This window comes from Vibrio sp. MM46 (assembly GCF_027587135.1).
In the GTDB taxonomy this organism is placed as follows: Bacteria; Pseudomonadota; Gammaproteobacteria; order Enterobacterales; family Vibrionaceae; genus Vibrio; species Vibrio harveyi.
Map to the genome: position 1 here is coordinate 1 of NZ_JAPPTO010000026.1, position 57671 is coordinate 57671.

The following is a 57671-nucleotide window of genomic DNA, read 5'->3' on the forward strand; positions in this document are numbered from 1 at the left end:
AACAAAAGATGGAAATAATATCAAATTCGAGTTTTCTAATATATTGACGTAACCCAAGAGTAGTTTGAATAGAAAGTCACCCATTAAGGTCAATAAAAATTACACAAACATTCACAAAATGAATAATTAAAGGCAGAGAACTCTAATTACAACACAAATGGGCTGCATATCTGTGAATTTATATTCATTTGACGATTTTTTATAAATTTGCATTTTATGTGACAAAAATCACAACAATGTGAAACAAAAGACACAAATGTCAATAAACTTAAGCATCAATTATCTCATCAACTCTCAAAAATGAAGGGAAGCTTAAGGTTGTCTTTCTCTGTTCTTCTTACAATAAAGTTTGAATTATTTATCAACAATAGCAGTAGGTTAGCGCCGACAGTCTCTCATCAAAAACTGAGTAGCAGGCATGGAAAGACGTTAAGAGTAAAAGCACTAACTCAATAAATTTCGGGTTTGAATATTCAGCGAATCAAAACGCACACTTATGCTCTGGGTAAGCTGCCAAGGCGACAGCTCAATCTTGAATGGTTTTGTTACCACAATTTTCACAGATCAAATGACGAGAAAAATCGTCCATCGAAGCTAAAAAAGCACCGAAGACAGCACTTTTGAGAAACCCAGTAATGAACTCTTTCTTCCTGCGGTTTTTATCACCCTCAAAAGCACTTTTCTTTCTAACTAAAACCACAACGTGGTGCGTTTCCACTCTACATTTAGGACACAGAAACACTTCTGTCTTTCTTGACATATTAGCCTCCTAGGTAGGTATTTCTTAGCAACGTAACGATTACCATGACCGTGCATCAACTTTGGCTCGCAATGCTCGAGCATACTCGGTTAACAGCCTTGCATTGTCTGCGCTTTCAGCGTCTCCACAAACTCGACCTTGATAGGTAATATTGGGGCTGGAATAGATAGGTACTATGTTCTTTTCGTAGCTCATGATGGTTCCGGAGTCACCACATAATGCAGCATGAGCATACCGCTTGATCTGTAACTGGTTATCCTCAGCTGTCATAGATTCAAGTGTTCTACCTTGAACTTGAGATGATAGCGTTTCTAAATCATGTTGTGCCCATGCTAAGTGCCCTAGTTCATGCTCCAAAGCTAGTGGACCAGCTCGTACATCGGAAACCACGAAGTTAGGAAATAAATCACCCCATGTTTCTGCTATTTTGTACTCAAAATCAAAGTAACTACTGTCCTCACTTAACACCAACACGACATAAAAATTTGGTTCCTGATACGCACGTTCCAACAAACTGCTGTGTTGCAGGTTGAGTTCGTAATGTGAAGACAACATATCTTCAGGTTTAGCGTTGTGAGCATCAAAGAACTCATAACCAGCACTCTTACGAATCATAGGAACACATGAGTTTGCGAGAATAAGATTCGAAAGGGCTAAATCCTCGTCGATTCGCTCTTCCAAGGCTTCTATGCTGAAGTCATTGAGAATTGAATAGTCAAATACGAATTGAACCCAAGTCTCCACTTTTTCTTCGTCAGCGCATTGCGAAAGTACGAGCTTTTGAGAGTCAAAATAGAGCAAAGCACTTACGAACGCCGTCCCCACAATTAAGCAAATACTTACAACTTTCAGCTTCATACATTCTTCTTATGAATTTCATAGACAACAAAAATAAGCACATGAAATTTATAAATTAATGAAATTGATATGTAAATAAGCGCTTATTGATTATGAGAATAAGCACCATGAGTAAGTGTGGTTATTCGTCCTCGTTTAGACTACGAATCAATTTGGCTGGCGTTCCACCATATAAACAATCTGGCGGCACATCACTGTTCACCACTGAGTTGGCAGCAATCACAGAACGAGCGCCAATGGTTACGCCTTGGTTGATGACTGAGTTCCCACCAATCCAAACGCTATCTTCAATCGTGATTGGTTTACAAAACGTTTCCCATTTTAGTCGGCTACGGTAATCCAGCGAGTGAGATGCAGTGTAAAGCTGAACACTTGGTCCAATAAGCACATGATTACCAATGGTGATTTTAGCGCCATCAAGCATCACGACATTCATATTGATAAAGGTCTCTTCACCGATTTCAATCGTTTTACCAAACTCACAATGGAACGGCGCACGGATGATGCTCATCCCAACCTTGCCAAATAGGTTCTTTTGCAGTACATCACGTTGGGATTCATCGGTGTTGCCATTGAATGCCATCAATGCATGAGTTGCGTGGGTTCGAATCGCATCAATTTCTTTGTCTGCGCCATCGAATACTTGGCCTGACATCATTTTCTCTAGTTCGGTCACAGGATCTTTCCTACAGCTTTTAACGTAGCTAGGTTAATGCAAAAGAGGAATAAAAAAAGAGAAAAGCACGCGCTTTTCTCTTTCCTATTTTATTTAAGTGGCACTAGGGTCGGTTACACGATTTCCCAGCTGTGAGTCATCTCTACGCCCTTACCGAGCATCAGGCACACGGAACAGTATTTCTCTAACGAATCAGCAGCAACTTTCGCTACGATTTCTGGATCTAAGGCTTCACCCGACACTTCAAAATGAATGTTCACTTGAGTAAAAATACGCGGTGCCGTTTCACGACGTTCGGTTGTGAGCTTCGCATTAACAGAAGCCACTTTCTGACCTGCTGACTTCAATCCATCAACCACATCAACAGAACTACAACCACCAGCAGCCATCAATACCATCTCCATTGGGCTTGGTGCAGTCGCACCGCCATTGCCATCCATCACAACGGAGTGACCAGATTGAGACTGACCTAGGAATTTAAAGTCTTCGACCCATTTTACTTCTGCTTGCATGGTTTCCCTCATTATTACTTCTGTCTCATCGGCAACCTATCACCAATGAGCGTTTGTTTGGTGCCATTACTGTAGCCCTCCGGTATAAAAGGGCAAAGAATTTTTCACTATTGTTGCAATTTTTTAGCTCTAACTTCTGTCTCCTTACGTAACATTCATTGAGAAAAATGACGTTTGAGGAAGTTATGAAGAAAGTATCTAAGCTATTGGTGGGATTCTCATTCACACTCCCTGTACTGTTCATCTTATTAAGTAAAACAGGCACTGCCGATACCATGGATAAGGTGAACGCATCTGGCAAAACCGACATTGCTACTTTGGCTGGCGGCTGTTTCTGGTGTACTGAATCAGATTTAGAACAATTACCGGGTGTGTTGGACGTCGTATCTGGTTATTCAGGTGGTGATTTAGCAAATCCGACCTACCGACAAGTCTCTTCTGGCAAATCTGGCCATATAGAAGTGATTGAAGTGAAGTACGACCCAAGCATTGTTAACTACGAGCAAGTTTTGGATTACTTCTTCCGCCATATCGACCCGACTGACGACAAAGGCTCATTCGTCGACCGTGGTCCCCAATACCGTCCTGCGATCTTCTACCATAATGCGGAGCAAAAACAGATTGCTGAGCAATTTATGATGGAAATCGACAAGGCGATGATTTATCCGAAGCCACTTAAAACGGAGCTTATTGAGTTTGAAAAGTTCTACCCTGCGGAGTCTTACCATCAGGATTACTACAAAAAGAGTGCCCTGAAATACAAATATTACCGCTATGCGTCAGGTCGAGATAAATACCTAGATGAAGTGTTTGGTGAGGATCGTAAAGACAACCCAAAAACACTACGCGAGCTTATCAACGAAAAAGATCTGATGACAAAACTGAAGGTCTATGAAAAACCGTCTGATAAAGAGATCAAAGCGAAGTTGACTGATCTGCAGTACTACGTAACACAAGAAGAAGGCACAGAGCGTCCCTTTAACAACGAGTACTGGGATAACAAAGAAGCGGGCATATATGTGGATATTGTCACTGGTGAGCCACTGTTTTCATCGACGGATAAATACAAATCAGGTACAGGTTGGCCAAGCTTTACTAGACCAATCAATCCAGGTTACATCGTTGAGAAGACCGACTTTAAATTGGTTTATCCACGAACAGAGATTCGCAGCAAGTTTGGCGATTCGCATATTGGTCATGTTTTCAAAGACGGACCAAAACCAACAGGGTTACGTTATTGCATGAACTCAGCAGCCATGAAGTTTGTACCAGTAAGCGAAATGGCAAACCTAGGTTACGACGATTATCTGTACCTATTTGATAACTAAACTCGCTTAAGACAACGAATTAGGAGTGAACATTCAGAACGATGAAAGGTTTTAAATCCAACCTTCCCATAAAAGTCTGTCCAGTCTGTGAGCGCCCGTTTTCTTGGAGAAAGAAGTGGGCGCGAAATTGGGATGAAATCGTTTATTGTTCTGAGCGTTGCCGAAGAAGAAAATCAACGAAGACGTAGGTCACTCCGAACCTCTCTAGTGCGTATTTTGCCCCAGTAAGTACAATCTTTACCAAGGCAGTAATGCGCCATCATAAGCCCAAAACGCCCCGCTATCTTGCGGGGTTGCTTTTTCTATTAACCTCAGCAAATCCTTTGCCACTCGCTCTGGCGTGAACAGTTTTCCCTCTGGCACATTGGTTTGAAAAGGCGCAGACAACGCCGTATCGGTGGTTCCCGGATGGAGCGCGAGTACCGTGCCATGCTTGAGCATTCTTTGCCACTCAATTGACATGGTTTTGAGGAACATATTCAACGCGGCTTTTGAGGCTCGATAGCTATACCAACCGCCCAATTGGTTATCGTTAATACTGCCAACTTTAGCAGAAACAGTCGCAAACTTAGGCTGTGTGCTGCGTTTGAGCTTAGGTGTAAAGTACTTCGCCAGCAGTAAACTGGGCAAGGTGTTTACCATTATCGTTTGCTGGAAAAAGTCTGCGTCGAGAGAACTCAAATTCTTCTCCGGACCTTTCTCTTGGGAGTGCAACATACCCACGCAGTTCACCAACCAATCAACATGCTCGATGTACTCACTGAGCGCTTTCACCTCCTCATCTTGTGTCACATCCACTTGATGCCAAATAACATTGGGATGATGCCAGTTGGGGTGTTGCCTACGATAGGTCGCGTGAACACGAGCTTGAGGAAAATGTTCCGCCGCGCACGCAACCATGGCAAATCCAATTCCGCCATTCCCACCTACGATCAATATTTCCATTACAAGCTCTCCAAATTTTCCATGTAGCGCTCCGCGGTTCCAAGGATAGCTTGTCGTTGCTGTGGTTCCATATTGTCCCAAGAGCGGAAAATCATCCCGATACGAGGGTTGGTCGCCAATCGCTTGTCATGCTTGTTCATAAAACGCCAATACAAGCTGTTGAATGGGCATGAACCTTCACCACTGCGTGCTTTGTTGTCGTAATGGCAGCCCTTACAGTAATCACTCATTTTATTAATGTAAGAACCACTAGCTGCATAAGGTTTAGTGCCGACAATACCTCCATCAGCAAACAGCGCCATACCACGTGTGTTTGGCATCTCTACCCACTCGATCGCGTCAACGTATATACCGAGATACCATTCATCCACTTGGGATGGTTCGATCTCAGTTAGCAAACAGAAATTACCAGTGACCATTAAACGTTGGATATGGTGCGCATAGGCGTAGTCAAGGGACTGACCAATCGCATTACGCATGCACGCCATTTTTGTTTCGCCATTCCAGAAGAAATCAGGCAGTTTTCTGCTCGCTTCCAGTTCGTTCTTTTTCGGGTAATGAGGCATGTTCGCCCAGTACACTCCGCGGATGTACTCTCGCCAACCTAAAATCTGGCGAATAAAACCCTCAACCTGAGAAATATTAATGTCTGGGTTTGAATGGAATGCCTTGAGTGACGCATCAATGACTTCTTGCGGGTGTAGTTGTTTGCTGTTGAGAGAAAACGAAATCCGACTGTGATACAAACTCCATTTAGCGTCGTGTTGCCCAGTCATCGCGTCTTGAAAACGACCAAAAAGAGGCAAGCAAACTTGGCAAAAATGAGCAAGTAGAGACAAGCTTTGAGCACGGTTAATCGGCCACAATAAATCCCCTTCAAAGTGCCCTATCGTTTTAATTCCATGACGTGTTAATCGCGCTTGTATCTCACTGACATCGGTACTAAACATTAAAGGTTGTGGCAACTGCTCAATATCTTTAGTTTTGAGTTTGTTGCGATTATTCGCATCATAGTTCCACTTCCCCCCAACAGGTTTGCCATCTTGCATTAAGATGTTGAAACGCTTGCGCATGCGGCGATAAAAGTGCTCCATCATGATGTGTTTGCCTTGCGGGAACTGCTCTTCGATCTCTTCAAACGGCAACAAAAAGTGCTCTGAATCAACGCAACGCGTTACTACGCCATTGAGCTTAAGTTTGGCAAGTTGTTCCAATAATCGGTATTCATCAGGGCGTTGATATTCAAACTTGCTTGCACCAACTTCGCTGACAAAATGCTGGAGAAGTTGCTCAAGATCCCCAAAAGATTGGGTATCATCCAACGTAAGATGCAAGACTTGATGGCCTTCGCTCTGACGCTCTTTCGCAAACTTTTCCATTGCAGAAAAGAACGCACATACTTTTTGAATGTGATGCGTCACATACGTGCTCTCTTGCTTTAACTCTGCAATCAAATAGAGAACGTGGTCATCAGGTTGCTGAAACCAAGTATGTTCGCAATTGAGTTGATCACCCAAGATCAACCGAACGGTATCAAACTGCATCATGATTTCTCCGTAGAAGACGCATTGCCATGACTTTCCATCGCAATCGGCCAATCAACCATGTCCACATTATCCAAACGTGCACCATCACAATGCCCATCCCACTTATCAATAAACTCATGGTTGGGGTCGTACATTTGTGTCTGCTTTTCAAGATTGAATTGCCTTGAACCACGAGGGTCCGCACCAACGCCTGCGAGGTATTGCCAATTTCCCCAATTGGAAGCCACATCGTAATCAATTAATTGAGACTCAAAATATGCAGCGCCATAGCGCCAATCTAGCCCTAGTTCATGTACAAGGCAGCTCGCGACCAGTTGTCTGCCACGATTCGACATGTACCCAGTTTCATTGAGTTGATGCATACACGCATTAACGAGCGGGAATGGCGTCTCGCCTTTTTTCCATTGTTGGAAACGATGGGCGTAAAAGCTGGTCAATGGCGTTTGATTGCGAATCCCACCAAAATGAAACAGCTGCCGACCATATCGTCGCGCATACCAATAAAAGTACTCACGCCACAGCAATTCAAAGTAAATCCAATACGTCGAATCATTAGCACCATAATGCGCTTCATAACGCTTTAACATGTCCACAATCCTTTTTGCCGAAACACAGCCATGTGCTAACCACGGAGAGAATTTAGTGGAATAGTCCATGCCATCTAAACCGTTGCGTGTCTGTTTGTATTCACTCGCAAGCGGCGAATCAAAATACCGACGACAATGCTCAAGCCCCGCATGCTCTCCCCCAGCAAATGGCATTGGCTTTAAGTCGCGAGTTAAGCTCAATGTTGGTAAAGAGAGACCTTTGGGTAGTGGCGGAAGTGTAGATACTCTGTCGGCAGGTTGCGAAATAGATAGCTTTTCTACTTGCTTACGAAACTGGGTAAAGGTATCAGGTAGCGCATTGAGACTGAACGGGAGGTCAGCCAACCTAAATAAACTTCGCACTTCGTGCTGAACAACCGTTACGTGGCGTTCCTCCGCCTTAATTTCTTCGATGACATTTTGCTCGTCGCAACCCGGCATAGCATCAACGTAAAGCCTTGTAACACCAAGATTTTTGAAGGCATGTTTTAATGCTTGGTAAGGATGCAAGTCGACAACAAGCAAACGTTGTTCAAGTGCATTTAAAGACAGGTTGAGGCAGTGTAATGACTCATCTAAAAACTGTCTTTTTGGCTGACCAAACACGGATGTTTGAGCATAGTGCGCCAAAAATGGTGAAACCTTGGGATAACAGTAAAGACAGATAAGAAAATCCACTTCTTCTGCAGCTTTGGCCAGATTTGGGTTGTCATGCAGTCGCAAATCATTGGTAAACCAATACAGTCCTATTGTTTTGTTCAAACGAAGCTCCTTTTGGCACTTTTCTGTTATGCGCATGCCAGATTCTACGAACCTTAGTTGGTCAAGATCAGCACTTCGTTTACATTGCTCAAAACTCCATCACTCAAACTTTCATGGTAAACAGAATGTTACGAAGGATTTTATGAAATTTTAAAATCAAGACTAATATTCATGAAACCATTTGATTATTTGCTCATATTTTTTAAGAAAACCAAGCAAAAATGACAAAAAATAAAGCGATATTGTTTTATATCCGTTACCCTTAGCTTAATTCCATTTTGCTTGTAACACTGCAGAAATGACCGACGAATTTAAGAAATCAACCGCGAACCTAAAAAAAGCGGTACCACTGATGATAAAAAACCACGTAGCGGCAACACCAGCCAACTACGCACTGTGGTACACCTACGTAGACAAAACTATCCCAGAGCTGAATCTAGAATTAGATATGGTTCTTGAGAACTATGACGTCTGCCCACCAGCAATGCATAAGCAGCTCTATAACAGCTATGTTGCGAGTAAAGCAGAAACCAGCTTAGAAGAACTCAAAACAAATGTAGAAGTGCTTTTGGGCGAAGTCTCTAGCTCGATGACTGACACGATTACCGACACCTCATCCTTCTCCGACATGGTGGATAAGAGCTTTAACAAACTAGAAAAAGTTGAAGACAATAGCCTCAGCATCGAAGAAGTGATGAATGTAGTGCGTCAGCTTGTTGCAGAGTCTCGTGAAATACGCCACTCGACGAAGTTCCTAAATAGCCAACTCACAACGGCTAGCGAAGAGATCTCTCGCCTTAAGAATCAGCTAGCAGAAGTGCAGAAAGACGCCTTGTTCGATGGCTTATCCAACCTGTATAACCGTCGCGCTTTCGATAACGACCTGCAAATGCTGATCGATAACAACCAAGCAATGACGCTGATCATGTTGGATATCGACCACTTCAAAGCATTCAATGACAACTACGGTCACCTATTCGGAGATACCGTGATCAAAGCCATTGCTCGTCGACTGCAACAAAGTTGTCGTGACGGCATCAGTGCTTATCGCTTTGGTGGTGAGGAGTTTGCCCTTATCGTACCAAACAAGTCACTGCGAATCGGTCGACAATACGCTGATACGCTTCGTCGAATGATTGAAAAGCTGCGTGTTCGTGACAAACGTTCAGGGAGCCAAGTACAAAGCATCACCGCCTCTTTTGGTGTTGCAGAATTTGAAGTTGGTGACACGCTCGATAGCATCGTAAACAAAGCTGATAAACAATTGTATGAAGCGAAACAACTCGGTCGTAACCGCGTAATGCCGCTTTAACACAGTCAAAACGAACAGGCGAAAGCCATTCAAACTGGCTGAAAATATAAACAAAACCCCAAGCACGTGCTTGGGGTTTTGTCTTTCTTGGGCTGGCTCGTTATTCTCTGTACTTCTTAACTCATTAATCAATGCTATAGCAGTAGCTTAAGAAGTAATCGTCGCCATTTTTCGCGGTGTACTCTTTGTCTTCACTGCACGCCATTGGCTTTCCTTTCTTATCGCCTTTGATTAAGCTGATCCAATGACGCATCGCGGTTGGTGCATTACCAATTAGCTCAGGGCTAAAGGTAGTACGCGTTTCCAGTTGGATGTCGTCAATGTCCATCAACTCCACACAACCCGTACCTTTGTGACAACCGAACATTACTTCAACGTGACTGCCTGATTCATCTTTGAATAGGATCGATTTTGGATCTTCTTTCTCTCCTGTGTACGCCACAAAATGCTTTGGACTTTTCAGACCACTGTGTGTGCCGTCCTTGAAGTACGCCATTACGTGTCTGTAGTCGATCACGTAGCTTGACACATCTTGGTGTGACCCACTCTCCAATGGGAACATACGGTCCAGTAGTTGCTTCGCCTTAACTTGCTTCTCGCTCTGCTGCTCAGCACTTACCGCCTCGACGGCAAATACGGCTTCAGCGATAAATGGGCGTTCTTGTTGTTGGATGTCTTTTTTATCGAAGTTCAGCATATTCATCGTCGTTTCCTCGCACTTAAACACTCTTCCTAGAGTAAAAACTTAAAACCTCTGTTTAAGTTTCAGGCAAATCTGTGAAGTTGATGGTTAATTTCCTTGCCTGCTCATTATGTAGACTAGCGAAATATTGACTACAATTTCACAACAAAAATTTTACAATGTGAATTTTACAAAATGTCTGTGTCAAAAAGTCTTATCCGCCAATCTCACTTCTTAGGAACGAAAATTCGTAACCTAAGGAAGAACAACCATTTAACGATGGAAGATTTGTCTGCGCGTTGCGTTAGGATTAATCCTGAATACGCTCCGTCAGTTTCTTACTTATCCATGATCGAACGTGGAAAACGCGTTCCGAGCATTGATATGTTGGAAGTGATTGCCGAAGTTTTCCAAAAAGAACCCGCTTGGTTTTTGGACGATGAACCAGAGCTAGAAGCCATTACCCCCAACAAAGGTAATCGTGGTGGCATCAACGGAATGGCGCTCGAACCAAGCTTTTTATTCTCTAACGACATCCTACAAATCGCGATACCGGAAATGCTCTCTCAAACCGGCATCACGGGGCGTCAGTTCGCTCATCTCTTGATTCGAGCGCATCAAGAGAACCACCAAAACCACTTCCCGGACTTAGAACGAGCGGCAGAAGAGGTTGGCTTAAAACGTCTTAATCTTTCGGTAGAGGATCTGATTGATATTGCGAAAAGCATGGGATTGGATATTCGCTGGGTAGACCGCGCGCCACAAGATGTGATTGATGAACTCGGTGTGAGTGCCAAGCAGTTGATCACCTCGTTTATGGAAGCACCAGGGACCATCTACCTCAACAAGCGCATGCGAGACTACCCGACTCGATTGAAGTACGACTTAGCGGTATACATTGGGCACCGAGTGCTGCACAGCAGTGACGGCATGAATAACATGTTGTCGATTGGTCACCAGAACAACTGGGAACAAAGCGGTTCGCAGGTTTCTAACTCTGAACTCAACTCGCAAGATATTTTACAAGCGTGGCGCGATTTCGAGTCGAGTTTCTTTGCTGGGGCGTTGTTGTGTCCGAAAGTGCCATTTCGTCAGTTACTTGACCGCTCTGGCTATGAAATTGATGTTCACAAAAAAGCGGGCGTCTCGCCTTCTGTCGCGATGCGCCGCATGACGGTAGTGTCGCCATACCCACACTGGCATTACTTTGATGCCTATGGTCCGGGCAAACTGAAAGCCGTATATCGCGGTAATGGTATCCCTCTTCCTTGGGGAAACATGCGTAAAGTCAATGACCCTTGTCAGCACTGGGCGGTATTCCGCCGCTTATCACAACCGCTGGACACCAGCTCGGCGCAAATTTCGATTCTTAACGTCGGTAACGAACCTCGCATCTATTGCTGTGAATCGGTCAACGTATTTGACCCTGCAGGTAATAATCGCGTTCTGTGTGCAGGTATCGACCTCAATCCAGCGATTTCAGCCCAAGGTGGTGATGCGATTGCGATTGCTGAAGAGTTGAAATCACTGTGTGTGTCTTCCGGTGGTAGTACTGTGATTCCACAGCACATCAAGAAAGATCTCACAACGATTGCCAAAATTCTCAACATCAATTGGATCGAACGAGGGATTCAAACTCAAGCAAGATTGATTTGTTCAAGAGGAGCAGTGTGTCCAAGGCAACCAAGTTGTTATAACAAGTGTGGCGAATCAGATGATTTGGGCGATGAGAGGCAAATTATTGAACTCTAAAAAGAAAAAACGCCAATCACAATGAGGTGATTGGCGGTATATACTTGTGAACAATGTGTATTCACTAACAACGTCAGTTGGCTAGGTGACCCTCGGCTTAATAAGGGTCACTCTGTATAAAGCACGATGCGTGCCAACTTTTAAAACTGCGTTTTTTCTTCGATCTTGATGCATATTGATGATTTATTAACCACACATTTTGCAAATCGCATTTGCAAAATGCAAACAACTGCAAAATATGCCACAACATGCATTGCTACTAATCCCTTTATCAGCAATGTCCTTTCTTAGTGATAAGAACGGCTTAAATGAAAAAGCCTCGCTAAGTGTGCGAGGCTTTCCGTTTAAATGTTTTAAGCGGGTGCTATACCATTCGTTTTAGCCGCCATAGTGTTTCTGTTGATACATTCGCTCGTCGGCGATTTTCATCATTTGCTGAGATGAAATCATTTCAGGGTCAAACATCGCGTAACCCATGCTGGTTCGCAGGTATATTAATTCTTCTTCATAGATCACCGGCGTTGAACACAAGGCAAACCTCAGTTTTTTCAACAACGCTTGAATGTTTTCTTCAGTCTTAGGGTTATGCACGATGATAAGAAACTCGTCGCCCCCCATTCGCGCCACAATATCTGATCGGCGCAATGTGCTTTTGATTCTTTCTGCACACGCCACCAACACCTTGTCCCCTGCGTCATGCCCATAGGTATCGTTAATATGCTTAAAATGATCGAGGTCGATGTTAACCAAGGCAAAGCTATAACGCTTTTTATAGCGCTTGGCGATCTCAAACTGCTGTTGATAAGACTTCATAAAGTAACGACGATTTGGCAGCTGAGTAAGCTCATCATGCAATGCACGGCTGTCCGCTACAATGTATAGGCGATAAATAACAATGAGCGCAATGCTCAAAGCAAGCACGATCGGATAGCCAACTAAACGCGCCATTTGTAATACATACCAAGGCACTTGTTGTTCTAACTCACCATTGGAGTACACCGCCAGACTCCAGCCACCATATGGGAAGAACACTTGCTCTTTGGCATAAATGTCCTCTTCTCTTCCCGGATTGCCAAAGATAACATCACCTAGCTCACCGCCACTGTCGTAGCCACGCATCGTCATTTGATATTGGTAAGAAAAATCAATGACACCCGTTTCTCTCAACAAACCATTGAAATCGATCACCGCACTAATAACGCCCCAATAGTCTTTATTAGTCGGAGGATCGCGGAACACAGGAACACGCACAATCAACCCTTTACCGCCTTGTACAAGCTCGACAGGACCGGCGATAAATATCTCTTCAATGTCTTTGGCTTTTTGTACCTGAACCCATTGAGTAGGCACGCTACGATAATCAAGACCAATCACACGCTCATTGCCCTTTCGAGGGTATATATAACCGACGACATCATTTTCTGCGATGCCAATAACAGTAATGTGATTACTTTTGCTTAAGATACGATTCGCCGCCAAATTCAGCTTGTGTGTTTCGCTGTTCGGCAGCAATGTGATAAGCGTAGCGAGAGTGCTGGCTTTGTATATGTCAGCCATCAGTTCCGCTTCCAAATTGGAACGGAGCATAGAAAGTTGTTCTTTGGCCTCAACTTGAACTCGCTCTCGGTGCAGACTGAGCTGATTTTGGTGTAATAGCTCAATAACTCCAACGCACAGGGCAAAAAAAGTGAGGAAGAACAATGCAAAGTAACCTTGCTTCTTCGGTGAGTACCGCATCTGTTCCCCACTAACTCATGGCAAACCAAGAGTTTTCTTTATTTATTGTTAAAATACTTATTTACTAAAAGAATAACCAATAGCCATCGTAAAGGTAATAAATATTTGTTCATTTTATAAAAGAGAAAGGTAAAGTGAGATGCAGGTACAAGGCGATTTATTCAAAAGCTCATTTTGGCAAGAAGTAGTACAAGGCAAGATCTACCATGATCCTCACTTTCTGAGTCATTCAGAAGCCGACCATTACTTTTCCCAATTGCGAACAACCCTACCTTGGCAACAAGAAAGCATCATGATGTTTGGTCGCTCAGTTCTACAACCTCGTTTGCAAGCATGGCACGGCGATGCAGCGTACACCTACTCCGGGCTCACAATGGTACCTCACCCTTGGACCACAGAACTTAGTGATCTCAAAGGACGCTGCGAAACCATTGCAGACGTTTCGTTCAACTCAGTATTGGCAAATCTGTATCGCAATGGACAAGATTCAATGGGCTGGCACCAAGACAACGAACCAGAATTGGGAAGAAACCCGATTATTGCGTCGATTAATTTGGGGGAAACTCGTCGGTTTGTGCTAAGGAATTTACATTGTAAAACCCAAATAGAGTATGAACTCAGCCATGGTTCACTGCTTATCATGGCAGGTGAGCTTCAGCACCATTGGAAGCATGCTGTCCCAAAAACTGCAAAAACCAAAGGAGAACGCATCAACCTAACGTTCCGCCATATCGTGACTAACTATTGACTGAGCCATTACATACCGATAAAGCATTGATGGTAGGTTTGAATTCTGGCTTTCTAACGGAATGTGTATATGCGTATCAAACCTCTCAGCTTAGCCGTGTTGCTCTCATGCTCACTGGTTTTTCAGGCGCAAGCCTCTCAAGAGTCTCCAGCTTTGACCTATTCACAATCTGCTCAGTTGATCAAAAGTACCTATGAGTCACAGCTCTATACCTTACCAGCGTTTCGAGAAGGGCATTTCGGTCTTCGTATGTACCGCCAAACTTTGGATGATAAATACTTACCTGCGGTATGGACTGACATGGCGCAAGTTGCCAGCCGTTTAAATCGCTTTGCCAGCGATGTCACCACACCAGAACAGATTTTTCTGTATTCAGAGGAACGTTTAGCCAGCTACCATGACGACGAAGACGAGCGCGGGCAGCGCCGTTATACCGTTACCAAACATCAACCAGAATACTTGTATTTAGGTGTTGATTTACTTGGCGCAATGGCACGAGCCGATGAGTATGGTTTAAAACACAAGCAAGACAAAACGCTAAGAAGCATACTAAAACGTTATGACTTTACTCGTTACGCCACTGACCCCGCCATGATTGAGGCTTGGGCAGCTCAGTTGGCGAATCAGGTTTATTGGTTGCGTCAACTCGGCGAGCAAGATGTCGTTAAAGCGTTTACAGATGCATTCCGAAGCACCTACCCAGATAGCCTAGATAAGAAGCTCTCACCGCAACAATACGGCAATAAGATCTACGGCATGACACACATCATTTTTGGAGATTCTCAGTACTACCAAAAACAGGTTAACGAAGCCGATCATCAATGGATCTATGACTACTTTCGCGACAACATAGACACCATCATTCTCCGTTCAAAAGAAGATGTGATTGCTGAAGTCGGCATTACTTTCTTGTTGGCTGGTTTGGATAACGATCCGGTTGTTGAAAAAACACGTCAAGCGATTCAAAGCGCCCTTAATACTGAGCAAGGCATGATCCCTTCTGTGGATGGTGAGTTCGACCTAACTTATGGTGAACACCGTAATGTCCTCGCGATCATGCTGTTAGATTGGCAAGGAGTGCATCAAGCACCGACGGTAAAAAACCAACCACAAGCGTTTAGTTCAGTACCATACGGATTGGTACCCAAGTCGTAATCGACCTTACTGAATCTAGTTTGAGATCAGGAAGCAGAGCTAAACACTCTGCTTCTTAAGCATTTGCTCGTAGCGAACCAAGCGAAAATCTTGAAATCCTTGCATCACGCTCCGGATCATTGGGTTCTCAAAAAATTGCCGGCTGGTTCCTGTGTAGAAAGTGATGCAATGACTTGAACAACATCGTTCTAAAAAACAATCTTCCATAAACTGATTCAAGCTATGATCCCGAATCGGGAAAAACACCATCAAATCTTTACTAATTTCAGCAATATGATTGAGTAATTGAGTTCGAATTGACTTGGTCAAAAATACAACGCTGACCAAGTAAATGGCGTTATTCTTCTGTTCATACACCACATGTCCAATCAGCATTCTTTGGTAATAGAAACAGTAGATTTTAGGTTGATGAAGCTCAAGCTCATTCAGAGTTTCGACAAGCTCGTTCCCATTCAAACGTTGATGGGAATCCATAACTAATGATCTATCTTCTCCTTCCAATTTATCCAAAGATACGTGACTGGTATGCGTGATCTCATACTCGTACACCGTACTTAAATTTTGGAAGTTGACCGGATGTTGGAGTGCTTTCTTAACACTCTTCAGCTCTTGAGTATCGTAGTGATATGGTTGCTGAAAGAAATGTGCGATCCCGAGACGTCGCAGTAACGTCGGCTCTATTTTCCTCCTCTCCCACTGGCTCAGCGTTGCTTGATTCAAGCTAGAGAATACACGGTGTGAAGAAGAAAGCAGCTCCGCCAAACTGTCTTGTGAGTATTTATATTTCTTTCTAAAGTGCTTCAATGCATCAGCAAATTGAAGTCGGTCGAACTGCATTTTTTCTCCTAGCCAAACGCCGTTAGTTTCGAAAATATGTATATTTACACACCAAATCTTGATTCTGTACGTCAATCACAATTCAACTCAAAATACCCGTATTACACGACGTTATCTGTAACGCCTTCGGGGTAATTCGCATGCAGTGGAGAAGCTTCTTGTTCAAAACCAACGCGACTGCCCCTCGGAATCACGACTAATCCACCATCCGTAATGTGAAAACGTTCTTTGTCTCTCTCCGGCTTTTCCCCAATCACGGTACCCGGAGCAATCTGAACATCTTCTTCAATGATAGTACGTGTAATGCGACTATTTTCTCCAATTTTGCACCGTCCCATTAATACGGATTCGTGCAGAATACTGTTTTTACCCAGCTCACAATCCACACCAATAACTGAGCGAATTGAACACGCCCCCTCAATATGGCAACCAGAAGCAATATAGCTGTCCTTAACGCGGACTTTGATCCCTTCAATATCGCAATATTGGCTTGGTCGTTGCGATTCAATTTGTCGGCTCAGCAACGCACTGGTAGATGGTTTGCTAGTATCACTTTGTTCCGCCAGCATCATCATTTGTAGTCGCCAATAATCATCAATGTTATTGACGTTGTGCCAGTACATAGGCGCTTGCTTTGCGTCAATCTCGCCGAGGTCAAACAACACGGTTTTTACTCTACGCGCAAGCAGTGCAACGATGTCCTTGGTCAAATCATGCTGACCATCCAGCTTCTTGGCATTATTGAACAAACCTTTGACCAACACGGGGCGCTGAAAGAGGTAATTTTCCGTTAATACCATGGCAAAGCCTGGTTTGTTTGGAATTTCTGCTGGAATTGGGGGCTGGTGTTGAATATCAATGACTTGACGGTGTTCATCTAACTCAACGACATGATACTGAGACGCTTGTGCGACAGGAACCTGAGCCACAACTAACGTGAGTTCGGCATTTTGGATTTGATGGTAGTGCAACAAAGAAGAAATGTAATTACGATGGATTTGCTCACCACCGACCAGCAAGACATGTTCATCGGAGGGTCGATTGATGACATCTAAATGCTGCAATAAAACATCAGTCCAATTCTGTTGCAGCTTAGGTAATAACTTAGCTTGAGAATAAATGGGTTCGAGCACTTCGATTCTCGATTTGTAGTGCTGCCATGCATGCTTAAGGTGAGCAACTAACGGTGCGCAATAAAAACGACTGAGGACAAGATTACGCTTTATTCCTGCTTGAATGAGGTTGGTTAGCGAAAAATCAATTAAACGGTGAGAACCTACGAAAGGTGTGATGGATTTACAGCATGTTTGAGTGAGTGGACCTAGCCCTGTCCAACCTTTATCGGTTAATACTACCGATACGACTTTTGACGTCACGTACGACTTCCTTATTCTATTAATAAATTAGAAAGTAAATGCAAACCGTACGCAAGCACTATTCAATCCTGATGTGAATTTACTCAATAATGAATATTGTCGAGCAATAGCCTACCTAATATTTAACCTAGCTCTCATTCAAATAATTTATAAAATAAAACCCGCCGAAGTGGCGGGTTTTGAATGGCTGTTTATGTGGAGACGTTCCTTATAACGAGATAAAGATACCTGCTAAACACGCACTCATTAAGTTCGCTAATGTACCAGCCGCTACCGCTTTGAGACCCATGTTCGCTACATCTTTACGACGTTCTGGAGCCATCACACCGATAGAGCCAAGTTGAATTGCAATAGAACCGATGTTCGCGAAACCACACAGCGCAAACGTGATGATCACTTGTGTGTGTTCAGTCAGCGTTGCTTTATGTTGTACGAAGTCGATGAATGCAACAAATTCGTTCATTACGATTTTCTGACCGATGTAAGAACCTGCCGCTAATACTTCGTGACCCGGAACGCCGATTAACCAAGCGAGAGGGGCAAATAGGTAGCCAAAGATCGCTTGTAGCGTGATGCCCGCAAAGCCGAACATTTCGCCTAGGTTTTCCAGACCCGTGTTCACCATTGCAATCACACTCACAAATGCGATCAGCATCGTACCTACCGCAACCGCAACTTTCATACCGCCCATCGCGCCGCTTGCTAGCGCGTCGATCACGTTGCTCTCTTCAGACTTATCCAATTCGATGTTGTTGTAATCGCTTGGCGTTTGACGCTCTGGCACAATGATTTTTGCCATCAACAGGCTACCTGGAGCAGCCATGAAGCTCGCTGCGATTAGGTATTTCAGCTCTACACCTAGACCTGCGTAACCACCTAGTACACTACCTGCGACTGACGCCATACCACCAGCCATTACCGCGAACAGTTCTGAACGAGTCATGTTTTGCAAGAAAGGACGGATAAGAAGTGGCGATTCGCCTTGAGAGAGGAAGATGTTACCTGTTGCAACAAGAGATTCTGCTTTGCTGGTCCCCAAGAACTTTTGGATGGCGCCACCGATAAATTGAATCACTTTTTGCATGATACCCAAGTAGTAAAGGGCAGAGATAAGAGCGCTGAAGAAGATGATGATAGGAAGAACACGAACCGCGAAGATGAAACCAGTAGAAGCGAGGTCACCGAAGAGGAACTTGATGCCTTCATCGGCAAAACTCAATAACCCAGCGACACCATTGCTCAAACTGGCTAACGCCGCTTGTCCCCAAGGGAAGTAGAGCACCAAGGCTGCGAAACCCATTTGAAGCAGCAATGCTCGAGACACGGTTTTCCAATTGATTGAAGAACGGCTCTCTGACAGCAGGAACGCACAACCTAATAGTGCAACAATACCAAATAGACTAAATAGAACACTCATGAATCGGACCTACTGAACGTTGAAAAAGAAAGGAATGCCAAAAGCATTGGCAGAAGAAAGGGACAACGCATCGAGTGACAACGCACTCGTAGATCCAAATTGAAGGAAGAACGGATAGTTCGACATCTTATTTTTACCTTATACAAGCAATTGAACGTAGCTGGTCCGGTCCGTGGGGTCATTCACTGCTGGAGAGCTCTCGACTCTTCCTGCTCCATGTGACGGCTTGTATGGGTAAGGGTCCTGAACAACGAACCCTAATTCCCGCTTAAACGGGTCGCAAGTATAGCCAACAAAAAGAGATATTCATCACATTTATTTACGCAAACGTTCAAGCGTTCATAATTTAAGCAAAGATGCTATTTTGTGGTCATACTTGTAGGGAAAATAGGGGTATTAGGAGGGTGACGAATAGTGAAATCACCAAAAATGAACAATAAATGTCCAATCGAACACCAAAGACCAAAAATGAGCAATTTTGCTCTCGCCAATCTATGGATTTTGGATATACAATTTGGAACGCTTCATTTCGAAGCCTCTGTGTATTCAGAGCATCATGATGCCGAGATGGTGAAATTGGTAGACACGCTAGCATGAGGTGCTAGTGCCTTAGGTGTGAGGGTTCGAGTCCCTCTCTCGGCACCATTCCTTTCTTTCAAAGAATTTAGAGTGTAATGCAAAGTTCTAAACAGGCAAAACAGTCCGCTGACGCTAATCAATTACTTAGCGAGCTTGCGGTGCACGCCTTATTACACCTGCACTTCAAAATCCACGCATCATCGCGAATTCTTCCTCTTAAAGAACGTAACGACCTACTGCAAAAATGGCTTAAGCCTAAGCTCAAAAGTAATCGCTACAAACTGATTAAAAAGCCATTAAAGTCTCTGACTCAACAGGCAAAAGGGGAAAATGGCAATCTAGAAGCTTTACTTGAACGTTGTGTAGGTGCCGATAAACCTAGTAACCCACAACCTCACCTCGATAGCTACCTACTGCTGATCAACGAAGTCGAAAAGAAATTAGGTACGACGGTTCTGCTTTCTCGTCCTGAAGATGTCGATTTATCCCACGACCAACATGGTTGTTTGCTATGTGTTCTGTCTGATAACTTAAACCAACACTTCGACGATAATAACGCCTTAATCGCACCTATTTCGATGCTTTTCCGTGGACCTATGAGTCAACGTTCTCTGTTCTTAGGTAGTATTTATGCCAGCAATACCTTCAATTACGAAGTGCTGTACCAAGACGAGCAGTTTGTGCGAATCACGCTGGATTTAGCATAACTCGACACCCAGATGAGTTAAAAAAGCCGCGAAGTTCGCGGCTTTTTGCTTAATTAACGTTTATCAATCTCTGACGTATCGACAACCCGAAGAGTTCTCAATCCAGTTCGCGGAAACGAGCCGTAAAGTGGCGAAGTACTGGAGGTTCGTATTCAAACGTCAATCCTTTTAGTTCATCAGCACGATTCTTCAACTCGATGATCGCATCGGCGATGTAATCCATGTGATCGTTGGTGTAGACACGACGTGGAATGGTCAAACGCATCAACTCAAGTTCTGAAGCTTTTTGTTTACCCGTTTCCGGATCTCGACCAAGCAACAGTGAGCCAATCTCTACCGCACGAATGCCTGCCTCTAAATACAAGGCATTACACAGTACCTGTGCAGGGAATTGATCCGCGGGGATATGCGGTAAGATCTTCGCCGCATCAACGAAGACAGCATGACCACCTGTTGGGTATTGAATTGGAATACCCCCTTCGCGTAGACGTTCACCCAAATATTGTACTTGGCTAATACGGTAGTGAAGATAGTCTTCATCCGCACCTTCATACAACCCGCGAGCCAAGGCTTCCATATCACGACCCGCCATACCACCGTAAGTTACAAAGCCTTCCATCGGTACACATCGTGTTTGAACCGCTTGGAAAAGCTCTTGATGATCGCGAATACAACACATACCACCAATGTTCACCATCGGGTCTTTCTTCGCAGACATAGTGAGCATGTCGCCGTATTGGTACATCTCGCGAATGATTTCGAGAATCGATTTGTTCTCATAACCCGCTTCACGCTGCTTGATAAAGTAAGCGTTCTCACAGTAACGAGCCGAATCAATCACCACAGGGATGTCGTACTTGGTTGCGATTTCGTACACGCTGCGCATATTTTCCATCGACACAGGCTGACCACCAGAGCTGTTACACGTTACCGTCGTGATGATCGCACAGATATTGTTAGAACCGTGTTCTTCAATCGTTGCCACCAGCTTATTGAGGTCAAAATTACCCTTCCAGTCGTATGGTGTGGTGGTATCAAACGCTTCTTCCGTCACCACGTTAATCGCTTTACCGCCATTGAGTTCAATGTGACCCGCAGTGGTATCGAAGTGGTAATTCGAGATAAATACGGGCGTTTCACCACCGCGAACCTGACGCATACGCTCAATCAAAGCTGGGAATAGAATTTGCTCCGCCCCGCGACCTTGGTGCGCTGGCACAGTAAGCTTGTAACCAAAGAAATGCTCCACCGCATCGCACAAGTTGTAATAGTTACGACTGCCAGCATAGGACTCATCGCCCATCATGATGCCTGCCCACTGATTGTCACTCATAGCACCAGTGCCAGAGTCGGTCAGCAGATCGATGTAGACATCATCACTACGAAGAAGAAATGGGTTGAAGCCCGCTTGTTTAAGGGCAACTTCTCGGTCAGCCAAGGTCGTCATTTTGATTGGCTCTACCATTTTGATACGGAACGGTTCTGGGATACGTTTCATTGTTAATTTCCTTATACGCACGACCCTACGCACTTAAGCGTAAGATTAAAAACAAACTGATAAATTGTTTTTCAATGCGAAAGCATTGAGGAAATTAACGTGCAGAGATTTTGCTAAGAAGAGACAAGCAGTAGTCTAGGTTGTACCAGAACGACAGCACCAAACGGCTATCGAGAATATCCTTAATTCTCATCGTCTTCGTCCTCCTGATAAAAAGAAAAGCCAGAAACCCCGTGTCTCTGACCTTTTCAATATAGTGCAGTTTTCAACCAAATTTCAGTGAAGCTTACCTCATTTTACGAAGGTCTCACCCTTTTCATTCTGCGTTTGATGTTGTTCTCTTTGACCATGTAGTCGAACAAAGGAGCAAACAAGTTGGCAAACAGAATCGCTAACATAATGCCTTCCGGATAGGCGGGGTTGAGTACACGGATAAATATCGTCATCACACCAATCAAGATACCGTAAGCCCACTTACCACCGTTAGTGAACGCAGCGGATACTGGGTCTGTCGCCATAAAGAAGGTACCAAACGCAACACCACCAATCACAAAGTGCCAGTAAAACGGCATAGAGAACATAGGATTAGTATTCGAGCCAATCGCATTAAGCAGTAGCGATGTCACAGCTAAACCCACAAAGACCCCAGCAACAATTCGCCACGAAGCGATCTTCATAAAGATCAGCACCAAACCTGTGAGCGCAATCAACAAGGTCGAAACTTCCCCCATTGAACCCGGAAGGTTACCAACAAATGCGTCCATCCATGAGATTGGTTGGCCCGTCATGTTGTTCGTCAAAGCACTTTGACCACCTTCATACCATTGGCTCAGCGGTGTAGCGCCAGAGTAACCATCTGCCGCAACCCAAACAGCGCCGCCAGACATGTTAGCGGGATAAGCAAAGTACAAGAACGCGCGCCCAGCCAATGCTGGGTTTAGGAAGTTACGCCCCGTACCGCCGAAGATTTCTTTCGCCACTACGATGCCAAAAGTGATACCCAACGCGGCTTGCCACAATGGGATGGTAGGCGGGAGAATTAAAGCAAAAAGAATAGAGCTGACAAAGAAGCCTTCATTCACTTCATGTTTACGAACGATAGCAAACAGCACTTCCCAGAACCCACCAACCACAAACACAGTCGCGTAGACAGGCAGAAAGTACGTGGCGCCGACAAGCATTTTACTTGCCCAACCCGCTTGGCTTACGACTTCTACCGAACCCCAAACCCAGCTTAGCCCCCAAGAGGCATCAATGGCTTGCTGCGCTGCCACTTGGTCAAGGACATAGAGCAGAGCGTTGCTGGATTGTTGACCTATGTTGTACATGCCCCAGAACATCGCAGGGAAAACGGCTAGCCACACCATGATCATGATGCGCTTTAAATCGATGCTGTCTCGAACATGGGTAACGCCATGATTCACTTTACCCGGCGTATAAAAAAGGGTTTCAACAGCTTCGAAGAGTGGGTAGAACTTGTGATACTGGCCTCCTGGTTCAAACTTTGGTGAGACCTTTTCAAAATAATGCTTCAGACTCATAACGTCTCCTCCTCTAAAGAGTGTTACGAATAGCCATCGAAAGGCGATCGTTTTTAACTCTTTCATCTTTCCGATACGTATCTATGAGCTGTTACGGAATGCCTCGTGATTATGTAAACCGTGAAAGTCGTGCTTATACTCAATCAATAACAAAACAACGGAGTGAATTATGAAGTTAAGGATGATGTGGACGGCTGTTTTGGTGTTATCTGCCCTGCCATTTGCAACCAGCACATTTGCAGTCGACAAACAAATGTCACCAGCTTTGAAGAAGAAAATGCAAGCCATCTGCAGCTCACAAGGTGGTGTACCAGGTGGTTGGCAGATCGCGAAAGTTACACCAGATGCGGAGCGCTCACTCAGTATGATTCTGCATCAAATGAACGCGACGGATAAGCTAAAACAAATCAATGATGTGAGAACTCAAGTCGTTGGCGGCATACACTACGCGATGGAGTTTGAACTCAAAGACGGGGAAGTGTGGAATGCGATTGTGTTGCACAGCGCCCGCGGCGATTACATGATCGAAAGACACGCCAAGAAGGGCAAACTTTGCCCTAAAGATGGCAACTCCTAATTCCCAGATTCAAATACAACAAAGGCGACAGTTTAGTCGCCTTTGTTCTTTTCTGGTTTAGCAACAGCTTCAAACGTTCGTGTAAACTGATAACTCATAATCTGAGGTCGAATCAAATCGCATGCTAAATCAGAAGCATCATGCTTGGTAATTGGTAAATGTTCCGATAGAACCTCTTTGGACTCTTTATCAACCGTTTGAAAAGATTCAACAATTCTTAGAGGAACGTGAAACTGATGGTCTCTTACGAGAAAGAAATAGTATTGGAGATGTTCGCCATACGTCGCTGCGTTGTTAATCTCGCTACCAATTTTCACCGCTTCAACACGGCGGCCTTCACAATCAAATTTAAACACATTGGTAATTTCTGCTTCCATAGAGCCTGGCACGTAGACCATATAATCTGACTCCAACTCGTGACCTGATAACAGATATGCATCATTAAAACTCAAGATTTGAAAACTTAAAGATGGAGTAGGTGCCAACAACATCGTCAAAAAAAAACTACCTAAAAATATCTTTGAATGTACCTTTTTTATACAGCCTTTCAAAAATCTCATGTCGTCGTCCATATGAATCTGTATTTTTATTAACTACCGCTGTAATACTATCCGTGACAGTACGAGAGGCTCCTTTATCAGCTTTCAAATATAACTTGTTATTTAACCAAAAAATCATCGCAGTCCTTACTGCATATTTTGGTTTAGCCACAAGGTTTGGGGAGGAAACAAAACTCACATCTTCATCCCAGATGTTGGCATGTACTCCCTCTATTGCAGCATAATTCCCCTTACCTGTAAGCTGTATCATTCCTCTACCGCGGTACTTCCAGCCATCACCAGTGCTTTCACTTCCATTCCCTATTCTCATAGCATACGCATTGTTTGCTATTGCTTGTTGATTGGCTTTTTGATTGATTGCGGCGTTTCTTCCATGTTTTTCTGCTAGCTCTGGATTTTTACGATAGGTTTTGAATGTATTTTTTAACCCCTGAACTGAATAATTGAAATTCTCTTCAAGCGTGATATAAGGACCTACCTCTTTTACCAATTGAGCAATGAAGTGCGATATTCGTAATTCGCTATCTAACTTACACTCAACTAGCTTTGATGAAAGTTCTTCGCTTATAACTAGTAAATATTCATCTGAAACTCTCGCTTCATTCTTCCAAACTTTTCTAAGATGTTGCTTCGTAATCATAACTCCTCCAATAAATACAAATTTAAATAGAAAGAGCTAGAAAACATCTTAAAAATGTAAGTTAAACGCTGCCATACGTCACCTTTAAATCGCTTTATACATATAAATTACGTTATCTTGCGATACAATCCACACCCTAAGAATAGCGTACGATATCAACAAACTCCTGTCGCCATGCAGGGTCATGTTTAACGACGTCGACTTTGTGATTGGCTAAACCTAATTTCATCCATCCCTCTCCTAATAAACCCAAATATCATAAGAAGGAAATTATCCAATCACCAAAGTAAAAGCCAAACTTCCGGCACACCCGACAATAATCACCCAACAAATAGAGTCATCTCTGGTGTACTTTTGGTTTGGCTTTCTACTGTTAAACCGTCTCGGTTTTCGCCTCTATCTTCTCATTCACTTTATCGCAAATGTACTCCCCAATCGGCATTGCCGATGTCGCTGCGGGAGAGGGGGCATTGCAAACGTGTAGGCTTCTTGCGCTCTCGGCAAACAAGAAATCATGAACCAAAGTGCCATCGGATAACACTGCTTGCGCGCGAATACCCGCAGGATATGGTTTGAGGTCTTCGACCTTGATGCTTGGGCAGTACTTATTGACCAGTTTGAGATAGCCCGGCTTCCACCACGAGTTCTTAAACTCATCCAATCCGGTTTTTAGATGCTTTTGTGTCACCTTCCAGAAACCTGAAAAGCTGAGCATTTGCATGGTATCTTGCAGGCTAAAGTTGACCTTATCGTACCCTTCTCGCTTCCAGCCTTGCACCGCATTTGGACCAACGGTCACACTGCCATCAATCATGCGAGTCAGGTGGACACCTAAGAATGGCAAATCAGGGTCTGGAATTGGATAAATAAGATGATTCACCACTTGGTCGTGTTTGCTATCTAAGCGGTAGTATTCACCGCGATAAGGAATGATTTGGAAATCGGTCGGAATAGACATCATCTTAGTCATGCGATCCGCCATCAAGCCACTGCAAGTGACCAAGAATTTGGCATTGAGCTGCATGGTTTGACCGTCTGAAATGCAGGTCAATTGGACTTCTTCGTCCTTCTCTTCGGCAGCCACCACTTTAGTCCTCAGGCTGATTTGACCGCCGAGCTTTTGGAACTCTTCCGCCATCTGCTCAGTGACCAAACGATAATCGACAATACTGGTGGTTTTGACATAAATCGCGCCTAAGCCAGTGATGTTTGGCTCAGCCAGCTTGAGTTGAACTTCATCGAGCAGCTTTACGTCGATGCCGTTGACATGACAGCGCTCATAGAGGGCATTCATGCGTTCGACTTCTTGCTCGTTGGTCGCAACCAGTAACTTGCCACAGTTCTCCACTGGAATATCGTGCTCAGCACAGAACGAAATGGTTCGCTCTACCCCACGCTTACAAAAATCGGCTTTTAGGCTGCCCGGTGCGTAGTACACCCCAGCATGAATCACGCCGCTATTGTGTCCGGTTTGGTGCTTGGCAAAACCGGACTCTTTCTCAACCAATAAAATGGATTGGTCTGGGTGACGTTGCTGCAGTTGCCATGCCGTCGACACACCAACGATACCGCCACCAACAATGATGTAGTCATAGACTGATTTCATACGACCTCTTATAAAACCGAGAGTTGAGATTGTTGCAATTTGAACTTGCGACCACTGTAAATGAACACCGCGACAAATACCGCGCAGCTTGCCACACGAACCAACATTGGGATGTCGTGCCAAACCAGCAATGTACCCACCACTACCAACAAGAGACGCGTTAGAATGTTTAGAGGACCTTCCAAATAACCTTCAATCGCACCAATCAATGCATAGGTACCGATGATGGCAAAGAAGCCTACAGTAATCACTGACGTCACATCCCAACTTACTAAGCCTGTGTAAGCAATCAACAGCGGTACAAGATACAAACCTTTGGCGATTTTCCACGCCATCAGACCGGTACGCATTGGCGGTGTTTTTGCAATGGTTGCTGCTGCAAATGCGGTCAAACACACTGGAGGCGTAACGTTACTGTCTTGCGATAACCAGAAGATGATTAGGTGAGCAGCCAGCAACGCCAAGCCTACTGCTTCTATACCCAAACTTTGCTCTAGTAGAGTTTCCATAAAGTCCGCAGGCACTAGCGCCACCATTTCTTTTGCGGTTTCCAACGCCATTGGTGCGTTAAGCAGTTCCAACTTTTCCGGCGCCGCCAACATGAAGATGGCTTTTGCTTGTTCAGGCAATTGACCCGACACCATCAATTCAAGCAATTGGTTTTCCGCAATCAACTTGTAAAGCGCAGGGGCAGACAGTGTACCCAATACAATATACGCCGCTGTCACGGGTAAACCCATACCCAAAACAAGAGAAGCGAGCGCAATCAGAACGATCATGATGAACAAGTCACCATTCGCCCAACCATCGATCATCAATGAGAAGGTGTTGCCGATGCCTGTTGTACTGATCACGTTGATCACCAAACCAATACCCACCAGCAATACGGCTGTTGTCGCCATGTTCTTCGCACCTTGCGATAGCGCTTCGATAATCGCTTTTGGTCCCATCTTGTGATCTTTCGAGAACCAAGACGCCACCACCACTGAGATGATCGACAAGCCCGCAGCGTAAGTCGGTGTAAAACCTTGAACCAACAAAGTAACCAATACCGCCAGCGGGATAAGGTTGTGCCAACCGCTGATCAACACTTTTAATAGAGATTCATCGCTGGTCGTGATTTTTTGAACGCCGCTGCGTTTGGCTTCGATACGCACAAAGAACGCAACAGACAAGAAATAGATAAGAGCAGGAATGAAAGAAACCGCAATGATATCAACATAAGGAATTTGCGTGTAAGACGCCATGATGAAAGCACCCGCCCCCATCACTGGTGGCATCAACTGACCACCTGTTGACGCTGCAGCTTCAACCCCCGCAGCAAAGCGCGAAGGGAAACCTGCTTTTTGCATTAAAGGAATACTGATAACACCGGTAGAAACCGTATTTGCCACACTAGAGCCCGATACTGAGCCCATCAAACCGGAGCCAATCACCGCAATAAAACCCGGACCGCCGATGATTTTGCCAGCCGCAGCACGAGCCACATTGATGATGTAATCACCAACACCAGAGCGCACAAGAAACGCACCAAACAGAATGAACATGAATACGAAAGTCCAACTGATGCGCGAGATAGAACCAAACATGCCCTCGGAAGAATAGAAGCTACGGTAGAGCAAGGTTTCCATGCTCAAACCTGGGAAGTGGAAAATACCTGTTGCCCACTTACCCCAAAGCACAACGTAGCTCAGACACACCACAATCAGCACTGGAATAAACCAGCCCATGGTGCGTCGAATCAGCTCAATAACAATCAGGATTGCCATGATGGCGAAGACCCAATCGCTGGTCACGAACTTCACACCGCGTTCATATAGCGCATCTTCGGCATAGGGAATGTAGAGCAAACAAGCGACCGCGCCCATGGCAATCAACACATCGATGCCGAGTGCAATCTTACTCTGCTTGAGAGAGATATGAGCCGGATACCAAAGCGCACAAATCACCGCAAAGCCAGCAAAGTGGGTCGCGGAAATCCATAACTCTGGTAACGTCGATAAGGTATTAAACCAAATGTGCAAAGCAGACAACACCACGCCAAACACTGTAATTGTGGTGGTTACCCACGGAAAATCAGTGCGCGTGGGCAGCTCAAACTTCTGCAATTCCTTTTCTATTGAGTCGCTCATCTCATACTCCAAGCTCTGGCGGCTTTTTCCATCTTTGAAATCGGTAGGGATAAAATGCCCCGAGCCAAAACTCGGGGCCAAGTAGGCGTTATTTCGCCATTAGGTCTGATGGGATTTCGATGCCCATTTCTTTGTAGTAACGCGCCGCACCTGGGTGAAGAGGCACTGGCAAACCAGCAATCGCTTTCTCAATCGCCATTGCTTTGGTTGCTTTGTGGATGCCTTGTAGGAAAGGCAGGTTCTCGTAGATCGCTTTGGTTAGCTGGTAAACGTCTTCTTCCGAGATATCTTCACGAACTGCCAAGAAGTTTGGCTGTGCAATGGTGGTGATCGGCTTATCTAGACCCGGGTACGTGTTCGCTGGGATCTCGTACTTCGTCCATAGGTTATAACTGCCATTCGCCTCTTTGATTTGCTCGTCAGTAAACGAAAGAATCGAAATGTCTTTACCCAACGCAGCAAAAGCTTGAGTAACCGCACCAACAGGTACACCTGCAGGCGTGTTCATGCCGTCAATGGTACCGTTTTGAAGTGCGCTCGCGCTGCCGCCGTAGCCCATGTAAGCAAGATTGAATTTATCAGGGTCTACCTTCAGACCTTTCATGATTTGGCGACCCGAGTTCTCAGTACCAGAGTTCTTCTTACCGATAGAGAACTTCTTGCCATCTAGGTTGTTCAGGTCAGTCACTGTGCCAGTTTTTGCTAAGTCAGAGCGAACAATAAAGTGCTCAACGTTTTGCCACAGCATAGAGACTGAACGCAGTTGTTCTTGACGACCGCTCTTCTCATAAGGACCTTCACCAGACCAAGCCCACGCACCATAAAGACCTTGTAGAATCGCGAACTGTGCTTCGTTTTCGTTCAGCAGTTTGACGTTTTCACCAGAGCCCGCAGAGCTGATTGCAGAAAGGGAGAAGTGGTGCTTTGGTGCCAATTTCACTTTGCTTAACGTCGCCAACGCTACGCCCACAGGATAGTAAGTACCACCTGTCGATGCCGTTGCAAGAATGTAACTACGATCTTCTGCCGCAGCGTTAGCAGCAATACCAAAAGAAGTCACAGCGACAGCCAAAGCTTTTACCAGCTTATTCATTTTCATTATTACTCTCCGTGTAGTCGTTTCACGATTGGGGATTTACATCATGTTAAATCTTTATTAACAACAAATTCCCTAGAGCAATTGAAATGCCAACTTTTAAGTCATTGTATTTATTGACATAAGTACAGAAAGACATCAAAAATGAGCAAAATTATGCTGATTTGATAGCAAAGCGATGAGCAAGATCTTGCTTATTCAAGAGGAGAAGGTTGCACGCCTAGATCGCAAAAGGTTAATAAAATGTGATCAAGACAAAATAAATGCACGATTGGCTGATAAGCAATATTTTGCCGATGCAATTTTGGATTGAACTGCAACTAATGAGTGTCTTAACAATAAGAAGAAAAAGCGCATCATTCTAAACTGCTCACTTTATCAGCGGAGGCTTATAGCCTAAACGACTACAAATAGCACAAAAATACAGCAAAACAAGCCATGTTAATGAAATGAAAAGTCATTTATTCTAATTTTTAATTTAAAAACCAGTTCAATCCACCAGTTCAGAAACAAACATTGACCGTATCAACTTATTTTCTACTTCGGGGTTGTGCCAATAGCCTCATGTTCGTTAGGGTAACTACACACCAAGGCAAACGTATTCCTTGGTGCTTTTTTGTCACTAAGGATCACCCATGTCAGCAACTGCGCAATTACAATTCGCTTTAAAACGCCCATCTGGCGTTGCTGCTGCGATCCTCCTGCTCTCTCTGAAACTGATTCAGAGCTGACAGGCTATATCTAAACTTTCTGTCAGCTTGAGAAGAAGCTGACGGGAACACCACATACTCCTCCCATTCCTTTCAGTTTCTTCCAAGCGAAACATAAGAGGAATAACAATGTTAAGCGCACGCAATATCGCCGCTTTGGGCTTCATGACTTTCGCCATGTACTTAGGCGCGGGTAACCTGATCTTCCCTCCATTTTTGGGTTACCAAGCAGGTGAAAACTTTCTGAGCGGGATGTCTGGCTTCCTCTTGACGGGTGTAGGTCTGCCTGCGATGGCACTGGTGATGGTGGCTATCGTAAACGGTTCAGACAAATTAACCGCTGCCCTACCTAAACCTTTGGCGACCAGTTTTTGGGTGATGGTGTTTATCGTGATTGGCCCTGCGTTCGTAATACCACGTGCGATTACCGTGGCTTACCAATTTAGCTTTGCGCCAATGTTTGGTGATGCCGCTTTGGTGCCTTTCACTATTGCCTTCTGTGCTATCACCATTCTATTTGCCCTATATCCGGGTAAGTTGGTCGACAACCTAGGTAAGATCTTAACGCCTGCCTTGATGGGTATCTTGATCATCATGTCTGTGACTGCTTTGATTTCTCCTGCAGGTGAGCTAACTACTGCAACAGGGCCATACGTATCTGGCGCATTTGCTGAAGGCTTAACCCAAGGCTACATGACCATGGATGCGCTAGGTTCTATCGGTTTTGGTTGGATCATCTTCCGCGCGATTCGTAGCATGGGTGTGGATTGTCCGAAAGCCACCGCAAAATACACGCTAATCGCAGCTTTGATGTACGCGGTTGCCATGGCATTTGTTTACATCTCATTGGCTTACATTGGCTCGACAAGCTCATACTTGGGTTCTGAGTTCAGCAATGGTGGCGACATTTTAACGGCATTCACCTTCAGCCACTTCGGCGCGTTTGGTTCACTACTACTAGGTGCCGTGATGGTATTAGCATGTTTGACTACTGCTATCGGCGTAACCACCGCAGGCAGTGAGTTCTACGACAACACTTTCAGCAAAGTGAACTACAAAGGCTGCGTTATCACGACCATGGTATTGGCAGGTTTGATCGCCAACGTAGGTCTAGAGCAACTATTGGCTATCACATTGCCAGCGGTTGTGGCGCTTCACCCAGTCGCGATTGCGTTGATGATCATGGCACCAGTGCGCAACAAGATGTCGCAAATCATGGTGGTCGCGACCGCATTCACTGCTCTAGCGTTTGGTTGTATTGATGCGCTGCACATCCTAGGCTACATGCCAGAAGCGGCAAACCAATGGTTAGACAGCAACATGCCGCTTTACCACTACTTTGCAAGCTGGATTGTTCCGACGATTGCCATGGTGGTTGTGGGTGTAGTCTTTACCCGCAAGGCAAGCCAACAACAAACCGAGTTGGTAAACCAAGCCTAGATTGGCAAGTACCTTAACAAATAAGTACCTCAACAAAAAACGGCTTCCTCAGAAGCCGTTTTTTCTATGTATAGTCAGAGCGATTTAAACCAAACTTCTGCATCTTTTGGTTGAGGGTTCGGCGCGGTAAATCTAACTCGACCATCACATCCGTAATTCGTCCTTGGTGTCGAACTAGCGAGTCATGCAGCACTTTACGTTCAAAGTTGTGTAGCTGAATCGCCAACGGAACGCCCGCTTGTGTCTCCTCGGTTGTAGAAGAGGGTCGACTGGAGAGAATTTCCATCACGGAGACGGTTTCATCCAGTGCAAAACGCATCGCGACATTTCTAAGCTCACGCACGTTGCCGGGCCAAGCGTAAGCAAGAATGGCTTTTCTATCGGCTTCACTCAGTGGACGACTCTCAGGGTTACTTTTCAGGGCAAAGTGTTCGAACAAGATCAACGCGTCTTCTTCTCGCTCACGTAGTGGTGGCAAATAGATCTGCGCCACATTGAGGCGGTAGTACAAATCCTGACGAAACTCGTCATGATCATTGAGATCTTCTTTCGCAGCGGCGATCACTCTCAAATCAACCGAGATCTGCTGATTACCCCCAACGCGCTCAACCGTATGTTCCTGTAATGAACGTAAGACTTTCACCTGCATAGACAGTGGCATACTCTCGATTTCATCAAAGAATAAGGTGCCTTTATCCGCGTATTCCAATTTACCAATGCGCTTTTTACCTGCCCCGGTAAATGCCCCTGCTTCGTGCCCAAACAGCTCACTTTCAAACAGGTTCTCAGGAATAGCACCACAGTTGATTGGCACAAAATGATGGGGGCTGCGTTGGCTTTCATTGTGCAAACTGGTCGCTACCAGCTCTTTACCACAACCTGTTTCACCGTAAATAATCACGTTAGTATCAATGCGCGCTAACTTGGCTACTTGTTCTCTAAGCTGTTGCATCACTCGGCTTCGCCCAATCAACACTTCTTCTAAGCCGCTAACACTAGATAGGTACTCTTGGCGATCTTGAGTAGACGTTTGTGCGCGATAACTCTCGACCGCTTCGGTCACACGTTGAGATAAGCGCTCAGGTTGGAAAGGTTTCTCGATAAAATCGAACGCACCGTTTTGTAACGCCCCGACAGCCATGTCAACGTCACCATGTCCGGTGATCAAGATAATCGGCGTTGGAATGTGATTGGCAATCAGACTTTCTAGTATCGACAAGCCGTCGGTGTCTGGCAGGCGAACATCACTGACAATCGCATCAAATTCTTGGATAAGAATGGCGGCTTTGCCCTCCTCCCCCAAACTGAACGCGGTCACGTCGAACCCCGCCAGTTGCAGCCATTGACTGGTAGCTTGGCGAACAATGTCATCGTCTTCGATAAGTGCAATTTTAGGGATGTCGTCAAAAGCCATGAGTTACTGCCTGCTTTATGGGGTGAGAAAGAAATCGCTCTTTGTTAACGGTAGCAAAAACCACTGAGGAGAAAAGGAGCTAGATCTCACTTCTTGCTTACAAGTCTTTAACATCCAACCAGTTAGGCGCACTCTTTAATGACTCTCGGTGAGAACTCACTAGCTGAATGGAGTCAGTATGCAGCGCAAAAGGAATGGCAAAACATGGCTTGTGGTCGCAATTGCGGCAGTGCTGATGTTGTCTTGCTATAGCGCCAGTAGAGAGGTCGCCCGTCAATGGTTAAGTGTGCAAACTCAAACCGAAGCTCAGCAAAAGCTGCTCGACTATATTGGTGAAGTTCGCCGTGCACTTAAACGCTTCTACCATCTGCCTTACCTTGTTACCAACAATCCAGAAACCATCGCGTTTGTGAAAGGAAACCGAACTTATTACGAACCGTTGCAAACCCAGCTGACTCAACTCGATAAAGCTGCCAATACAGAAGGCTGGTTAATCCTGTCTAACTCTGGCGAAGTATTGGTATCGAGTTTGATCGAAGAGCGCTTTAGCCTGTCTGACCGAAAAGCCATTGTGGAACAAATTCACAATCAAGGCGGCGGTGTTTCCTTGGTGAACAAAACCAAAGGTTCGAGCCCGTTGTATTATCTTGCAGCCCCTATCTACGACGGTCTGGATATCGCAGGCATTGTGGTGGTGCAAATCAACCTCAGCCTGTTGACCGAACAGACCATTACTAGCCAAGACATCATTACGTTGCAAAATCGCCAACAACGCTTTTTCCTATCGAGTAGCTCGCTTTATAACGCTGACTGGTTTAACGAACCGAGCAACACCGTTCAGTTAGAAACGCAACGCTTATACGACAACACCAATATCAGTGTGTGGACGCTCAACCAACAACGCTACTTTGCGCACACCGTTAAATTGGATGATTTGAATTGGTACGTCAGCTACCTCACCCCTTCTAAGCCGATTCAACAAACCATAAACGTGATTGGTTGGAGCGTAGCGGCGCTGCTCTTATTGGTTGTATTACTCGTCATCATTGGTCTACAACGTCGCCAAAAGCACATCAACCAACAGCGAATTCAAGCCCTGTTGGAAGAGTCCCAACGCCGCTTGAAACAGATGATCAATAAGACCCACGTAGGTTTGCTATTGATTGATGAACAAGGACAATTGTTCGATCTCAACCCAATGGCAAAGCGCTTGTTCTGCTTGCCAGAAAGCGTCAATCGACACGCTTTTGCTTGGGAATTATTCGACGCAGGTAATCCCAATTCCACCACACTTAAGTTACTAAAGGACTTGCCTAAACATAAAGAGCTCGCAGAGATCAGCACGGTTGAAACCATTGCCAGACGCAGTGACGGTAGCGTCTTCCCTGTACTGTTCTCGCTGACCAGTTTCCCTTGGCATGGTGAGCAGTATTTCCTTGCAACAATCATCGACATCACTAAGCGGAAAAAAGCTGAGCAATCGCTGCAACAAGTAAACCAAGAGCTGGCGCAGCGGGTAGAAGAGCGTACTCAAGCGCTAAAAGAAGCGCAAAGCCAGTTGATTGAATCGAGCAAAATGGCCGCTTTGGGTCGCATGTCGAGCGCGATCACTCATGAACTCAATCAGCCACTGACAGGCTTGCGTACCCTGCTCACCACAAACGAACTGTTGGCAGAACGTGGCGAAACGGAGATGATGAAAGCCAACAATGCTTTGGTACAGAAGCTGATTGATCGCATGGCAAGCATGACCAGTCAGCTAAAGACGTTCGCCTACAACAAACCAGAAAGCTTGCAGGCAATTTCTCTCACCTCTGCACTCGAAGATACTTTGCGGGTGTACCAATCCCAATTAGAGAACGTGGACGTACGTGTGCGCGTTCCTCATGACTTACCTAACATCATGGGTGAAGAACAACGGCTACTACAGGTCCTTGGCAACCTTGTGTCGAATGCATTGGATGCAATGGACCAAACCGCCAATCCACAGCTGAGTTTGATCGTCACTCCAACCGACAATCAAGTAGAGCTCACGGTAAGTGATAATGGCTGCGGCGTCTCGGATAAAATGCTTGAATCCATGTTCGAACCATTCCAAACCTCAAAGAAAATTGGTAAGGGATTAGGGCTGGGATTAGCGATCACCGCCAATAATATGCGCGATATGAACGGGCAAATTATCGTGAATAAAAATGAACAAAATGGGCTGATTTTCACTTTATGGTTCAAGTCAGCGTGATTTTGTATCGATTACAAAACCACCGTTAGAACTAGGCATCCCCGTCGTTTGAGAAAAACACGATCTCGATACAAGAATCCCTCCTTGACCTACACTATTCTCGAACACAGAAAACATACACTTCAAAACGATAAAGAGTGAGAAACATGATTAAGTTTCCTGAACATTTTCTTTGGGGCGGTGCTATTGCTGCAAACCAAGTAGAAGGGTCGTACAACCTTGGGGGTAAAGGGTTATCGACATCAGACATGCTGCCAAACGGTATTTTGAGTCCGCATCAAACCCGTGAAGAACGTACGCCGGGTATCAAAGACGTGGCGATCGACTTCTACAATCGCTACCCAGAAGACATTGCGCTATTTAAAGAGATGGGCTTTAACTGTCTGCGTCTGTCTTTGGCATGGAGCCGAATCTTTCCGAACGGTGACGAGCTAGAACCTAACGAAGAAGGTTTAGCGTTCTATGATAAAATTTTTGACGAACTTGCCGAGCACGACATCCAGCCTTTCGTGACTTTATCTCACTACGAAATGCCTTACGCACTGGTTGAAAATTATGGCGGTTGGGGTGATCGCTGCGTCATCGAATTCTTCGAACGTTATGCTAGCACCGTGCTGGAACGCTACAAAGACAAAGTGAAGCTGTGGTTAACATTCAACGAAATCAACATGTCACTGCACGCACCATTTACTGGTGTTGGTTTGCAAGAAGACGCCAGTGAACAAGAGATTTACCAAGCGATTCATCACCAGCTAGTCGCAAACGCAAAAGCGGTAAAACTGTGTCAGCAAATCGTACCAAACGGCAAGATTGGTAACATGCTGCTTGGCGCAATCAATTACCCATATACCTGTAATCCTGATGACGTGCTTGCTGCAATGCATGAAAACAACAAGTGGTTGTTCTTCGGTGATGTACAAACACGTGGTCAATACCCTGGCTACATGAAGCGTTACTTCCGTGAAAATGGCATTGAAATTCAGATGGAAGCAGGCGACTTAGAAGAGATCGCATCAGCAAGTGTCGATTTCATCTCATTCAGCTACTACGCAAGTGGCTGTGCAAGTGCGGATCCAAAACAGAAAGAAGTGGGTAACATCGTCGATAGCGTACCAAACCCATATCTTGAAAAGAGCCAATGGGGTTGGTTGATCGATCCAAAAGGCCTGCGCGTTCTGCTGAACTTCCTTCACGATCGCTACCAAAAGCCACTGTTCGTCGTAGAAAACGGATTAGGTGCACGTGATGAAATCGATGAAAACGGTGAGATTCAAGATGATTACCGCATCGCTTACTTGAACGATCACCTTGTACAAGCACATGAAGCGATTCTGGATGGCGTTGAGCTGATGGGCTTCACCAGTTGGGGACCCATCGATTTGGTCGCGAACTCAACCGCTGAAATGAGCAAACGTTACGGTTACATCTACGTTGATCGCCACAACGATGGTCAAGGTACATTAGAACGTAAACGTAAGAAGAGCTTCTTCTGGTATCAAGATGTGATTCGCACTGCGGGCGGCTCACTGAAAAACTAAGCTTATTATCTAGATACAAGCCTAGATACAAAGTGCATGTTTATTTAGATATAAAACAGCAAAGCCCTGCAAACGCAGGGCTTTTCTTATTCCCGATTTCAATTCAGTCACATGACTAAACGCCAATTTCACCACCGTCTTCACGGCGAATAACCACCGTTGCGGCACGTGGGCGCAGTTTCATACCCGCAGGTGTTTCTTCCGCAGCATTGTCGCTGTAAGGCCAGTTACCCGGATGCTGAATGTTCACGAACAAGGACTTGTAATCTGGGCTAATGGTAAAGCCCGTCACTTCACAGCCGTTAGGACCAACAAAGAAACGCTTCAGCTCAGCTTGGTTATCTGCACCAATCACCTCTTGCGTACCGTTTTCATCCGTCAGTTTTGAAGGCACGACAGCAAGCATTTGGTCATTGGTGTAAGACGTCACTTCATCTGCGCCGTTATCCGTTTGAATCCACAGGATGCCACGAGGATCAAACGCCAATCCATCTGGGCTCGCAAATTGATTCAGTTCTGTCAGGCTGGAACGGTTAGTGTCCGCATCGCCGTTAGCAGGAGCTCCAAACACGAAGATATCCCAAGTAAAGTCTGTCGCCGCTTCCCCTTCATCCCAACGAATTACGTGACCAAACTTGTTGTTCAAACGTGGGTTCGCAGGGTTGGTCTCATCCGTACGTTTGGTGTTATTCGTCAGCGTTAGATAAACCGAGCCTGTGAATGGGTCAACAGTACACCACTCAGGGCGGTCCATTGGCGTCGCACCGACAAGATCCGCCGCACCTGCTGTGTTAAGAATAATTTCAGCCAACGAGTTAAAGTTGTCTGCCAATGTGCCACCAGAGACTGTCGTGCTGTCTAGTGTCAGTGGTAACCAAGTACCAGAACTGTCTTCATTAAAGCGTGCCACATACAGTGTGCCTTCATCCATGTACTTATCGCCAGTGACTAAACGGTTTGTCGGATTTGCATCTGCTGGGTCCCATGCTGCCGCCGACTCAAATTTGTATAAGTACTCGAAGCGAGAATCATGACCTGAGTAAAACACCACAGGTTTGCCTTCTTCAAGTTTACCGAACGTACAGCCTTCATGGCGGAAACGACCTAGTGCAGTACGCTTCTTCGCACGCGAGTTTTGCGTGTATGGGTCGATTTCAACAATGTAACCATGACCATTCGCTTCGTTACGGTAATCGTCCAATGCGCTTGCTCCGGTTGGTTCAACGTTAAATCGTGTAAACTCATCCAAACGCTCTTCAGCATTACCAGCCAACGTTTCCCAAAGATAACGAGTTCGCTCATCATCAACACCAATACGATCTTGTTCTTCAGTACGAACACCAGCATTAACGAAATAGCCCGGCCAGTTTTCTTCACACGTAAGGTAAGTGCCCCAAGGCGTAAAACCATTACCGCAGTTGTTTAATGTGCCACGTGCTTGGCTACCATCTTGCGAAAAGCGAGTAACAGTCAGGTCTGTATTTGCCACTGGTCCCGAGAGATCCATCACTGTCGCACCAGTATAACGGCGGTTTAGTGGATCGGTATCAACCAGTTTCCACGTGTTGTCTTCAAGTTGAACGCGAACCACAGAGACACCGTGGGCGTTAATTTCTTTACGTACTTCATCGACGATAGTGCGCACACCACCCACAACAGTAGGACCACTTGGGTGCAATGCTGAGGTATCAATGTATTCATGGTTAATACACAGTAATCCATCGGTGTCACTGTCGTTTAGTGAGAAGAAATGCATGCCGTCATGGTGCATACCAAGCGCATTAAGCTGATCGGCACTCGTGTTGCTGCCATCGTCTTTCCAAGCATTACCTTGTGCATTTAAAGGCGTCCCCCAAGGCACCAACACTTGTGCGACGTAACCTTGCGGAATCGAAACAGCATCTGTCAGTGAGCCAGGAATCGAATCAAAATTGAGGACTGCACTTGAAACGCCAGAGCCATTCCCCGCCGAAGTGCCCGAGCTAGAGGAGTTGCACCCAGAGAGACCAAATGCACCAAAAGCGGTCATTGCACCGACCCCCAAACCACCTTTCAGGATACTGCGTCGAGATAGGCTCGCTTCCAGTACTTCTTCAAAAGGCTTGTTATTACTCTGGTTGTAACGCGTCGCGTCGAAGGTTTCCTTACTCATGGTGTTGCTTTCCCAGTGTTAGGTTGAATTATAGGTTTGTATACCCAAGTGACTTCAAGATGCAGGATTCAGAGCGTTGTCATTGAGCGAGAGGAAGTTTGGAAGAGAAAAGTGACAGAACTAGTCTATCTTTATGAACTTTGTGTTTAGAAAATGTTATAAAACACACATCTATTCTATGTACTCCCGATTTTGCTTGGGCTAAGCCAGATTTGGGGGTATAAGGTGTACTCAAATCATCCACGAGAGATAATCATGAAACTAGATAAAATCGATAACAAAAATCGTCGTCTGCGTAAAAAGCTATTCCTAGGTGAATTCGCAATCCTAGGTTTTGAAATCAGCTGTGAAACAGACATCAACGACTTCGACCGTTACGATGCATTCGTAGATGAGTTTATCGACTACATTGATGGTCTAGATCTGTGCTTCGGCGGCGGCGGTCTAGAACTGTTTGAAGGTTTCCTATGTTCAACTGAGCGTTACGGCAGCGCGACAGAAGAGCAAAAAGCACAAGTTGTCGCTTGGCTAGAAGCTCGCCCAGAAGTAAGCAGCGCGAAAGCAGGCGAATTGGTTGACGCAAACTACCTGTAATTGCAGGGTCACTCTGTAATAAACAGAGTTGAGCAAGTAATGAGAAAGCTAGTCCTCGGACTGGCTTTTTTGCGTTTAGAAGCCGTGAATTTCTGAAGTACTGAGAACCGGAAGCGCGAACCGCTTTGATGGCTTGGAACCGTTAGTCTTTGGGAGTATTTTGGTATTTGGGGATACGTAGATATCTGGAAAATATGGTGAGCGAGAAATAATGGCAGTTTTAGATAATTTTAGAGCTGGCATTTTATGGAAGCTTATCCGTCCATTGCCAGCTCAGTGTCACGAGTGTGGTTAACTATGCTTTTTTGCTAGCGTCAGTTTTTGTGTCTTTCCAGTATTGGATACGTACACGATGCAACTGTGCTTTTCTCATCTTTTTCATAGCAATCTCCCTCATCTATATAGGTAGCGCTCATCATGAGCTTATTGTCTAAGGTTGTTTTCCCCTCCAATCTATCGGGGAACGAATAAATTAACCGTGATTGATTTCACAACATAATGACAAAACACGCCATGTTGCAGTCAATTTTTGAACAGTTCGACTGTGTTTTATCGTATGGCAAGGGTTAACCTATCCACTGAATATGACAGATTAATGGCAATCAAGTTCCCTATTCCATCTGTCATTGAATCTTAATAATGATTCTCGAATAGCCTAGCAATTAATATACCAGTTGCGCATAACGATACCACGCATGTGATCAAGCTAAGGTTGGATTCGCTGCTGGTAATGTTGTCGGTAGTCTCGCGGAGTCAGCCCCTTGTAGGTTTTAAAATGGCGATTAAACAAAGCTTGATTGCGATACCCTACTCGCTCAAACACAATGCCAATGGGCAACTCAGTTGATTGCAGCAAGTCGGCGGCATGGTTAATACGCAGTTTCATCAAGCGTTGGCTAAAGGGTTCTTTAAAGTGCTTTTTAAACAGACGAGTCACCGCACTTTCACTCAACGATAAATCATTAGCGAGATCAGCAAGTGTTATCTTGCGAGCGAAGTGTTGTTCTAGATACGCGCTCACCTTAGCAACACGCTCTCTTTCTTGTTGCTCATGTTCACTCATCGAGAGATAAGAATGCGTCATCAGTGTTTTGGCTGCTTCATCATGCGCAAGTAACGAAAGTACATGAATAAAGCGAGCTAGTTGCTCCATCGCAGGTACTTTCATCAACTCTTGAAGAAGCTCTACAACTTGTTGAGCAGTTCGCTCAGAGAACACTACTCCTTTATTTGCGGCCTTGAGCAACGGATCGAGTTTGCGCAGTTCCGTGCAATAAAACATCAGATTGGCAATCCACTCACGCTTAAACCAAATTACATGGGTTTCACAGTTATTTTCTACCAACGTGGAATGAATAGAATGAGGAACACCCGGCGCAATCAATAACATTTGATTGTGGGTCACTTCCAACTCGTGATGACCAATGTGCAGAGTTCCAGAAAAGTGTCGATGAATGACCAACTCGTACACATCATCATGAAAATGGAAGTCATACTCCTTTTTAGGCTCATCAATACGACGATAGCGCCAAGAAAAGCCAGGTCTCTGCGGTACTTTTTCGATGTGCGCCATTTGTCACTCCACAAGATAGTATTGTTATACGCGCAAATAATATCAGTATTACCGACACATTCTTTACTACGCCTCAATAGTATTGATATTGAGCGGTATACTATCAACTTAGCTCCGTCACGCTCCTTATCCTTGCGTTGAAAAGAAGACTAACCAAGGAGCTGTTATGAGTAACTTCAAAACTAAGCTGCGTCAGATCATGCAGAAAACTCGTGATGAATGGGCAATATTTGCAGTAAAAGAGATGGGAATTTCATCCGACACTGTCGCTAAATCTTATGGCTACAACTCGAGTTGTGATCTTGAGCAAACTCTTAAACAAGACGAAAAAGACACCGATTCGTACATTCGCTCGACACCTTGTGCGAGATCTCTCACAAGCAATGTAAGTAAAAAGACCATTTTTGACTAAGAACAAATCAACCAATAAACCTAACTAATTGAAAATTATTAATTATCCTTTTTTAAGCAATATTCGCTGCCAAAGTTTTTTTACCTAGCTGATTGAGAGTAATCAGCAAAACAACAATACTAAACATGTCGACAGGATGTTGGCGGGAACAGGAAAAAAGCCTAAAGGATTGGGTATCTTCAGGATGAAGATTTGGTAGCTTAGGATGAGTTATCAGCAAGGATGTAGTTAAGCTCTAGGATAGAGTTCGCCCGTCAGGATGATAGGCAAGAATGGACACCGCTAGGAAGGCGATGAACAAGGAACTCGGTTAAAGGACTTAGCCACAATCAAGGATAGATGCAGGGAGCACCTATTAGTAGCCGGATTGCTGCGAAAAAGAATAAGCCCCGTCTGGGAAACCAGGCGGGGTTTTATTTTGCCCGTCATTTATGCTCCTCTCTACGTTCGGTCTTGCATCATGCTATTATTTCAGCAATTTCTTTAGCAGATTCATTCTCTGATAGACGCTTTCTTTAATAAACATCGAGCAAACGACGCCCTATGCTGAATCCAGTTTGGTTACACACATTCAAAACACTAGTTGAAGTCGGTCACTTTACGCAGACGGCAGAAAAGCTTTATATGACTCAACCCGGTGTCAGCCAGCACATTAAAAAGCTGGAGCAAGCTTGTCAGCATCCATTGATTAAGCGCGAGAACAAAAGCTTTGAACTTACGGAGCAAGGGCGCATGGTGTATGCCTACGCGCTAGAACTTGAAGAAAAAGAAAAAAGCCTACTAGAAGATTTGAGCTTTGATGATCCACATGCTGGATACTGCAAACTCGCATGCTCTGGTGCGCTTGCCTTGATGCTGTTTGATCCGCTCCTTGAAAAACAGAAACAACATAAAGGCTTATCGATTCACCTAGAAGCTGCGCCCAACCAATCTATTCTTAATGGCGTTGCTGAGGGTCGAATTGATATGGGCATCGTAACCTACTCACCAAATAAAAGCGTGTTCCAAAGCGAACAAATTGGTCGAGAGACTTTATGTTTGATCTTACCTAAATCCTACCGAGGAAAAACGCTCACACCGGAGTTACTGAAAAGCTGTGGCGTGATTGGTCACCCAGATGCTGAACATTACATGACGCTATTTTTCGATCAATGTGCCGAACCCTTACTAAAAGAAATCAAAGTCAGCGACATGCCGTTATCCGGGTACGTCAACCAGTTAAGCCAGATCTTACTGCCAGTGAGTAAAGGACTCGGCTTTACCGTTTTACCGCGCAGTGCGGTGGAGAGCTTTGCATTAAGAGAAGAGTTATATGTCGCCGAATTAAAGCAACCGGTATATGAAGATTTATTTTTGGTTAGAAAACGCAGCCGCACATTGCCACTGCGCTACCAAACCATCAAGCAGGTCTTATTGAATGTGATCGGTACTGCTGTTCATCAATGATGTCAGCCATTCTTCACTAGTAATACGCTTATCTTGGCAATCCACCCAATATGGCTTGCCAGATAACCAACTCTTTGACGCCACCTCTTTTATAAACACATCCACAGAATCAACGTCATCTTTGGCATAATCCCATTTGTTGCGCATGTGTTCTGCCGCCTCGCGATTGGTATACGCCTTGCCGTTACGGATAAAGGTGCAAGAGGATTGCTCAACTCGTTTTATCAACGTCGAGATATCTTCCTCTACCTCTGCTAATGCAAAGGTAGGCAGAATACTTAATGTAAGTAGCAACGACCACTTTGCTTTCATCATAGCTTTATCCTTATCCCTGACCACGTAACTACTACCAAGTAACTACTAATAAGTGGCTTAACTATTCAACTGTTTGGCTGTTTAGCTCGGCAATTATTGCCACCACGCCTTAACTGGCTGAGGCTCAGCAAGCGCCAAACGTTGCCCAATCTCAGGGCTAACTAAAGTCACACCACGTTCTTCACTGATGTCTAACGCACGTTGCATTGGTTCATTCCAATCGTGCATTGACAAATCAAATGTACTGTTATGAATTGGCATCATCACTTTACCTTGCACATCAATGTGTGCCTGGACACTCTGCTCCGGGAACATGTGAATATCTGACCAAAGGTCATTGTATGCGCCCGTTTCAATCATTGTGAAATCGAATGGACCGTACCTTTCACCAATCTCTTTAAAGCCATTGAAGTAACCTGAATCACCGCTAAAGAACACTTTATTTTGCTGTGCGTTGATAACCCAACTGCCCCACAGCGTCGTATCGCGGTCTGTCAAACCTCGACCAGAGAAGTGCTGAGTCGGAGTCAGTGTATATTCAATACCGTCGACAGAATGTGACTCCCACCAATCTAGCTCGACCACTCTTTCCTTAGGCACGCCCCAGTTCACCAGTAATTGCCCCACTTTCAAAGGCACCAAGAAAGTTCCAACCTTGTCACCAAGCTCTTTAATCGAGGCTTTATCTAGATGGTCGTAATGGTCATGGCTGATCACCACGACATCGATACTTGGCAAATCTTGCAAAGTGATTGGTGTTTGGTGGAAACGCTTTGGTCCTGCCCATTGGACAGGAGATGCTCGGTCACTAAAGACAGGATCGGTCATCACCAACTTACCATCAAGCTTCATCAACACGCTCGAATGACCAAGGCGGTATATGACGTCATCTTGTTCTTCTAGTAGTTGTGTCGCAGTCATCGCATGCACTGGAATTTCAATTGTTGGGGTTGGATTCGCCCGCTCAGTTGTGAAATAAGCTTTCATGATACCGAACATATCGCCCAAACTGCTTTTGTATTCCAACTCGGTGTTTGCAAATTTGTCCGGGTATGTTGGCGCTTTTTCAGTATCAACATTAGAACAAGAAATCATTGATGTACCCATCGCGAACGCTCCTACTGTGGCTAGCAAAGTTTTTTTCATAAAAAGTAAACCCGAACAAAAGTAAACTACACGGTGCAGTTTACATTCAAATTATCAAAAGTAAACTACTTAGTGTAAAATAGATCCAGAAATGATCTTCCTAACTTAACAAGTTTATGAATGTAAAAAGAAAAAGTCGTAGCGAGACCAAAAGAGAAGCGATTCTCTGCGCGGCGAAACAAGCGTTTCAAGAATTTGGGGTGCAAAACACCAGCATGGATAAGCTGTCTTCAATCGCTCAAGTATCAAAGCGAACCGTCTATAATCACTTCCCTTCTAAAGAGGCGATCGTGACCGAGTTGCTGACGGAGCTTTGGCGCTCATCAATGATGGATAGCGACATTGAACGTTTACCAACACTCCCGCTAAAAGATCAACTGGTCGAATTGTTGTACAGCGAAATTATCGTTGTAACCGCACCTGATTATATTGAACTGGCGAAAGTGGCTTTCGGACACTTCTTGTTTAAGCCGGAAGATCTCAAAGAACAAGCAGAACACATGTCAAAGCAAGAAACGGCCTTGTACCGTTGGCTCACTCAGCAATCAGAAAAAAACACATTGAAGGTTGATGATGTGGACGTGGCAAGCATTCAGCTACATAACTTACTTAAAGGCAGTGCATTCTGGCCACAGTTAATGGGGATGCGTGCTTCTTTAACAGAGGAAGAGTCCAGAGCGCTAGCCACCCAAACGGCTGAACTCTTCTTAAGTCACTATAAAAACAACTAAAGTAAAGCGGTCAAATAGCCGCTTTTTTTAGTTTTCTCACATCGAAAAATGATGAATTTTTGACTCAATTTTCTTTTTCTCGTCCTTGACAGTCGCACACAGCAAGGCGCGAGAGTTCGATAAATTATTTTTGTCGTATCGACGATATTTTTTCGTTTTCATCTCATGAGAAAACGCCCTAAGGTGCGCACCTCTGACGACGTGGTTGTCCAACCACAATTCTAAATCGTTGAAGCGAGTGGATTCTGTCACATCAATTAAACCCACTCACTATACTCTATATTTGTATTTTTAATTTGGTACTGACTTACTAAGGAATTGCCATGCGTATTGCTATTCTTTCTCGTAATGAGAATCTATATTCAACCATGCGCCTAAAGCAGGCGGGTGAAGAGCGCGGACATCAAGTTGATGTGATCGATACTCTGCACTGTTATATGGATATTACGAGTAACAACCCTAAGATTCGTTACATGGGTGAAGAATTGCCAAAGTATGACGCGGTTATTCCTCGCATTGGTGCATCTATCACTTTCTACGGAACTGCGGTTGTACGTCAGTTTGAAATGATGGGCACATTCTGTGTGAACGAGTCAGTAGCAATCAGCCGCTCTCGTGACAAGCTACGCTCTATGCAGTTGCTATCACGCAAAGGTATTGGTCTGCCTCGTACTGGTTTTGCTCACCACCCTGATAACATTCAAGACGTGATCAAAAACGTTGGTGGCGCACCATTGGTCATCAAGCTACTTGAAGGCACTCAAGGTATCGGTGTTGTACTTGCTGAAACAACGAAAGCGGCAGAAAGCGTTATCGAAGCATTCATGGGTCTAAAAGCGAACATCATGGTGCAAGAGTTCATTGAAGAAGCAAATGGTGCGGATATCCGCTGCTTCGTTGTAGGTAACAAGGTTATCGCAGCAATGAAACGTCAAGCAAAAGAAGGTGAGTTCCGCTCTAACCTTCACCGCGGAGGTTCTGCTCAGCTAGTGAAACTAACCAAAGAAGAGCGTGCAACCGCAATCAACGCAGCGAAAGTCATGGGTCTAAACCTATGTGGTGTTGATATTCTTCAATCGAAAAACGGTCCTGTTGTGATGGAAGTGAACTCTTCTCCAGGTCTTGAAGGTATCGAAACTGCAACAGATAAAGACGTTGCAGGTATGATCTTCGACTTCATCGAGAAGAACGCAAAACCAAACGCTAACCGTACTCGCGGTAAAGGCTGATAATTGTTTGAGTGGGAGCCTATAGACTAGGCTCTCTTTATCACTCATCGCTAGGATGACACTATGAATCAGAAAATGATCATTGGGAACGCCGAAGCAATTTGCTTACCTGAGTTAGGGATTACTCACCTTGAAGCGCGTATTGATACAGGCGCACAGACTTCTTCTCTGCACGTAGATAATCTAGAGTGCACTGAGCAAGACGGTCAGTCATACGTAGAATTCGATCTACACCCAGATGTTTACCACTTAGAACAAGTGGTTCGCTGTAAAGCTCCACTGAAGGCGAACCGCAAGGTGAAATCATCAAACGGAACGTTCGAACACCGCTGCGTGATCACAACGATGCTACGCATGGGCGACCAAGAGTGGCCTATCGACATCACGCTGACTAACCGTGAAAAGATGACCTACATGATGTTGCTAGGTCGTCAGGGTATGGCAGACAAAGTTCTGGTAGACCCGAGCCAATCTCACTTATTGGCTCCATAATCCCCGTAGCTTCAGATGAGCGAACTCCGTGGTCGCTCATCTGGCTCTTCTGTCCTTTTCGCCATTCTCCTCTTTCATATTCTTACTTCTCAGTACAGAGCGCATTAACCCTTTAAGTTTTATCTTCGTCACTCGCCAATGCGTAATGGGTCTAACCGGCGCGGTGTTGATGATGTGTTGATAAGCATCTTCATCAAACTCAACTTCACCACCATGTGCGGCCAATAAACAACTCGGGTTCATCTCAAAAACTCGCTTTAACGACCGACGATATTGGTTGGGATGAAAGATAGGAAACGGCGCAATCAAATGACTTTTTACCTGCACCATTAAATCCGCGACATAAAGCACATTCTGCTCAGCATGAAAAACCGATAAGTCTCTATCAGTATGTCCGGGGGTTTCCAATACTTGCCAATCAGAAAATCCAGGCACGGCGTCACCATCCACCAGCTCAATATCTGGTCTTAGTTTTCGCGAATACCATAGATTCCGCTTTGGTTTACGCATTCGATTCGCCATCCAACGCGCCAAAATCAAATCGGTCAAATGCATCAACCAACCATCAAAGCCGCCATACCAATGAGTATCTCGTTTCGCAGCTAAGATCTGGCACCCCGTAAGATCTCGCAACTTGTGCGCAGCCCCCGCATGGTCAGGATGCATATGCGTGACCACCACCATTTTTAAGTCGGTGAACGAACGATTAAGCTGATGCTCAATAAAATCTTTGAGGTGTGGAATATCGGCTCGACTGGCGCCATCAAGCAACATTAACTTATCTGGATACTCGGCGAGATACATGGTTTGGATGTATCCCTGAATTCTATGCAGCTGCAAAACATATCCTTGTTTTGTTGGGTCTTTATTCTTGTTTTTCTGCGACCAAATCCTTACTGGTCAGACCAACTATAACAGCAGAATAGACACTCTGTTAAATAAATGTTTACACCGCGACTCGACAACAGTTGTTAATCGAAAGAACAAATTTTAATCATTAGACTCTGATTGGGTTTTATCCGTTAATGCGCGCACACGGAGTTCGTGTCAGGGTATGAGGTTAGCGCCTCATGATTTGCTTTTTTGTATTTCCTCCTCCTATTTCAGCGAGGGTTTAAATACATTTTTGTGAGAATCGAGTTGGAAAAAGCAACTAAATTAGACCGCATCCGCGCGGACTACAACGTTCACTACTGGAGCCAAGGCTTCTACGGAATTGATGACCAAGGCGAGGTTTACGTATCTCCTCGTAGTGACCGTGCACACCAAATCCCTTTCAGTGCGATTGTAAAAGAGCTAGAAGCTAAGCAGTTGAACCTGCCTGTGCTAGTGCGCTTCCCGCAAATCGTGCACCAACGCGTGCATGGCATTTGCCAAGCTTTCAACCAAGCAATTGAAGAATACCAATATCCAAACAAATACCTGTTGGTATACCCAATTAAAGTAAACCAACAGCGTGAAGTGGTTGATGAAATCTTAGCGAGCCAAGCGCAGCTAGAAAATAAACAGCTGGGTCTAGAGGCAGGCAGCAAGCCAGAACTATTGGCGGTACTGGCATTGGCTCAACAAGGCAGCTCCGTGATCGTGTGTAATGGCTACAAAGACCGTGAATATGTGCGTCTAGCACTGATCGGTGAAAAGCTAGGTCACAAAGTATTTATCGTACTAGAGAAGCTATCTGAGCTTGATCTAGTACTTGAAGAAGCGAAAAGCTTGGGTGTAACTCCACGTCTTGGCTTGCGTATCCGCCTTGCATCTCAAGGTGCAGGTAAGTGGCAAGCAAGCGGCGGTGAGAAATCGAAGTTTGGTCTATCGGCATCACAAGTATTGAGCGTGATTGATCGTCTAAAACACGAAGACAAGCTGGATACCATGCAATTGGTTCACTTTCACCTTGGCTCACAGATGGCAAACATCCGTGACGTACGCAATGGTGTGAATGAATCCGCACGTTTCTACTGTGAATTACGTGCCATGGGTGCAAACATTGATTACTTCGATGTTGGCGGCGGTTTAGCAGTAGACTACGACGGCACACGCAGCCAATCTTCGAACTCGATGAACTACGGTCTTGCAGAATATGCGCGTAACATCGTGAATACGGTCGGTGATGTCTGTCAGCACTACGACCAACCGATGCCAGTGATCATCTCTGAATCGGGTCGTTCTCTAACCGCTCATCACGCTGTGTTGATTTCTAACGTCATTGGTACTGAAACATACCAGCCGGAAGAAGTATTCGAACCTGCAGAAGATGCACCAATCTTGCTACAAAACATGTGGCGTAGTTGGGAAAACCTGCAGGATGGTACCGATGCACGTGCATTAATTGAAATTTACAATGATACCCAAAGCGATTTGGCCGAGGTTCACTCGCAATTCGCTACTGGCGTACTGAACCTTGAGCAACGTGCGTGGGCAGAACAACTGTCTCTGCGTATTTACTTCGAGCTAAGTCGTCAAATGAGTACCAAGAACCGTTTCCACCGTCCTATTTTGGATGAGTTGAGCGAACGTCTTGCGGACAAGTTCTTCGTGAACTTCTCTCTTTTCCAATCCCTACCAGACGCATGGGGTATTGATCAGGTATTCCCTGTTTTACCGCTTTCTGGTCTTGGTGATGTGGAAGAGCGTCGTGCGGTGATGTTGGACATCACTTGTGACTCCGATGGCGCGATTGATCACTATGTTGATGGTCAAGGCATTGAGAGCACGCTACCAGTACCAGCATGGAGCAACGACAAACCGTACCTAATGGGCTTCTTCCTAGTAGGCGCATACCAAGAGATCCTTGGTGACATGCACAACCTATTTGGTGATACCCACAGTGCAGTAGTCAATGTTGATGAAGACGGTCAATTCGAGATCAGCTACATCAACGAAGGTGATAGCGTAGAAGACATGATGCGCTACGTTCACATCGACGTAGATGCGATTCGTGACAATTACAAACAATTGGTTTCAGAACGAGTTGAAACCAGTGAACAAGAACAAATCCTAGCTGAACTGGAACAAGGTTTGGCAGGCTACACCTATTTAGAGGACTTCTGATATGAATGATTTGTTTACGAAAACCGATTATTCGCTTTACTCCAACTCTATGTCGTTTCTACGTCGACCGTACATCAAAAATCCAGTATCGGCAGACGCAGACGTTGTGGTGCTAGGGGTTCCTCTGGACATGGCGACTTCTGGTCGTCCTGGTGCGCGTATGGGACCAGATGCGATCCGTCGTGCGTCAGTAAACCTTGCTTGGGAAGGCAAGAAGTTCCCTTGGGACTTCAACGTATTTGATAAATTGAAAGTGATCGACGCAGGTGACCTTGTATTCGATTGTGGTGACGCGGAAGATTTCACTTACCGTCTAGAAGCGGCAACAAGTGAGATTCTAAAGAGCGGTAAGACAATGCTAGGCTTGGGTGGTGACCACTTCATCACGCTACCGATCCTACGTGCTTACGCAAAACACCATGGTCAAATGGCATTGATTCACTTCGATGCGCACACTGACACTTACGCAAATGGCAGTTCTTACGACCACGGAACTATGTTCTACCATGCGCCAAAAGAAGGTCTGATTTCTGCGAAGAACTCAGTTCAAATTGGTATTCGTACTGAATATGACCAACAAGATCATGGCTTCAATGTCATCAACGCGATGCAAGCAAACGACATGTCGGTAGAAGAGATACTGGCAGAGATTCGTCGCACGGTTGCGGATAAGCCTGTATATGTCACTTTTGACATCGACTGTCTGGATCCGGCGTTTGCACCGGGTACAGGTACACCAGTTTGTGGCGGCCTGAACTCAGATAAAATTCTGAAGATCATCCGTGGTTTCGCTGGCATGAACATCGTAGGTATGGACGTGGTGGAAGTCTCACCTCCTTACGACCACAGCGATGTAACGGCCTTGGCTGGCGCGACTATCGCACTTGAGTTGCTTTACGCCTACGCTTCAGGTCGCGAATAACGAAAGTTGTTCTAAATGAGCGCAGTATTTCAAGGGGAGCTTCGGCTCCCTTTTTCGTTTTCATCACTCAACAAAAATAGATTAGATTTTCTAATCCAAATCATAGATTTTTATCTTGCTCAACTTCACACTTTTTGATTGCTAAGTCTGCACTCAAGCTCTAATATCTCGCGCCTAGATTCCCTAATTACTTTGTTTATTTGGCTCTCCTATATGGAGCGCTAAGGCTTTTTACGTCTTAAATTTCTGGAGAGATACGCAAATGTCCGCCTCGTTTCCATTAGCGAAACTTACCTTTTTAATCGCAATTCTGACTGCCGTAGGTCAAATGACTCAAACGATGTACGTGCCTTCTATCGGTCATATGGCGGGTGAGTTCTTGGTATCAGCGTCTTCACTTCAAGCTGTGATGGCGTGTTACTTGATCCCTTACGGTCTATCGCAGTTTGTATACGGAACGCTGTCCGATCGCCTTGGTCGTAAGCCAATCATCATTGCGGGTTTGATCATCTACATTCTTGGTACTTTGGTAGCGCTGTTTGCTCATGAGTACGAATGGTTTCTAGCAGGCAGCTTCATCCAAGGTTTGGGTATTGGCTGTGGCGGAGCTATGTCTCGTACACTGACTCGTGACTGCTTTGAGGGCGCTGAACTGCACCGCGCAAACAGCTTGATCAGTATGTGTGTGATTTTTTCGCCATTGATCGCACCAGTATTGGGCGGTTATCTAACCGAAGCATTCGGCTGGCGATCTAGCTACCTATTCCTTGCGTTATTCGGTATTGCCGTTGTGATCACCATGATGACAAGCATGATGGAAACCTTGCCTAAAGAGCGCCGCAAACATGAATCTGTTGCGAAGAGCTACAAGTTCGTACTATCAGACAAACGCTTCCAAGGCTTCTTATTGGTATTGGTTGCCACGTTTGCAGGCGTTGCAGTATTTGAAGCAGCAGCAGGTGTGTTGTTAGGTGGTGTACTTGGCTTGCCAGCAACCACGGTCAGCTTGCTATTTGTCTTGCCGATACCGGGTTACTTAGTCGGTGCTGGTCTATCGAGCTATATTGCACAACGCCGTTCTGAGCGCCGTGCTTTGAATGTTGGTCTAGTGGCTATCTTAATTGGCTCAGCAGTGGTATTGATTCCGGGTCTGTTTGGTCTAACAACGGCGTTGACTCTGATTGGCGGTGCAACCATTTACTTCTTGGGTGCAGGCATTTTGTTCCCAGCGGCAACTACCGGCGCACTTTCACCGTTCCCATACCACGCAGGTACTGGCGGTGCCATTTTGGGTGGTATGCAAAACCTAGGCGCAGGCATCGCAACGCTATTGGCTTCCTTCTTCCCAGCGCAAGACCAAATGCCACTTGGCTGCCTGATGATGGCAATGTCGATCATCGCCATGCTTGGTCTACGTTGGGTTAATCGCAAGCACGACCATTCAAACGAAATGCCATTGGCAATTTAAAACCTGCCTCTCATCACTCAAAAGGGACATGCTGAAAAGTGTGTCCCTTTTTTGTTGCACGCATCTTGCCCTCCAGTTCTCATCCACCAGCATTTACATTTAACATCCCTGTAAATCTTTGCTAAAAAGAACAGTTGCTTACACACATTTATAGATTTGCCATTCAACATTCATTGGAAGAAACCTGTGCTTTAACTCTTAAATAAAAGAATGGCGATACAACAAGAGTAAGGTACACAATAAGGACACACAGATGCGTTTCACTTTAACTACGTTGGCCGTATCGGTCGCGCTTGTCGCCGGATGCAGCAATCAAGGAATACCAACCATGAACCATTACTCTCAATCTCAACTCGTTGCTCAACAAACTCAAGCACCTGTTGCTAAAAAAGTGCCACATGCAATGACGATTCATGGTGACACCCGAATCGATAACTACTATTGGATGCGCGATGATGAGCGCCAAGACCCAGAGATTTTGCAACATCTTGAGCAAGAAAATCAGTATGCAGAAACCGTTCTAAAACATACTGAAGCACTACAAGAGCAATTATTCGAAGAGATCAAAGGTCGTATTGCGAAAGACGATAACTCAGTACCAGTACGTCGAGGTAACTACTTCTATTCAAATGAAGTAACAGGCGATAACGAATACGAAGTGCACATGCGTGCGAAAGACTTTGCAGGCAAAGACAAGCAAGTCATCCTAGATGTAAATGAACTGGCGAAAGAGCACGAGTTTTTTAGCACTGGAGGCTTATATGTGAGCCCAAATGAGAACTTGCTGGCTTACGGTGAAGATACGTTAAGCCGTCGTGTTTATACCATCAAAATCAAAGATCTTAATACCGGCGAATATCTACAGGATGAAATTGAAGGTGCGTCGAGTGCTATCGCATGGCAAAACGACAACAAGGCTTTCTATTACATCAAGAAAGATCCACAAACACTGCTTGGTTATCAAGTATACCGCCACGTACTAGGCACTCCGCAAAAGAGTGATGAACTGATTTACGAAGAAACCGACAGTGCTTACTACACATACTTGAGTAAAAGTAAAGATGACGAGCAAGTGTACATTTGGCACTCAAGCACCGAAACGAGTGGTGTATCAGTCATTGACGCCAACAATCCAAACGCAAAAGCTGAAGCTTTCTACCCACGAGAAACAGGCATTGAGTACAGCATCGCTAAATTAGGTGATTGGTACTACATCTACACAAACTATCAAGCAGTAAACTTCCGTTTAATGAAAGTCAAAGCAGAAGAGATGCATGATCGTTCTAAATGGGTCGATGTCGTCCCAGCAGACGACAATACTCAACTTGTCGATTTCGACTTATTTGATGACCACCTTGTGTACGAGCAACGTGCGAATGGTCTATCAACAGTTAAAATCCGCCAGCTATCAACGGGCAAAGAGTTCCCACTTGAATTTAACGACAGCGCGTTTGCTGCTTATCTAACAGGCAACTATGAACTCGATAATTCTAAAGTTCGTATCTACTACAGCAGCCTAACCACACCTGGTACTTACTATGATTTCGACCTGAATACGGGTGAATCTGAAATAATGAAGCAAACACCGGTGCTAGGTGATTTCGATGCGGATAACTATCAATCAGAACGCATCATGGTAACCGCTCGTGACGGAAAGCAAGTGCCAGTATCATTGGTTTATCGCAAGGACCTGTTTAAGAAAGACGGGACCAATCCAATCTACCAGTACGGCTACGGCTCTTACGGATCAACAATTGAACCAACGTTCCGTTCAACCCGCCTCAGCTTACTTGACCGCGGATTCGTGTACGCTATCGCTCACATTCGCGGCTCAGAAATGCTTGGACGCCCTTGGTATGAAGATGGCAAAAAGCTCACTAAGCAAAATACCTTTAATGACTTTATTGACGTAACAAAAGGGCTTGTTGAAGAAGGCTACGGTGCAAAAGACAAAGTGTTTGCGGTTGGTGGCTCTGCCGGTGGTCTATTAATGGGCGCGATCATTAACCAAGCACCGGATCTCTACCGTGGTATTGGCGCGCACGTTCCCTTTGTTGATGTCGTAACGACCATGTTAGATGAATCGATTCCTCTAACGACCAACGAATACGATGAATGGGGTAATCCGAATGATAAAACGTACTACGACTACATGCTGAGCTACTCGCCGTACGACAACGTGAAGGCTCAGAATTACCCGAACATGCTAGTGACAACGGGTTTGCATGACTCACAAGTTCAATACTTTGAACCGATGAAGTGGGTAGCAAAACTCCGCGAGATGAAGACCGATGACAATGTCTTGCTATTCAAAACGGATATGGAAGCTGGTCACGGTGGTGCGTCAGGTCGATTCAAGCGATTAAAAGAAGACGCACTGGAGTACGCTTTCTTCCTTGATCTTTTAGAGACAAAGTAAACTTGGCGTCCTAAAAAGTGTTACACCCATTTTTATAACAGGGGTTATCCACTAAAAAATGCCCGCATTGTGCGGGCATTTTTGTTGACTCTCAGTCTATTTGAAGAAAAACGCCTATTCACAGCGAATAGGCGTCAACACAATAAATGTGTTTAGGCAGTAGAAACTGTCCTATTGATTAGAAATAGTAACGAGCACCGATTGTCCAGTAGTCGTTCTCTTCCACGTTGTAGTCATTTCCGAGGTCAAATTCATAAGCAGCAAAGGTATAGAATGAAGGCGTAACTGCGTACTCAGCTTGCAACGCTGCTTCACTGTATAGAGTTTTGCTGTCTTTATCATTTTCTACCGCTTCGTAGTTCACACTGAACGTCCAATCATTCACCCCGTAGGCTAATAGACCTTCAAGTTGTACCGTTTCTTGATAAAGAACAGAAGTTGCTGCGCCTGGGAATTTGTAATCAAAGAAATAATCATTCATACCATATACGATTGCCGCATACAGACCTGAACCGTACTTACCGTAGTTAGCAGAGAAGACATGAGATGTCGCTGATTCTGATTTAGAACCGATGTCACGGTCACCGCCACTGTATACGTAACCAAGACCAAATCCGGCAAGGCTTGTGCTAACTGCAATCTGACCACGAGCATCGTATTCGTCATGTTCGCCTTGCCAGCCAAGACCGAGGTTAAATCCAAAGCCTTCACCGAACTCAAAACCTTTACGGTAGCTCAGCATTCGCTCAGCACGAGCGGAACCTAAATTATATTGGTCTGCATACAAGAAGTCGTTGGCAAACGCGATTGGTAAATCCGCAACACCAGCTACATCGTAATATGGTGACCATTGTGTACCCGCTACCACGCGACCAAACTGTTCATGCGTTGCACCAATGTAGCCCAAACGTGTGTTGAACGAGCTCGCGCCCCCGTCCAGTAATTTGATAGACCATTCACCTTTGGCATCAACTGTCACACCATTACCAATGTCTTGTTTGCCGCCCACATTGATACGAGGAGATACGTCATGAATGCGAACATCTTCCTCAAAGTACTCACCAACGCCCACTGAAACGTGGCCGCCGATAGAAAGAGATGTGCCTTCGCTATTGTAAACTTCAGCTGCGAAAGCCTGAGAACCACATGCTAGTGCCGCCACTGCAACGGCTAGAGTTTTCATTTTCATTTTTAACATCCATATAGTTGTTTATACCGGTTCGTTACGACAGCAAGACAAAAATTTTCAACACAACGAACACATACAACGTAGTAATGAAACATAAATGAAACAAATAAATTATATGCAACCAATCCAATTAATCGCTCAAAATTTGATCAAACCCACATAAAAAAAGGGAACTTTTCAGTCCCCTTCATAATTTTTGTGGTGTTTTTCGTGTTACAACTGCCAGCGCGCGAGTGGTTTCTCAGTTTTTATTCCTTTACTCCCCCAACGATCAATGGCGTCAATTTGCAGTATGCGATCTGGTGAAATAATCGATTGTAGCTGTTTTGAGGGTCTTTTATCTGTAATTAGCCACAGAGTTTTATCTTCTTCAAACTGAGCTTTTAAAGACAGTTTCTCTGCTTCTGACCATTCCAGTTCAGGCTTGAATTGACGATCAACAACGAACAGTTGGTTTCCAGACGCAAAATCCTCTAATGATTCCCCTAGCAAGACCACTGAATCAATCTCTTTCGCAAAGATAACGTCCTGTTGTTGATTAATCAGCTCACGTACTTCTAACATCAACGCTTGCTGGTTCTTTTCTATTTGAGCTTGATATTGAGGATAAACCTTTTGTAGATCCTCACCCACGATCGCAGCCATTCGAATTAAGTTAGTAGGATTCATCCACGCATACTTAGATGTATCACCATTGTCTAACGTAAGTGCCGCAACGCCCGGTGCTCTTGGAGATATCGCCTGAGACGCGTCAATCTCAATCAAGCGAATGTTCCCCTGACGAGCATAAACAAAAGTTGGGTCTTGATGCCAAATAGCACCCAACGTAATCGCAACGGTCGCCTCCTGCCCGGCTTTAATGGCTTGTTGTTGACCTTTACTTGCAAACCAGTTCACCAAACGTTCAACACCATATCGCTTAGGTGGCAAGTAACTGGTTTCAATGCCTGTGCCTTGCATCAGTTGCTCAGACAACATGTAAGTCACAGGCGTGCTGGTAATAATATCTTTGCCATAAGAGAACGGTGCAAATGTACTCGTCAAAACCAAGCCCATTGTTATGATTTGTTTTTTCATCTTCATAATTGGTTATCCAGATTTAAGCTTTTCGCACAATGCGGTAGATCGTTGCCGTTAGGAAAAACGCAGCAGAGACAATAATAATTGAGGCGCCAGACGGTACCGGCAATTCAAGTTCCATTGGCAAAACGGTTCCAACCAAGCAGGCAACGGTAGCCAATAAGGATGAAAGCAAAACAAAACT

General features: G+C 45.0%; 50 protein-coding genes, 1 tRNA gene and 1 pseudogene (1 of these 52 running past the window's edge). 24 read left to right on the plus strand and 28 right to left on the minus strand.

The window, feature by feature from the left end:
• Window positions 1–526: 526 nt before the first annotated feature.
• The 4 genes from OH459_RS22680 to OH459_RS22695 all read right to left on the minus strand — a co-directional run bounded on the left by OH459_RS22680 (window position 527) and on the right by OH459_RS22695 (window position 2806).
• Window positions 527–760, minus strand: a complete 234-nt coding sequence (locus tag OH459_RS22680; RefSeq protein WP_258456479.1) for a hypothetical protein — start codon at window positions 758–760, stop codon at window positions 527–529.
• A 39-nt stretch (window positions 761–799) separates the two neighbouring features.
• On the minus strand, window positions 800–1618 hold the full coding sequence (locus tag OH459_RS22685) for a hypothetical protein (RefSeq protein ID WP_038898180.1): 819 nt from the start codon (window positions 1616–1618) through the stop codon (window positions 800–802).
• Between the two features lie 121 nt (window positions 1619–1739).
• Window positions 1740–2294, minus strand: coding sequence for a sugar O-acetyltransferase (locus tag OH459_RS22690; protein WP_269988948.1), 555 nt, complete (start codon window positions 2292–2294; stop codon window positions 1740–1742).
• Window positions 2295–2407: 113 nt separating this feature from the next.
• Window positions 2408–2806 carry an OsmC family protein gene (locus OH459_RS22695; protein WP_009696881.1) on the minus strand — a complete coding sequence of 133 codons (399 nt, stop codon included), beginning with the start codon at window positions 2804–2806 and terminating at the stop codon, window positions 2408–2410.
• 185 nt (window positions 2807–2991) lie between these two features.
• Here OH459_RS22695 and msrB point away from each other — a divergent pair, with 185 nt between their 5' ends.
• Together msrB and OH459_RS22705 are read left to right on the plus strand one after the other, a co-directional pair.
• Window positions 2992–4134 (plus strand): peptide-methionine (R)-S-oxide reductase MsrB, encoded by a 1143-nt coding sequence (msrB, locus tag OH459_RS22700; protein ID WP_009696880.1) that lies wholly within the window; start codon window positions 2992–2994, stop codon window positions 4132–4134.
• A 41-nt stretch (window positions 4135–4175) separates the two neighbouring features.
• Window positions 4176–4322, plus strand: coding sequence for a DUF2256 domain-containing protein (locus tag OH459_RS22705; RefSeq protein ID WP_005453360.1), 147 nt, complete (start codon window positions 4176–4178; stop codon window positions 4320–4322).
• 49 nt (window positions 4323–4371) lie between these two features.
• Here the strand turns inward: OH459_RS22705 and OH459_RS22710 are convergent, their stop codons facing one another.
• From OH459_RS22710 to OH459_RS22720, 3 genes are read right to left on the minus strand one after another with little or no spacing between them, the layout of a single operon-like run.
• On the minus strand, window positions 4372–5079 hold the full coding sequence (locus tag OH459_RS22710) for an SDR family oxidoreductase (protein ID WP_050908673.1): 708 nt from the start codon (window positions 5077–5079) through the stop codon (window positions 4372–4374).
• On the minus strand, window positions 5079–6623 hold the full coding sequence (locus tag OH459_RS22715; protein ID WP_050921091.1) for a cryptochrome/photolyase family protein: 1545 nt from the start codon (window positions 6621–6623) through the stop codon (window positions 5079–5081). The genes OH459_RS22710 and OH459_RS22715 overlap by 1 nt, the downstream gene beginning before the upstream one ends.
• Window positions 6623–7975: a DASH family cryptochrome gene (locus tag OH459_RS22720; protein WP_269988953.1), complete on the minus strand. Its 1353-nt coding sequence runs from the start codon at window positions 7973–7975 to the stop codon at window positions 6623–6625. Before OH459_RS22720 ends, OH459_RS22715 begins: the two co-directional genes overlap by 1 nt.
• A gap of 298 nt (window positions 7976–8273) precedes the next feature.
• On the opposite strand from OH459_RS22720, the gene gefA reads away from it, so the two are divergent.
• On the plus strand, window positions 8274–9287 hold the full coding sequence (gene gefA, locus OH459_RS22725; RefSeq protein WP_269988956.1) for a diguanylate cyclase GefA: 1014 nt from the start codon (window positions 8274–8276) through the stop codon (window positions 9285–9287).
• A 124-nt stretch (window positions 9288–9411) separates the two neighbouring features.
• On the opposite strand, the gene OH459_RS22730 is transcribed toward gefA, so the two are convergent.
• The gene (locus OH459_RS22730; RefSeq protein WP_009696876.1) at window positions 9412–9990 is read right to left on the minus strand and encodes a malate synthase; all 579 of its coding nucleotides are present in this window, start codon (window positions 9988–9990) and stop codon (window positions 9412–9414) included.
• A 174-nt stretch (window positions 9991–10164) separates the two neighbouring features.
• On the opposite strand from OH459_RS22730, the gene OH459_RS22735 reads away from it, so the two are divergent.
• Window positions 10165–11721 (plus strand): DUF3612 domain-containing protein, encoded by a 1557-nt coding sequence (locus OH459_RS22735; RefSeq protein ID WP_269988959.1) that lies wholly within the window; start codon window positions 10165–10167, stop codon window positions 11719–11721.
• 378 nt (window positions 11722–12099) lie between these two features.
• Here the strand turns inward: OH459_RS22735 and OH459_RS22740 are convergent, their stop codons facing one another.
• Entirely contained in the window at window positions 12100–13458 is a 1359-nt protein-coding gene (locus OH459_RS22740) for a diguanylate cyclase (protein ID WP_005453344.1), read from the minus strand.
• A 139-nt stretch (window positions 13459–13597) separates the two neighbouring features.
• On the opposite strand from OH459_RS22740, the gene OH459_RS22745 reads away from it, so the two are divergent.
• Together OH459_RS22745 and OH459_RS22750 are read left to right on the plus strand one after the other, a co-directional pair.
• Complete coding sequence (locus OH459_RS22745; protein WP_269988963.1) at window positions 13598–14206, plus strand: alpha-ketoglutarate-dependent dioxygenase AlkB family protein; 609 nt, start codon at window positions 13598–13600, stop codon at window positions 14204–14206.
• Between the two features lie 69 nt (window positions 14207–14275).
• Complete coding sequence (locus OH459_RS22750; RefSeq protein ID WP_050939730.1) at window positions 14276–15361, plus strand: DUF3541 domain-containing protein; 1086 nt, start codon at window positions 14276–14278, stop codon at window positions 15359–15361.
• A 39-nt stretch (window positions 15362–15400) separates the two neighbouring features.
• On the opposite strand, the gene OH459_RS22755 is transcribed toward OH459_RS22750, so the two are convergent.
• From OH459_RS22755 to OH459_RS22765, 3 genes are all read right to left on the minus strand, one after another.
• On the minus strand, window positions 15401–16198 hold the full coding sequence (locus OH459_RS22755; RefSeq protein WP_029789597.1) for a helix-turn-helix domain-containing protein: 798 nt from the start codon (window positions 16196–16198) through the stop codon (window positions 15401–15403).
• 101 nt (window positions 16199–16299) lie between these two features.
• Window positions 16300–17574, minus strand: a complete 1275-nt coding sequence (locus OH459_RS22760) for a sugar phosphate nucleotidyltransferase (protein WP_009696873.1) — start codon at window positions 17572–17574, stop codon at window positions 16300–16302.
• Window positions 17575–17782: 208 nt separating this feature from the next.
• A complete protein-coding gene (locus OH459_RS22765) occupies window positions 17783–18991 on the minus strand; it encodes a NupC/NupG family nucleoside CNT transporter (protein WP_005432553.1) in 1209 nt (402 codons plus the stop codon).
• A 468-nt stretch (window positions 18992–19459) separates the two neighbouring features.
• On the opposite strand from OH459_RS22765, the gene OH459_RS22770 reads away from it, so the two are divergent.
• The 3 genes from OH459_RS22770 (at window position 19460) to OH459_RS22780 (ending at window position 20277) form a co-directional block, all read left to right on the plus strand.
• Window positions 19460–19588, plus strand: a complete 129-nt coding sequence (locus tag OH459_RS22770; RefSeq protein ID WP_256901704.1) for a hypothetical protein — start codon at window positions 19460–19462, stop codon at window positions 19586–19588.
• Window positions 19553–19636, plus strand: a tRNA-Leu gene (locus OH459_RS22775). Before OH459_RS22770 ends, OH459_RS22775 begins: the two co-directional genes overlap by 36 nt.
• Before the next feature lie 29 nt (window positions 19637–19665).
• Window positions 19666–20277 (plus strand): DUF2913 family protein, encoded by a 612-nt coding sequence (locus OH459_RS22780; protein WP_009703776.1) that lies wholly within the window; start codon window positions 19666–19668, stop codon window positions 20275–20277.
• A gap of 97 nt (window positions 20278–20374) precedes the next feature.
• On the opposite strand, the gene OH459_RS22785 is transcribed toward OH459_RS22780, so the two are convergent.
• Together OH459_RS22785 and OH459_RS22790 are read right to left on the minus strand one after the other, a co-directional pair.
• Entirely contained in the window at window positions 20375–21775 is a 1401-nt protein-coding gene (locus OH459_RS22785) for a tryptophanase (RefSeq protein ID WP_005453331.1), read from the minus strand.
• A 296-nt stretch (window positions 21776–22071) separates the two neighbouring features.
• Window positions 22072–23316 carry an NADH:ubiquinone reductase (Na(+)-transporting) subunit B gene (locus OH459_RS22790; RefSeq protein WP_269988972.1) on the minus strand — a complete coding sequence of 415 codons (1245 nt, stop codon included), beginning with the start codon at window positions 23314–23316 and terminating at the stop codon, window positions 22072–22074.
• A gap of 169 nt (window positions 23317–23485) precedes the next feature.
• Between OH459_RS22790 and OH459_RS22795 the strand changes: the two genes are divergently transcribed.
• Entirely contained in the window at window positions 23486–23893 is a 408-nt protein-coding gene (locus tag OH459_RS22795; protein WP_269988974.1) for a cystatin, read from the plus strand.
• A gap of 32 nt (window positions 23894–23925) precedes the next feature.
• Here OH459_RS22795 and OH459_RS22800 read toward each other — a convergent pair whose 3' ends face one another.
• From OH459_RS22800 to OH459_RS22820, 5 genes are all read right to left on the minus strand, one after another.
• Window positions 23926–24453 carry a hypothetical protein gene (locus tag OH459_RS22800; protein WP_269988976.1) on the minus strand — a complete coding sequence of 176 codons (528 nt, stop codon included), beginning with the start codon at window positions 24451–24453 and terminating at the stop codon, window positions 23926–23928.
• Window positions 24398–25093, minus strand: coding sequence for a glycoside hydrolase family 19 protein (locus tag OH459_RS22805; RefSeq protein WP_101905634.1), 696 nt, complete (start codon window positions 25091–25093; stop codon window positions 24398–24400). Before OH459_RS22805 ends, OH459_RS22800 begins: the two co-directional genes overlap by 56 nt.
• A 373-nt stretch (window positions 25094–25466) precedes the next feature.
• Window positions 25467–26699: an L-2-hydroxyglutarate oxidase gene (gene lhgO, locus OH459_RS22810; protein ID WP_269988977.1), complete on the minus strand. Its 1233-nt coding sequence runs from the start codon at window positions 26697–26699 to the stop codon at window positions 25467–25469.
• A gap of 8 nt (window positions 26700–26707) precedes the next feature.
• A complete protein-coding gene (locus OH459_RS22815; RefSeq protein WP_122069332.1) occupies window positions 26708–28831 on the minus strand; it encodes a TRAP transporter permease in 2124 nt (707 codons plus the stop codon).
• 88 nt (window positions 28832–28919) lie between these two features.
• Complete coding sequence (locus OH459_RS22820; RefSeq protein ID WP_010453237.1) at window positions 28920–29930, minus strand: TAXI family TRAP transporter solute-binding subunit; 1011 nt, start codon at window positions 29928–29930, stop codon at window positions 28920–28922.
• A gap of 836 nt (window positions 29931–30766) precedes the next feature.
• Between OH459_RS22820 and brnQ the strand changes: the two genes are divergently transcribed.
• A complete protein-coding gene (gene brnQ / locus OH459_RS22825; protein WP_269988978.1) occupies window positions 30767–32077 on the plus strand; it encodes a branched-chain amino acid transport system II carrier protein in 1311 nt (436 codons plus the stop codon).
• 64 nt (window positions 32078–32141) lie between these two features.
• Here the strand turns inward: brnQ and OH459_RS22830 are convergent, their stop codons facing one another.
• A complete protein-coding gene (locus tag OH459_RS22830; protein WP_269988979.1) occupies window positions 32142–33491 on the minus strand; it encodes a sigma-54-dependent transcriptional regulator in 1350 nt (449 codons plus the stop codon).
• 178 nt (window positions 33492–33669) lie between these two features.
• Between OH459_RS22830 and OH459_RS22835 the strand changes: the two genes are divergently transcribed.
• Window positions 33670–35730, plus strand: coding sequence for a sensor histidine kinase (locus OH459_RS22835; RefSeq protein WP_269988980.1), 2061 nt, complete (start codon window positions 33670–33672; stop codon window positions 35728–35730).
• A gap of 146 nt (window positions 35731–35876) precedes the next feature.
• Window positions 35877–37268: a glycoside hydrolase family 1 protein gene (locus tag OH459_RS22840; protein ID WP_269988981.1), complete on the plus strand. Its 1392-nt coding sequence runs from the start codon at window positions 35877–35879 to the stop codon at window positions 37266–37268.
• Between the two features lie 115 nt (window positions 37269–37383).
• On the opposite strand, the gene OH459_RS22845 is transcribed toward OH459_RS22840, so the two are convergent.
• Window positions 37384–39420, minus strand: coding sequence for a PhoX family protein (locus OH459_RS22845; protein ID WP_269988982.1), 2037 nt, complete (start codon window positions 39418–39420; stop codon window positions 37384–37386).
• 255 nt (window positions 39421–39675) lie between these two features.
• Between OH459_RS22845 and OH459_RS22850 the strand changes: the two genes are divergently transcribed.
• Window positions 39676–40014: a YggL family protein gene (locus OH459_RS22850; protein WP_005453308.1), complete on the plus strand. Its 339-nt coding sequence runs from the start codon at window positions 39676–39678 to the stop codon at window positions 40012–40014.
• Window positions 40015–40720: 706 nt separating this feature from the next.
• Here OH459_RS22850 and OH459_RS22855 read toward each other — a convergent pair.
• A complete protein-coding gene (locus OH459_RS22855; protein WP_005453303.1) occupies window positions 40721–41587 on the minus strand; it encodes an AraC family transcriptional regulator in 867 nt (288 codons plus the stop codon).
• Window positions 41588–41753: 166 nt separating this feature from the next.
• On the opposite strand from OH459_RS22855, the gene OH459_RS22860 reads away from it, so the two are divergent.
• Both OH459_RS22860 and OH459_RS22865 read left to right on the plus strand, forming a co-directional pair.
• Entirely contained in the window at window positions 41754–41999 is a 246-nt protein-coding gene (locus OH459_RS22860; protein WP_269988983.1) for a hypothetical protein, read from the plus strand.
• Between the two features lie 543 nt (window positions 42000–42542).
• Window positions 42543–43445: a LysR family transcriptional regulator gene (locus tag OH459_RS22865; RefSeq protein ID WP_009696858.1), complete on the plus strand. Its 903-nt coding sequence runs from the start codon at window positions 42543–42545 to the stop codon at window positions 43443–43445.
• Here the strand turns inward: OH459_RS22865 and OH459_RS22870 are convergent.
• Both OH459_RS22870 and OH459_RS22875 read right to left on the minus strand, forming a co-directional pair.
• Window positions 43410–43757, minus strand: a complete 348-nt coding sequence (locus OH459_RS22870) for a DUF5329 family protein (protein WP_026000151.1) — start codon at window positions 43755–43757, stop codon at window positions 43410–43412. The two genes, OH459_RS22865 and OH459_RS22870, sit on opposite strands and share 36 nt — an antisense overlap.
• Before the next feature lie 96 nt (window positions 43758–43853).
• A complete protein-coding gene (locus OH459_RS22875) occupies window positions 43854–44867 on the minus strand; it encodes an MBL fold metallo-hydrolase (protein ID WP_017188527.1) in 1014 nt (337 codons plus the stop codon).
• Window positions 44868–45022: 155 nt separating this feature from the next.
• On the opposite strand from OH459_RS22875, the gene OH459_RS22880 reads away from it, so the two are divergent.
• The 3 genes from OH459_RS22880 (at window position 45023) to OH459_RS22890 (ending at window position 47358) form a co-directional block, all read left to right on the plus strand.
• Window positions 45023–45637, plus strand: a complete 615-nt coding sequence (locus OH459_RS22880) for a TetR/AcrR family transcriptional regulator (protein ID WP_269988984.1) — start codon at window positions 45023–45025, stop codon at window positions 45635–45637.
• A 323-nt stretch (window positions 45638–45960) separates the two neighbouring features.
• Window positions 45961–46866, plus strand: a complete 906-nt coding sequence (gene rimK / locus OH459_RS22885) for a 30S ribosomal protein S6--L-glutamate ligase (RefSeq protein ID WP_005453290.1) — start codon at window positions 45961–45963, stop codon at window positions 46864–46866.
• A 63-nt stretch (window positions 46867–46929) separates the two neighbouring features.
• Window positions 46930–47358, plus strand: coding sequence for an ATP-dependent zinc protease family protein (locus OH459_RS22890; protein ID WP_005432588.1), 429 nt, complete (start codon window positions 46930–46932; stop codon window positions 47356–47358).
• A 36-nt stretch (window positions 47359–47394) separates the two neighbouring features.
• On the opposite strand, the gene OH459_RS22895 is transcribed toward OH459_RS22890, so the two are convergent.
• The gene (locus OH459_RS22895) at window positions 47395–48162 is read right to left on the minus strand and encodes an MBL fold metallo-hydrolase (RefSeq protein ID WP_047516367.1); all 768 of its coding nucleotides are present in this window, start codon (window positions 48160–48162) and stop codon (window positions 47395–47397) included.
• Between the two features lie 336 nt (window positions 48163–48498).
• Between OH459_RS22895 and speA the strand changes: the two genes are divergently transcribed.
• The 5 genes and pseudogenes from speA to OH459_RS28325 form a co-directional block, all read left to right on the plus strand.
• Window positions 48499–50409 (plus strand): arginine decarboxylase, encoded by a 1911-nt coding sequence (gene speA / locus OH459_RS22900; RefSeq protein ID WP_009696853.1) that lies wholly within the window; start codon window positions 48499–48501, stop codon window positions 50407–50409.
• A gap of 1 nt (window position 50410) precedes the next feature.
• A complete protein-coding gene (speB, locus tag OH459_RS22905) occupies window positions 50411–51331 on the plus strand; it encodes an agmatinase (protein WP_005432598.1) in 921 nt (306 codons plus the stop codon).
• Window positions 51332–51593: 262 nt separating this feature from the next.
• Entirely contained in the window at window positions 51594–52799 is a 1206-nt protein-coding gene (gene emrD / locus OH459_RS22910) for a multidrug efflux MFS transporter EmrD (protein WP_009696852.1), read from the plus strand.
• Window positions 52800–53052: 253 nt separating this feature from the next.
• Window positions 53053–55218 (plus strand): S9 family peptidase, encoded by a 2166-nt coding sequence (locus tag OH459_RS22915; protein WP_029789610.1) that lies wholly within the window; start codon window positions 53053–53055, stop codon window positions 55216–55218.
• Window positions 55219–55256: 38 nt separating this feature from the next.
• A pseudogene (locus tag OH459_RS28325) lies at window positions 55257–55322 on the plus strand (zf-TFIIB domain-containing protein); the annotation flags it as partial.
• A gap of 74 nt (window positions 55323–55396) precedes the next feature.
• Here OH459_RS28325 and OH459_RS22920 read toward each other — a convergent pair.
• The 3 genes from OH459_RS22920 to OH459_RS22930 all read right to left on the minus strand — a co-directional run.
• Complete coding sequence (locus OH459_RS22920; protein ID WP_005453282.1) at window positions 55397–56407, minus strand: porin; 1011 nt, start codon at window positions 56405–56407, stop codon at window positions 55397–55399.
• Between the two features lie 213 nt (window positions 56408–56620).
• Window positions 56621–57490, minus strand: coding sequence for a metal ABC transporter solute-binding protein, Zn/Mn family (locus OH459_RS22925; RefSeq protein WP_050921347.1), 870 nt, complete (start codon window positions 57488–57490; stop codon window positions 56621–56623).
• A 16-nt stretch (window positions 57491–57506) separates the two neighbouring features.
• Window positions 57507–57671, minus strand: partial view of a metal ABC transporter permease gene (locus OH459_RS22930; protein ID WP_005453280.1) — the end only. It continues 711 nt past the right edge of the window; the window shows 165 of its 876 coding nt (coding positions 712–876); the start codon falls outside the window, past its right edge; it ends in the stop codon at window positions 57507–57509.

Excerpts from the sequence above, each read along its gene's own strand:
- OH459_RS22680 (WP_258456479.1), bottom strand. The coding sequence starts at position 760 with ATGTCAAGAAAGACAGAAGTGTTTCTGTGTCCTAAATGTAGAGTGGAA.
- OH459_RS22685 (WP_038898180.1), bottom strand. The coding sequence starts at position 1,618 with ATGAAGCTGAAAGTTGTAAGTATTTGCTTAATTGTGGGGACGGCGTTC.
- OH459_RS22695 (WP_009696881.1), bottom strand. The coding sequence starts at position 2,806 with ATGCAAGCAGAAGTAAAATGGGTCGAAGACTTTAAATTCCTAGGTCAG.
- msrB (WP_009696880.1), top strand. The coding sequence starts at position 2,992 with ATGAAGAAAGTATCTAAGCTATTGGTGGGATTCTCATTCACACTCCCT.
- OH459_RS22705 (WP_005453360.1), top strand. The coding sequence starts at position 4,176 with ATGAAAGGTTTTAAATCCAACCTTCCCATAAAAGTCTGTCCAGTCTGT.
- OH459_RS22710 (WP_050908673.1), bottom strand. The coding sequence starts at position 5,079 with ATGGAAATATTGATCGTAGGTGGGAATGGCGGAATTGGATTTGCCATG.
- OH459_RS22715 (WP_050921091.1), bottom strand. The coding sequence starts at position 6,623 with ATGCAGTTTGATACCGTTCGGTTGATCTTGGGTGATCAACTCAATTGC.
- gefA (WP_269988956.1), top strand. The coding sequence starts at position 8,274 with ATGACCGACGAATTTAAGAAATCAACCGCGAACCTAAAAAAAGCGGTA.
- OH459_RS22730 (WP_009696876.1), bottom strand. The coding sequence starts at position 9,990 with ATGAATATGCTGAACTTCGATAAAAAAGACATCCAACAACAAGAACGC.
- OH459_RS22735 (WP_269988959.1), top strand. The coding sequence starts at position 10,165 with ATGTCTGTGTCAAAAAGTCTTATCCGCCAATCTCACTTCTTAGGAACG.
- OH459_RS22740 (WP_005453344.1), bottom strand. The coding sequence starts at position 13,458 with ATGCGGTACTCACCGAAGAAGCAAGGTTACTTTGCATTGTTCTTCCTC.
- OH459_RS22745 (WP_269988963.1), top strand. The coding sequence starts at position 13,598 with ATGCAGGTACAAGGCGATTTATTCAAAAGCTCATTTTGGCAAGAAGTA.
- OH459_RS22750 (WP_050939730.1), top strand. The coding sequence starts at position 14,276 with ATGCGTATCAAACCTCTCAGCTTAGCCGTGTTGCTCTCATGCTCACTG.
- OH459_RS22755 (WP_029789597.1), bottom strand. The coding sequence starts at position 16,198 with ATGCAGTTCGACCGACTTCAATTTGCTGATGCATTGAAGCACTTTAGA.
- OH459_RS22765 (WP_005432553.1), bottom strand. The coding sequence starts at position 18,991 with ATGAGTGTTCTATTTAGTCTATTTGGTATTGTTGCACTATTAGGTTGT.
- OH459_RS22770 (WP_256901704.1), top strand. The coding sequence starts at position 19,460 with ATGAGCAATTTTGCTCTCGCCAATCTATGGATTTTGGATATACAATTT.
- OH459_RS22780 (WP_009703776.1), top strand. The coding sequence starts at position 19,666 with ATGCAAAGTTCTAAACAGGCAAAACAGTCCGCTGACGCTAATCAATTA.
- OH459_RS22785 (WP_005453331.1), bottom strand. The coding sequence starts at position 21,775 with ATGAAACGTATCCCAGAACCGTTCCGTATCAAAATGGTAGAGCCAATC.
- OH459_RS22790 (WP_269988972.1), bottom strand. The coding sequence starts at position 23,316 with ATGAGTCTGAAGCATTATTTTGAAAAGGTCTCACCAAAGTTTGAACCA.
- OH459_RS22795 (WP_269988974.1), top strand. The coding sequence starts at position 23,486 with ATGAAGTTAAGGATGATGTGGACGGCTGTTTTGGTGTTATCTGCCCTG.
- OH459_RS22800 (WP_269988976.1), bottom strand. The coding sequence starts at position 24,453 with ATGAGATTTTTGAAAGGCTGTATAAAAAAGGTACATTCAAAGATATTT.
- OH459_RS22805 (WP_101905634.1), bottom strand. The coding sequence starts at position 25,093 with ATGATTACGAAGCAACATCTTAGAAAAGTTTGGAAGAATGAAGCGAGA.
- lhgO (WP_269988977.1), bottom strand. The coding sequence starts at position 26,699 with ATGAAATCAGTCTATGACTACATCATTGTTGGTGGCGGTATCGTTGGT.
- OH459_RS22815 (WP_122069332.1), bottom strand. The coding sequence starts at position 28,831 with ATGAGCGACTCAATAGAAAAGGAATTGCAGAAGTTTGAGCTGCCCACG.
- OH459_RS22820 (WP_010453237.1), bottom strand. The coding sequence starts at position 29,930 with ATGAAAATGAATAAGCTGGTAAAAGCTTTGGCTGTCGCTGTGACTTCT.
- brnQ (WP_269988978.1), top strand. The coding sequence starts at position 30,767 with ATGTTAAGCGCACGCAATATCGCCGCTTTGGGCTTCATGACTTTCGCC.
- OH459_RS22830 (WP_269988979.1), bottom strand. The coding sequence starts at position 33,491 with ATGGCTTTTGACGACATCCCTAAAATTGCACTTATCGAAGACGATGAC.
- OH459_RS22835 (WP_269988980.1), top strand. The coding sequence starts at position 33,670 with ATGCAGCGCAAAAGGAATGGCAAAACATGGCTTGTGGTCGCAATTGCG.
- OH459_RS22840 (WP_269988981.1), top strand. The coding sequence starts at position 35,877 with ATGATTAAGTTTCCTGAACATTTTCTTTGGGGCGGTGCTATTGCTGCA.
- OH459_RS22845 (WP_269988982.1), bottom strand. The coding sequence starts at position 39,420 with ATGAGTAAGGAAACCTTCGACGCGACGCGTTACAACCAGAGTAATAAC.
- OH459_RS22850 (WP_005453308.1), top strand. The coding sequence starts at position 39,676 with ATGAAACTAGATAAAATCGATAACAAAAATCGTCGTCTGCGTAAAAAG.
- OH459_RS22855 (WP_005453303.1), bottom strand. The coding sequence starts at position 41,587 with ATGGCGCACATCGAAAAAGTACCGCAGAGACCTGGCTTTTCTTGGCGC.
- OH459_RS22860 (WP_269988983.1), top strand. The coding sequence starts at position 41,754 with ATGAGTAACTTCAAAACTAAGCTGCGTCAGATCATGCAGAAAACTCGT.
- OH459_RS22865 (WP_009696858.1), top strand. The coding sequence starts at position 42,543 with ATGCTGAATCCAGTTTGGTTACACACATTCAAAACACTAGTTGAAGTC.
- OH459_RS22870 (WP_026000151.1), bottom strand. The coding sequence starts at position 43,757 with ATGAAAGCAAAGTGGTCGTTGCTACTTACATTAAGTATTCTGCCTACC.
- OH459_RS22875 (WP_017188527.1), bottom strand. The coding sequence starts at position 44,867 with ATGGGTACATCAATGATTTCTTGTTCTAATGTTGATACTGAAAAAGCG.
- OH459_RS22880 (WP_269988984.1), top strand. The coding sequence starts at position 45,023 with ATGAATGTAAAAAGAAAAAGTCGTAGCGAGACCAAAAGAGAAGCGATT.
- rimK (WP_005453290.1), top strand. The coding sequence starts at position 45,961 with ATGCGTATTGCTATTCTTTCTCGTAATGAGAATCTATATTCAACCATG.
- OH459_RS22890 (WP_005432588.1), top strand. The coding sequence starts at position 46,930 with ATGAATCAGAAAATGATCATTGGGAACGCCGAAGCAATTTGCTTACCT.
- OH459_RS22895 (WP_047516367.1), bottom strand. The coding sequence starts at position 48,162 with ATGTATCTCGCCGAGTATCCAGATAAGTTAATGTTGCTTGATGGCGCC.
- speB (WP_005432598.1), top strand. The coding sequence starts at position 50,411 with ATGAATGATTTGTTTACGAAAACCGATTATTCGCTTTACTCCAACTCT.
- emrD (WP_009696852.1), top strand. The coding sequence starts at position 51,594 with ATGTCCGCCTCGTTTCCATTAGCGAAACTTACCTTTTTAATCGCAATT.
- OH459_RS22915 (WP_029789610.1), top strand. The coding sequence starts at position 53,053 with ATGCGTTTCACTTTAACTACGTTGGCCGTATCGGTCGCGCTTGTCGCC.
- OH459_RS22920 (WP_005453282.1), bottom strand. The coding sequence starts at position 56,407 with ATGAAAATGAAAACTCTAGCCGTTGCAGTGGCGGCACTAGCATGTGGT.
- OH459_RS22925 (WP_050921347.1), bottom strand. The coding sequence starts at position 57,490 with ATGAAGATGAAAAAACAAATCATAACAATGGGCTTGGTTTTGACGAGT.